Here is a 55,257-nt window from a genome sequence, read left to right on the forward strand (position 1 = left end):
CTCCGCACTCGTCTTCTGTCCTCGCCGCATGTCCGACTCCTTCGGTCCTGACTGATCCTCTCAATCAGCCCGGTCCAAAGCCAGCCGGTCAGGTCACAGGCCTGGAACACCGGAACACGGAAGGGAAAGCAGGTCGCGACCAAGAAGCGTCCGCTGCGCCACCTCGCGCGCTTCATCCTCCTTGGCCTCTATACAGGCACCCGAGCCGGAGCCATCGCATCCGCCGCATTCCAGAGAGGGGAGGGCAGGTCGTACGTCGACCTCGAGGAGGGGGTCTACTATCGACTCGCGCAGGGCAAGCGGGCCACCAACAAGCGCCAGCCTCCCGTGAAGCTGCCACCGCATGTATTGGCCCGCTTGCGCGTCTGGTCACGCATCGCTCGCAAGGACGGCACGTTGCCCGAGTACGTCGTCGAGTGGAACGGCAAGCCGGTGGCGTCGGTGAAGACGGCGTTCGCCACGGCGGTGCGGCTCGCAGGACTTGAGGAAAACGCGTCGCCTCACGTCTTACGGCACACGGCCGCGACATGGCTGATGCAGCAGGGCGTCAACCTGTGGGAGGCAGCCGGCTACCTCGGGATGACGCCCGAGATGCTGCAGAAGGTCTACGGCCACCACCATCCCGACTTCCAGAACGAGGCGGCAAGCGCCTTCAAGAACCGGCGTCGCAGACCCCAATCATTGGTCAATTCGTTGGTTAGGTCGAAGCGGGAGGAAGTGGAGGCATAGCCCACTTACCCGATTTCCTCACTATCTCAATGCGATAGAGGTGGTGGGCCCGGCAGGACTCGAACCTGCAACCAGACCGTTATGAGCGGTCGGCTCTAACCATTGAGCTACAGGCCCGAGCATTTTTCTGCCGAGCACTGACGCCCTGAACTGGTCGTCAAACGACAGGGCGGGCGACGGAATCGGCGACAGAAACGCTGCTTTTGAGTAGCCGGGGAGGGGGCCTGCGGCAAGCCCCGGCCGATTCGGGCGGCGCGATCCTGAACCCATGTCCGCCGTCGGCTGCCGCGACGGTCGGCGGCGCCCGGCTTCGCGACAGCCGGCACCGTGCCTCGGAACGAAGCGAATCGTGGCGAGGGAGTCGTCGAACCCCAGATTGGGAGGTGGGCCGGCCTTTCAGCGTTTCGGCTTTCTGTCCTCCGGCGTCTCCGGCTTGGGATCCCGCGCGGGATCGGGGTTGTGATCGGGCTTGACCGTCGCCCCAGGCGTGCCCTTGCCGGGATGCCCGGTCTGCTCGTCGATGTTGCCGAGGGCACCGCCGTCCTGTGTTCTGCCGGCCTCCGTGCCCGGCTTCTCCGGCTTCCTCATGTCGGTCTCCCTTTCACGGAGCAAGAGCGCTTCAGCCCCGTAGAACGCGCGGCGAACCGTCGAGGAACCGCAGGAGTGGCATTATGATGCACAGCGGATCGGCTCGGAGCAGGCGCACCTCTCGTTGGGCCGATGGTCACGATCGCCAGAGAGGGCTTCGAGCCGTCCTCGGGCCTCCGCTCCGGCCGCATCGATCCATCTGTCGGGCGGCCCCTCGCGATCGGTGGCCGGCTGCCCTATGCTGGGACAGGCTGAATCAGGAGAACATCATGCGCTATACCGTTCATTGGACCGCGCCGTCCGGCCCTTCGCGGGAGCCGCACGCTCTCGGCACGCGGGCGGCCGAGCGGGCCATGACCTTCGCGAGCATGGGCGCCGCGGACGTCTACGTGGAGACCAACGACGGACGGGTGTTCCGGGCGCCGGCACAGATGGAGGCCCTGGTTCAGTACGCCCAGACCGCCGACGCCGAGCAGGCCTGAGCCGGCGGCGCACGGCCACACGGCCGGCGTCCGGGCAGCCGAGTCAGGTGCCGACGAGCTGCCACTCGAAGACGAGCTGGCGCAGCCTGATCTGGGCGGCGCGGCGGGCCTCGTCGAAGGTCGCGTAGCTCTGCGGAGCATAGCGCCGGGGCGCCCCCTTCTCCACGATGGAGCAGACGAAGCGGCCCGGGCGCCGCCAGCACGGCCGCACATCGATGGAATAGGGGTGGTCGCTCCGGTCAGCCATCCCGACATGGTGCCATGCCCGGCGACCGCGACCAAGGCGCCGCGGGATCGCGCGAGACTCACATTTGCTTGTAGCCGGCTCAAGCCGCCAGGTCAGGCAGCGCGGCCTCAGGCCTCGTCCTCATTCTGCGAGGGGCGTAAGGAACGCTCGATCGTCTCCAGAACCGTCTTCGCGAGCGCCGCGTCCGGATCGTCGCGGAACAGCACGTCGCGCAGCATGGCGAGGTAGCCTTCGAGGCGCTCGTCGTAGTGGTCGGAATCGATCGAGCGCAGCACGCTCGCCAGGAACCCCACCGCCATCTGGTGCGCCACCTGCTTGGCGCCGAGATCGGCGAGGCCCTCGGCGAGGTTCGTCACCGCCGCGTCGTGCCGCGCGCTGACGGCGGCGAGCGCGGCGAGTTGCTGGGTCTGGTCCATCGGGGTCGGGTCCTCGGAACGCGCGGTCCGGTCTGGAGGCAAGTCGACAGGCAAATCTACAGCTTCGCGTCGGCGAAGCGGCGGAACGCCTCCAGCGTCTCCGCGCTCACATGGTGCTCGATGCCCTCCGCGTCGCGCCGCGCCGTCTCGGCACTGACGCCCACGGCGCGCAGGAAGCGCTCGACGATGCGGTGGCGCTCCCGCGACTGCTCGGCGAGCGCCTGCCCCGCCGCGGTGAGGAACACGCCGCGATAGGGCCGCTGCTGCACGAGGCCGTCCTCGGCAAGCCGCTTGAGCATCTTGGCGACCGTCGGCTGGGCCACGCCGAGGCGGGCGGCGATGTCGACCTGCCGCGCCTCGCCGCCGTCGCCGATCAGGTCGGCGATCAGTTCGACGTAATCCTCCACCAGTTCGAGGCGGCGCGCCTCGCGGGCCTGACGGAAGCTCTCGACATGGACCTCCGCATCGACGAGCGGCGCGTCCGCGCCCGCCCCGTGCGACTCCGGTGCCGGCTTCTGCCCCCTGTCTCGCCCCAACTCTCGCGATGCGTCCTGCATGAGGCGGCGGGCTCCTCCGGTCTCGGGCGCGGCCTCGGCGGCGCGCCTCACATGGTCGGCGAACGTCCTGGTCGTCGAACGTCGTTCACGGAACGCCCGGCGCGCCGGCCGTGCTCCGGCGCGGACGGCCGACGGCAGGCCTGTCATCGGTCGTTCGTGCCGCCCTGTTTAACCTATGCGCCCCACGGCCGGGAACCCGGTCGCGGAGCCTCTTGATCCCAGCTTCGGCACAGCTTTATAGCTGAAGCTATATGGCCGTCTCGTCCCTGCCGGCGCGGCCGGCCCTCCCTCCGGAGCGACGGGCGGGGACACGAGCGCCTCGATGCGAATGGAAGCAGTGATGGATCAGGTTCGGCCGCCACCGCCCGGGCAGGCCTCCGCGGAGCCGAGCCTCGGCGCGCTCAATGCCAGCGTGCCGGTGCGGGCGGGCGGCTTCTGGCTGTGGCGGCTCTTCGCCTTCCTCGGGCCGGGCTACATGGTCTCGGTCGGCTACATGGACCCCGGCAACTGGGCCACCGACATCGCCGGGGGTGCCCAGTTCGGCTACACGCTGCTCTCCGTCATCCTGCTCTCGAACCTGATGGCGATCGTGCTTCAGGCACTCGCCGCGCGGCTCGGCATCGCCACCGGCCTCGACCTCGCCCAGGCCTGCCGCGAGCGGACCTCGCGGCCCGTCTCCATCGCCCTTTGGCTGATCTGCGAGGCGGCGATCATCGCCTGCGACCTCGCCGAGGTGATCGGCACGGCGATCGCCCTCAAGCTGCTGTTCGGCATCCCGCTGACGCTCGGCGCGATCATCACGGCGCTCGACGTGTTCGTGGTGCTGCTGCTGCTGCGCCGGGGTTTCCGGGCGCTGGAAGCCTTCGTGATCGGCCTCCTGACGATCATCTTCGTCTGTTTCGGCATCCAGATCGCGCTGGCCGCGCCGCCGGTCCAGGCGGTGCTCGGCGGCTTCGTGCCGTCGCGGGAGATCGTGACCAACCCGGCCGCGCTCTACATCGCCATCGGCATCATCGGCGCCACCGTGATGCCGCACAACCTCTACCTCCATTCCTCGATCGTGCAGACGCGGGCCTATCCCCGCACGGAGGAAGGGCGGCGCGAGGCCCTGCGCTTCGCCGTCACCGATTCGACGGTGGCGCTGATGCTCGCGCTCTTCGTCAACGCCGCGATCCTGATCATGGCGGCGGCGGTGTTCCACGCGGGCGGGCGCACCGAGGTCGAGGAGATCGAGCAGGCCTACGAGCTGCTCTCGCCGCTGCTCGGCGTCGGGCTCGCCTCGACGCTGTTCGCCGTGGCGCTGCTGGCCTCGGGCCTCAACTCGACGGTCACCGCGACGCTCGCCGGCCAGATCGTGATGGAAGGCTTTCTGCGGCTGCGCCTGCCGAACTGGGCGCGGCGGCTCATCACGCGGGGCATCGCCATCGTGCCGGTGGTGATCGTGACCGCGCTCTACGGCGAGCAGGGCACCGCCCGCCTCCTCGTGCTGAGCCAGGTGGTGCTCTCGATGCAGCTGCCCTTCGCGGTGATCCCGCTGGTCCGCTTCGTCTCCGACCGGCAGCTGATGGGTCCCTTCGCGATCCCCGGCTGGCTGAAGGGGCTGGCCTGGACCATCGCCGGCATCATCGTGGTGCTGAACGTGAAGCTGCTGATCGACACGCTCTTCGGCGCATGAGGCGGCGCCTCACGCCTCGGGCGCGCGCAGATGCGCCACGAAGTCCTGCGCGAAGGGCGGCAGGCCCGCGAGGTCGCGCAGGCAGAGCGTGAGGTCGCGCGCCGCCCAAGGGTCTTCCAGGGGCACGAGGGCGATCCCCATGGTGCGCCACGCCCGCCGGGCCGTGGTCTCCGGCACGATGCCAAGGCCGACGCCGCATTCGACGAGGCGGCAGACCGCGTCGAAGCTGCGCAGCTGCACCCGCAGCCGCATCGGCCGGCCGATGCGGGAGGCCTTGTCGGCGAGGAAGCGCGTCAGGGCGCTCGGCCGGTCGAGCCCGACGAGGTCGTGCTCCAGCACCTCCGCGAAGCCGACGCTCTTGCGGCGGGCCAGCGCGTGGGCGGTCGCGACTACCACGACGAAGCGGTCGTGGCGGAACGGGAAGGTCTGGAGCGTGCCGGTATCGACGGTGCCCGCGACGATGCCGAGATCGGCCGCCCCGTCGGCCACCATTCCGACGATCTCGTCGGAGGTCCGCTCCTCGATATCGACGCTGACGCCGGTATGCAGGGCGAGATAGGCGGAGAGCGCCTCCGGCAGGAATTCGGTGAGCGCGTTGGTGTTCGACAGGACCCGGATCTGGCCGACCGCGCCGCCCGCGAAGACCGACAGGTCGCCCTGCAGCCGCTCGACCTGACTTAAGATCTCGCGGGCATGGGCCAGGAGGGCGCGGCCGGCGGGCGTCGGCGTCACGCCTTGGCGCCCGCGCAGCAGGAGCGCGGCGCCGAGCGAATCCTCCATCGCCCGCACCCGCGCCGAGGCGGCGGCCAGCGCGAGGTTCGCCCGTTCCGCCCCATGGGTGATCGAGCCGGCCTCGACGACGTGGCGGAACAGGTTCAGGTCGACGAGATCGAAGCGCATCATGGCCGTGGCCGAACGACAGACCGAAGCCTTCGCATTCGCCCGCGGCGGAGCCAAGCCCCGCGATGGTGCGGGTCGCAACAGCGTCCGTGCCGCATGAGCCTTCGCGGTTGACGAAGGTCGCCCCCACGAAAGCCGAATTGCGAACGGTTCCAATTCGCAGTTGAACCGCTTCCATGAGCGCCGCAGCGGCCAGCGTTTTGGGAGGACAGGGCACGGTCGTCGCGACCGGCGGCCTGCTCGTGCTGTGCATGGGGCTGTGGGCGACCGGACTCGTGGCCGAGATCGTCACGGCGCTGATGTTCTTCGCGCTCGCCATGCTGCTCAAGCTCGCCCCGGCGCAGACGGTGTTCTCGGGGTTCGCCTCCTCCGCCTTCTGGCTGGTGACGGGGGGCATGGTGGTCGGGCTCGCCATGAACCGCACCGGGCTCGGCAACCGTCTCGCGCGGATGCTGGCGGCGCGCCTGCCCGCCTCCTATCCCGGCTTCATCGCGGGCCTCGTCGCCTTCTCCTTCGCCCTCGCCTTCGTGATGCCGTCCAATCTCGGGCGCATCGCGGTGATGGTGCCGGTGGTGATCGCCCTGTGCGACGCCTTCGGGCTGGAGGCCGGGCGGCCGGGACGGACGGGGGCGCTGCTCGCCTTCGGCGTGGCGACGCCGATGCTCTCGGCGGCGATCCTGCCCGCCAACGTGCCGAACCTCGTCATGGCCGGCACCGCCGAGACCTTGTTCGACGTCCATCTCAGCTATCTGCCCTATCTCTTTCTGCACGCTCCGGTTCTCGGGTTCGTCAAGGGCGCGCTGCTCGTCGCCTGCACGGTGCTGATCTTCCCCGACCGTCTCGACGGGAAGCGGCTCGACCTGCCCCCGCTCCCGCCGGCCTCGGTCGAGGAGCGGCGCCTCTCGGTGATCCTCGCGGTGATGCTGGCCCTCTGGCTCACCGACGGCTGGCACGGCATTCCGCCGGCCTGGATCGGGCTCGCGGCGGCCGTGATCTGCCTGCTGCCGCGGGTCGGCGTGCTGCCGCCGGCGAGCTTCAACGAGATCCCGCTGAAGACCTGCTTCTACGTCGCGGCCCTGTTCGGCCTGACCGCCATCGTCAACGAGACCGGGCTCGGCGCCGACCTCGGCCACGCGCTGCTCTCCGTCGCCCCGCTCGAACCCGGCGCGCCGGCCAAGAACTTCGCGACGCTGATCGGCCTGTCGATCGGCTTCCTGTTCACCACCACCGCCAACGGCGCGCCCGCCCTCTACACGGCGCTCGCGGAAGAGTTTTCGCGCGCCAGCGGCTTCGACCTGATGAGCGTGCTGATGGTGCAGGTGGTCGGCTACTCGACCGTGTTCCTGCCCTACCAGGCCCCGCCCATCATCATGGCGATGGATCTCGGCCGCCTGTCGCTCGCCGACACCACGAAACTCACGCTCGCCACGGGCGTCGTGTCGCTCCTCGTCGCGGCGCCGCTCGCCTATCTCTGGTTCAGGCTGACCGGGCGACTCGCGTGAGACAGATCCGCGCGATCGTCAGCTTGACCAATGCTGCACTGCAGCACGGGCATTGCCGGGCGGAACCGGGCGCCCTAACCCTTCCCTGGAATTCATCCAACCTTTGACGCGAGGATCGTGAGCCGCGATGAACCCTACCGTCAGACCTACGGTCGCTCAGCCGCTCTCGCCCCATCTCCAGATCTACCGCTGGACCTGGACCATGGCGATGTCGGTGTTCCACCGCATCACCGGCACGGCGCTCTACGGCGGCACCTTCCTCGTCGCGGTCTGGCTCGTGGCGCTCGCCTCCGGTCCGCGCGCCTACGACACGGTGGCGTGGTTCTTCGGCTCGTGGATCGGGCGCGCCATCCTGTTCGCCTATACCTGGGTGCTGCTGCACCACATGCTCGGCGGCATCCGCCACTTCATCTGGGACGCGGGCTACGGCTTCGACCGCGACCGGCGCCTCGGCCTCGCCCGCGCGACGCTGATCGGCTCCGTCATCCTGACCGTCGTGATCTGGGCGATCGCCCTGCTCGTGCGCTGAGAGGCTCGCCCATGTCCCAGGTCGACAACCGCCAGAACACCGCGCTCTCGATGCGCACCCCGCGCGCCCGGGTGAAGGGGCTGGGTGCCTCGGGCCACGGCGCCGACCATTTCTGGCTGCAGCGCCTGACCGGCGCCTCGAACGCGCTGCTGATGCTCGCCTTCGTCGGCATCATCGCGCTGATGGCGGGGCGGACCTACCCGCAGGCGGTCGCACTGGTGTCGCACCCGCTCGTCGCGATCATCCTGATCCTGGCGGTGATCTCGGTGACGATCCACATGCGTCTGGGGATGCAGGTCGTGATCGAGGACTACGTCCACAGCCACGGCCTCAAGTTCGCGGCGCTGATCGCCAACACCTTCTACGCGGTCGCGGTGGCCGCCGCCTGCCTCTACGCGATCGTCCGCGTGAGCCTGGGCGGGCTCGCCTGATCGCCGTCACCGGAACCGAGGATTCACGCGAATGGCCTCCAACGGAACGAACGGCGGCGCCCCCGCCTACGCCATCACCGACCACACCTTCGACGTGGTGATCGTCGGCGCCGGCGGCGCGGGCCTGCGCGCCACGGTCGGCTGCTCCCAGGCCGGCCTGCGCACCGCCTGCATCACGAAAGTCTTCCCGACCCGCTCGCACACCGTGGCGGCGCAGGGCGGCATCTCCGCCTCGCTCGGCAACATGGGGCCGGACGACTGGCGCTGGCACATGTACGACACCGTGAAGGGCTCGGACTGGCTCGGCGACCAGGACGCGATCGAGTACCTCGTGAGGAACGCGCCGGCCGCGGTCTACGAGCTGGAGCACTGGGGCGTGCCCTTCTCCCGCACGGACGAGGGCAAGATCTACCAGCGGCCCTTCGGCGGCATGACCACTGATTACGGCAAGGGCACCGCCCAGCGCACCTGCGCCGCCGCCGACCGCACCGGCCACGCCATGCTCCACACCCTCTACGGGCAGGCGGTGAAGAACAAGACTCAGTTCTTCATCGAGTATTTCGCCCTCGACCTGATCATGGACGAGGACGGCCGCTGCCGCGGCGTGATGGCGATCGATCAGGCCACCGGCGAGATCCACCGCTTCCGCGCCCAGCAGACCATCCTCGCCACCGGCGGCTACGGCCGCGCCTACTTCTCGGCGACCTCGGCCCACACCTGCACCGGCGACGGCAACGCCATGGTGCTGCGCGCCGGCCTGCCGCTGCAGGACATGGAGTTCGTGCAGTTCCACCCCACCGGCATCTACGGCGCCGGCTGCCTCATCACCGAAGGCGCGCGGGGCGAGGGCGGCTACCTGACGAATTCCGAGGGCGAGCGCTTCATGGAGCGCTACGCGCCCTCGGCCAAGGATCTCGCCTCGCGCGACGTGGTCTCGCGCTCCATGACCATGGAGATCCGCGACGGCCGCGGCGTCGGCAAGGACGGCGACCACATCTTCCTGCATCTCGACCACTTGGACCCGAAGATCCTGCACGAGCGCCTGCCGGGCATCTCGGAATCGGCCAAGATCTTCGCGGGCGTGGACGTGACCAAGGAGCCGATCCCGGTCCTGCCCACCGTCCACTACAACATGGGCGGCATCCCGACGAACTTCCACGGCGAGGTGCTGACCCTCAAGAACGGCGATCCCGACACGGTGGTGCCGGGCCTGATGGCGCTCGGCGAGGCGGCCTGCGTCTCGGTGCACGGCGCGAACCGCCTCGGCTCGAACTCGCTGATCGACCTCGTGGTGTTCGGCCGCGCCGCGGGCCTGCGCTGCGCCGACATCGTCGAGCCGGACGCCCGCCAGCCGGAACTGCCGAAGGACGCAGGCGACAAGGCGCTCGCGCGTCTCGACCGCTTCCGCTACGCCGACGGCGGCACCCCGACCGCGCAGCTGCGCGACCGGATGCAGCGGACGATGCAGAACAACTGCGCCGTCTTCCGCACCGGCGAGGTGCTGGAGGAGGGCAAGGGCCTGATCCACGAGGTCTGGCGCGGCGTCTCCGACGTCCAGGTCACCGACCGCTCGCTGGTGTGGAACACCGACCTGCTCGAGACGCTGGAATTCGACAACCTAATCGGTCAGGCGGTCGTCACCATGGAATCGGCAGTCAACCGCAAGGAGAGCCGCGGGGCGCATGCCCGCGAGGACTTCCCCGACCGCGACGACAAGGAGTGGATGAAGCACACCCTCGCGTGGCTCGATCCGAGCAAGCACGGCGTCGAGATCGATTACCGCCCGGTGCACACCTACACGATGTCGAACGACATCCAGTACATCGAGCCCAAGGCGCGGGTGTACTGACGCGGGTGTACTGAGGCGGGTGGACTGAGGAAGGCGCGCGGCCGTGTTCGGACTGAAGAAGCGCAGACGAGGACCGCCGGCTGGCTCCGGCCTGCTCTGCTCCGGCGCGCCGGCGCAGCCGCCGGCGTCGTGGGAGGAGATCGTGTGCGGCTACGGCGCCTCCGTCGATCCCGCGGAGGCGCGCGCGCAGGCCGGCAACGCGGCCGAGGCCGCCTTCTTCGCGCAGGACGATCGGCTCGCGACCAAGTGGCACCACTACCTCGAGATCTACGACCGCCACCTGTCGCGCTACCGCGGCAAGCCCGTGCGCCTGTTGGAGCTCGGCGTGTTCCAGGGCGGCTCGCTCCAGATGTGGCGGCGCTATCTCGGCCCGCAGGCCGTCATCCACGGCCTCGACATCAATCCGGGCTGCCGCGAGATCACCGAGGACGGCCTCAAGGTCCACCTCGGCAGTCAGGCCGATCCGGGGCTGCTGCGGCGCATCGCCGAGGAGATGGGCGGCATCGACGTGGTGATCGACGATGCCGGCCATATCAGCGCCGAGCAGATCGCGAGCTTCGAGGTCCTCTATCCGCTGCTCGCGCCGGACGGGGTCTACATCGTCGAGGACGTGCACGCCTCCTACTGGCCGGATCACGGCGGGGGCCTGCGGGCGCACGGCGCCTTCATGGAATACGCCAAGCTTCTGCTCGATCGCCTGCACGCCCGCTACGTGCTCGATCCGGATCCCTTCGCCCGCGACCCCGGCTTCGCCGACGTGACGCACGGCATCGCGTTCCACGACAGCATGGTGGTCTTCGAGAAGCGCCTGAAGCCGCTGCCGCGCAGCCTGCGCGTCGGCCACCGAACCCTGTCCTGACACCGATGAGGGTATCCCTTCGCCTCTCCATCCGCCTGATCCTGTCCGCCGCGGCAGCGCTGCTGCTGATCCTGTCGGCGCAGGCACGCGGGCCGGACTTCGATTTTCCCGCGGAGATCGCCGGCTTCGCCCGCGGTCCGCGGACGGACTACGAATCCCGCGCGCCGGGGCTCGGCTATTCCGTGGCCTACACCAACGGCCGCTGGAAGGCGGACATCTACGTCTACGACGCCGGCGTGCGGACGATCCCCGACGGGCCCTCGTCGCCCGCGGTGGCGGCCCAGCTCGCCCAGGCGGTCGGCGACATCAGGACGGCGGTGGAGCGCGGCTTCTACCGCGGCAGCGAGGATCTCGGCCCGGTGCGCCTGCCGGGCGCCGCCGGAACTAGGCTCGCCTGCCGTGCCATCGCCATCGACCATCCGGCCCTCGGCCTCACCGAGAGCCTGCTCTGCCTCACGGGACTGGGCGGCCGATTCGTCAAGTTCCGCCTGTCCGGACCGGCCGCGACGCGACCGCGGGAAGCGGAGGCCGAGCGCTTCATGACCGGCTGGCTCGACCGGCAATAGGATTTCTCGACACTCAGAGCGCGCCCAAGGCCGCCGCATCCAGAGGCTCAGACATGGCCCAGTTCAATCTCCCCAAGAACTCCCAGGTCACGGAGGGCAGGACCTGGCCGGCGCCGAACGGCGCCAAGGCCATCCAGACCTTCCGGATCTACCGCTGGAACCCGGATGACGGGAAGAACCCGCGCATCGACACCTACCATGTCGACCGCGACGATTGCGGCCCGATGGTCCTCGACGCGCTCCTCTGGATCAAGAACAAGGTCGATCCGACGCTGGTCTTCCGCCGCTCGTGCCGCGAGGGCATCTGCGGCTCCTGCGCCATGAACATCGAGGGCCAGAACGCGCTCGCCTGCACCATGGGCATCGACGAGTGCAAGACCCCCGACAACGCCCTGCCGTTCCTGACCCGCAAGGACAAGGACGGCGCGGTGCGGATCTACCCGCTGCCGCACATGCCGGTGCTCAAGGACCTCGTGCCGGACCTGACCAACTTCTACGCCCAGCACGCGGCGATCGAGCCCTGGCTCCAGACCGAGACGCCCGCGCCGGAGAAGGAGTGGAAGCAGACGCCGGAGGACCGCGCCCGTCTCGACGGCCTCTACGAGTGCATCCTCTGCGCCTGCTGCACTACGAGCTGCCCGAGCTACTGGTGGAACGGCGACAAGTTCTTGGGCCCGGCGGCCCTGCTCCAGGCCTATCGCTGGCTGATCGACTCGCGCGACGAGAACACCGGCGAGCGCCTCGACGGGCTGCACGACCCGTTCCGGCTCTATCGCTGCCACACGATCATGAACTGCGCCAACACCTGCCCCAAGAACCTGAACCCGGCCAAGGCCATCGCCGAGATCAAGAAGATGATGGTCGAGCGCGCGGTCTGACTTCTTCCCCGCCTCGCAAAGCGCCTGAAGAGAGCCGTGCCCCGATCGGGCGCGGTTCTCGCCGTTTCGGTGCCCCGCTCCGCCCGCTCCTCGACTGCGGCAGGGCCGCCACACCGCCGGGAAAACCCGCGCCGACCGGGCTTTTCCCGGGCTCGCCGTGCAGCCTGCCTTGCCGCAAGCGCATTTGGCCGCGAGGGCAAGCGCGACCGTTGCGTGTTCTGTTGGGGGTCTTTGATGACGCGTGGGTTCCTGTCGAAAGCCGCCTGCCTCGCGCTCGCCGCGAGCGTCGGCGCCTGCGCCTCGAACCGCTTCGAGGGACCCCGCGAGCGGCTGCGGCCGCAGGCGGCGCTCGAACCCGCCACGCCCGCCCTGCCCGCCGGCACGGTGACGAGCGAGCCCCTCGCGCCGCCGCCGGGCGCCTCCGCCGCGCCGGGCGAGCCGCCGCCCCCGAGCGTCGCCGCCGCGCCGTCCGCCGCGCTCGAGCCGCCGCTCCCGCCCGCGCCGCCGCCGGTGGTGGCGACCGGTCGCTCCTCGGTGGTCGGCTCCTGGAACGCCTCCGATGCGGCGGGAAGCTGCAAGGTCTCGCTGTCGAGCACGCCCTCGCTCGACCTCTACAAGGCGACGACCGCGGGCTGCGGCAACAAGGATCTCGCCAAGGTCTCGGCCTGGGATTTTCGCGACGGCGAGGTCTACCTCTACCAGCCGGGCGGCACCGTCGCCGCGCGCCTGCGGCAGGCCGGCGGCAGCCTCGAGGGCGCGCTCTCGAAATCCGGCGCGCCGCTCTCGCTCGCCCGCTGATCGTCAGGGGTTCACCCGCACCCCGAGCAGCACCGTGTGCGCCTCGTAGGTCGAGAGCGGGATGGTGCTGTTCAGCGTCGAGTAGATGTAGCTGCCGCGCAGGGCGAGCCAGCGGTTGAAGCGGTAATCGAACCGGGCGGTGGCGGAGTAGCCCCGCTCGCGGATGCGCACGCCGTCGTAGTTGGTGGACAGGTAGGCGGCGCCCACCGTGATCGAGAGGTTGCGCAGGAGGTCGTGCTGCACTTCGAGCGTGGCGGCGTCGGTGAAGGCGCCGCTGGAGCCCGGCACCGCGGTTTCGATCACCCCGGTCTGCTGGTTGAAGCGCACCGTGGTGAGCGGCGAGACCGACCAGACCAGCGCCGCGTTGACGACCGGCGCGTTGATGTCCTGCAGCGTGCGGTCGACGTAGGAGCGGTGCTGCAGGCCCGCCGAGACCTCCGCCGTGAGGGTGCTGTTGAGCTGGACCGCCGCGCCCGCGGTGAAGGCGACGCCGTCGGAATCGCGGCGCAGGCCGAACTGGTCCACCGGCGTGTCGTAGATCCGGGTGTCGAGGAAGGTCTCGACGAAGGGCGTGATCGCCGGCGAGATCTCGTAGCCGGCGCGCAGGCGCAGGCCGTACTGGTTGGCGTCGCGGTCGCTCTGGATGATCGTGGTGCCGTTGCCGAGCTGCGCGTCCTCGAAGACCGAGCGGTCGATCGAGCCGCGCAGGGAGAGCTGCAGCCGGTTGAAGTTCTCCTGCACGCCCGCGGTCGCGCCGTAGGTGGCGAAGAGCGGCCGGCTCGTCGCCCCGCCCGCGCCGAGATCCGGGCTGCCGAGGCGCTGGCTGTCGAGCAGGAAGCGGGTCTCGAGGTCGACGCGGGTGTCGCGGTCGACGTCGATGCGCATCCGCGCGGTGCCCACCGCGTTGGGGCGGCTCGCCTCCGGGTTCTGCGGATATTCGAGGTAGCTGCCGCGCATCTCGGCGGTGAGCTCGCTCGCCGACCACTCGCTGCGCAGGGCCAGCTCCGCCTCGCTGCGGAGCGTGAGCGAGGGGCGGGGACGGTTGCCGCCGATCTGGTCCGGGTTCGAATCGTAGCCGACGCTCTGGGTGAAGGCCGGCAGCAGGGTGAAGGTGCCGAGCCGGATGCCGAGCGGCGCGTAGGCCGTGTCGGGGGGGATCGGCCGGCGCAGCGCCGTGCCGAGCAGGAGCCCGGTGGCGTTCGGCAGGCCGAGCCCGAGGATCGGCGTCGGCAGCGGCACGCCGGAGACCGGCGTCTGGATCACCGGCGTGAGGCGCAGGTCCGTCACCGTCTGCTGCGTGCGCGTCTGCGTGATCTGGCGGGTCGCCGAGCCGATCCGGCGCGGGGGCGCGGCGCGCAGGCGCAGGACCGAGGGCCGGGCCGGGGTGCCCTGTGCCGAGGCGGAGCCGGGCAGGCTCGGCGCGCTGCGGAAGCGCGGCAGGCGCGCCACCGACGGCTCCTCGCCCGCGCCCTCGGCGACGGGCGCCGGACTGGTCCCGGCGGCGCTGCCGAGCGGGGCGGGGGCGGAGAAGGCGCCGGAGCCGCGCAACGCCGTCGGCGCCTCGAAGGCGGGGCGGCGCAGGCGGCCGGCGGTGGCCGGCTCGGAGGCGGTGCGTGCTGGCGACGTCTGGGCCGGCTCGGTCTGCGACGGGTCGGGCGGCGTCTCCTGCGCCAGGGCGGGGGCGCCGAGCAGGGCGGGCAGCAGCGCCAGGGCGAGCGGGCCCGCGCCGCGCGTTCCGCCGCGATGCCCCTTGCGCCTGTCCCCGATCGGCCGCTCGCGTGACACCGGCAGCGCTCTTTCCCTGGATGCGGCCGGCGGCCCGTGGAGGGGAGCGCCGTCCGTGGCCGGAGGGCGTCCCATGGTTAAGAGAGCTAGACCGGACATGGTTAACGCGCCGTTGCGGGCGCGCCCCGCCCCCTGTCCCGCCTCCGACAGCCCCCATGCGGCCACAGTCGCGGGCGATGAGGGCGCGGCAAACATGCGTCGGCGCCCTGCGCGGCCCCGGACGAGACGGAACGCGACTTCATGGCCCTGGCACAGCGGATCGAGGATCGAAACGAGGCGCGCGAGGAGACGGCGCGGACGCCCGCCATCGCCTCGGCCCTGCGCACCATCGAGACCGAGCGCGAGGGCCTGGCCTGCCTGATGGCCGCGATCGGCAACGGCCTCGGCGCGCCCTTCGCCGAGGCCGTGGAGCGGATCGGCCAGGCCCGCGGCCGGGTGATCTGCACCGGCATGGGCAAGTCCGGCCACATCGCCCGTAAGATCGCGGCGACCTTCGCCTCCACCGGCACGCCCTCCCTCTACGTCCACCCGGCCGAGGCGAGCCACGGCGACCTCGGCATGATCCAGCCCGAGGACGTGGTGCTGGCGCTCTCGTGGTCGGGCGAGACCACGGAACTCGCCGACATCATCGGCTACACCCGCCGCTACCGCGTCGGCCTCGTGGCGATCACCGCCAACGCCGCCTCGACCCTGGGGCGCGAGGCCGACACCTGCCTCGCTTTGCCGAAGGCGAAGGAGGCCTGCCCGAACGGGCTGGCGCCGACCACCTCGACGGCGATGCAGCTCGCCCTCGGCGACGCGCTCGCCGTGGCGCTCCTAGAGGTCCGCGGCTTCTCCGCCCGCGACTTCTCCGTGTTCCATCCCGGCGGCCGCCTCGGCGCCTCGCTGCGGCAGGTGCGCGAGGTCATGCATGGCGGCGAGCGGCTGCCGGTGGTGGCGCTCGGCACCGCGATGCGGGCGGCGGTGGCCGAGATCGACGCCAAGGGGTTCGGGTCCGTCCTCGTGGTCGATGCGGCGGGCGCGCTCGCCGGCATCCTCACCGACGGCGACGTGCGCCGCGCCATCTTCTCCCGCGAGGGGCTGGACCGCCTGCCGGTCGAGGCGGTGATGACGAAGAACCCCCGCACCATCAGCCCCGAGACCCTGCTCGCCAAGGCGCTGCAGATCCAGGAGGCGATGAAGATCACCGCCCTGGTGGTGGTGGAGGCCGGCCGCCCCGTCGGCCTCGTGCACTACCACGACCTGCTGCGCACCGGCGTGGCGTAGGCCGCGGCCCCGTCGCTCCCACCCACCGCCTCATCCTGAGGTGCCGCGAAGCGGCTTTGAGCGATCCTCCGGGAAACGCGCGGGATCGGGAGCATCCTTCGAGGCCGCCGCGGCGCGCCGGCCCCTCAGGATGAGGGCGCGGGTCGGAGGCGCGCGGACCGGTCGAACAGCCCTCCCCGAACACGTGTCCCCCCGCGGCCCTGAGGCCCGGAGGTCGGCTGGCCGATCGGCCGGCTGGGAACGCAACCACGTCGAAGTCGAACCCCGAGGGGGACGCGGGACGCCGCGAGACCTCCGGATCGTTGGTTGAAGCTTTGCCGGTCTCCCGGCGTCCCGCGGGCGGGCGGCCCCCTTATCACAAAAGGCCGTCCGTCCGTTTTTGCGTCACGGTCGCTCCACCGGCATCGACCCCGGACCCGCGGGCCTGGTGCTCTCCGGCGCGCCGCCCCGTGAGGGGCGAGGACGCCTCGGCCAGGGCCGGCTTCGACGGTCTCGTCCGCACCGGACCTCGTATTGGGCCCGGCTCCGGTTGTTCCTGGGCGCCGACCCGAGACGGCCTACGGCCCCATCCCGAGCTGGCGTTGTGTCGCGCACAGCGCCCGGGGCGATGGCGACCGGGCCACCGACGCGGGAACCGCCCCACCGCCCAACGAGCCTCGCCGGCCGGTCACCGGAAACGCTCCTCCGGTTGGTCCGGGAGGTGGGTGGCCGGAGTTTTAGGACTTTTTGTCTATTTTGTCAATAGATTTTTGGGGATGCTTAAATTTACAATGGCGCGCATAGTTCGTTCAGAGTGATAGCATGATCCATCGAGCGCAAAGAGGCACAGCTGCATTCTAAGCCGAAACTGCGCATACAGTTTCACATAATTCATTTGGAGAGATCGATGAAAGAAATACAAACAAATAAAACTGTTTACCGAGTAAGCGATTTCATAAGCTGGCAGAGAGATGGAACCTTGGAGTTGAACCCAAATTTCCAACGCCGCCCGGTGTGGAAGCCGGGAGCAAAATCTTATCTCATCGACACGATACTGCGTGGCCTCCCGATGCCAATAATATTCTTGCGGGATTTGCGGTCGGATCTCAAAACGTTTAAATCTAAACGCGATGTAGTAGACGGTCAACAGAGAATTCGCACCGTTTTGTCCTTCATTGCACCGGAGTCATTGAACGATTATGATGCAAGTCGAGACGACTTCAAAATAAGCCGTGTCCATAGCAAAGAATATGCTGGAAGGCGATTTAGCGACCTTCCGCAAGCTGCCCAGCAGCGCATCCTTGACTACACTTTCAGCGTCCACTCGTTCTCCGCCGACACAGATGACAGAGAAATACTTCAAATCTTTGCGAGAATGAATTCCACAGGTGTTAAATTGAATGAGCAGGAACTTCGTAATGCTGAATATTATGGATCGTTCAAGCAACTTTCATACGAACTTGCGACTGAGCAGTTAAATCGTTGGAGAGAGTGGAAAATATTCACACCAAATCAAATTGCGAGGATGTACGAAGTTGAGTTCACAAGCGAACTTATGATTATTATGCTGCAAGGGATAGGCAGCAAGAGCAAGCCGAATATAGATAGTTTTTATAAATCTTATGACGATGACTTTCCTGATAGCGATGAAGTATCGAGAAGATTTAGGGATATACTTGACACAATTGAGAATTCCTATGAGCCAAAGACTGTCACAGAGCTATTCGGCAGCCGATCTCTATTCTACGCTCTTTTTGCGACGATATATGGTTTACGATACAGTTTGAGATCTGCATTCGTTTCCACTGAACGATTAAACAGGGAGCGAGGCAAGCCCATCACGATGGCAGCAATCGACGCCATGCAAGCTGCTGCTAGGGCAATACATTCAGGCAGAGATGTTCCGCAACTGGTGGCGCAATCCCTGCGCGGCGCCACAAGTGATGCGGCCAGCCGAAGAGAAATCATTAAGTACTTTGCTGGGGAGGATAATGATCCATGCCCACAGCAGAGCTGAATACGTTTCATCGGAGCCTTACACGGATTAACAATACGCGCAATAGAATGGAGAGTCTATTTTCAGATGGTATGATAAAGAAAACTGATATAGAAGCTGTTTACGAGGCTCTATTTTTGAGGGCTGTAACTAATTTTGAGTCTTACTTGGAACAACTTTTCATATCCATCCTTCTCGGAAGGAGCGGTCATCCGCCTGACAGGATAAAACTCCTGATGTCTGTATCCAATAAAAATAATTTAATCACAATCCTAACACAAAAAAACGACTATCTAGACTGGCTGCCTTACAATAAGACAGAATCCAGAGCGCGCATTTATTTGAAAGATGGAAAACCATTTTCAGAGTTAACAGATGGCGATAAGTCACAAATCAAGGCCATCTCACTCACTAGAAATGCTATTGCACACAGAAGCGATCATTCATCCAATCAGTTTAGATCTAAAGTAATTGGAGGAATGGTTCTATTGCCAAGAGAGAGAAGCCCAGCTGGGTTTCTTCGTTCTCGAATTCGAACCAGTCCGATACAAGTAAGATTCGAAGTTTATTTATCTGAACTCGGCAGGATAGCCGCACAACTCTCATGATATTTACCTAGGCTGAATGCAATAATTATAATCGCGCATTTATTTGCCGTAAAATCTTCATCGAACTCTAAGCATTCTCTATTTCGATCGTGTCGCCCAAAAAAGTTAGAAGACCGCCACCAACCCCACCCCAATCATCATCAACACCGCCCCGGCGACGCGCCAAAAACTCGCCGGGTGCTCCGGGAACCCGACCCACCCGAAATGGTCGAGCACGATCGAGGCGAGCACGCCCACGGTGACGATGATGCCCAAAAACGTCGCCGCGCCGATGGCGGGGGAGGCGTAGAGCTGGGCCAGGATCAGCAGGATACTCAGGAAACCGCCGAGCCACGCCCACCACGGCACCTGCCCGAGCTGCTGGCCGGTGGGGATTTCGAGTTTGCCCAGGGCGAGGCCGCCCGCGAGCAGGCCGATCGTGCTGACCAGCAGGGTCAGCAGGGCCGCCGTGACGGGCAGGCCGAGCGACTTCGACAGCGTCGCGTTCTGTCCCGGCTGGATCGCGTTGGCGAGACCGGCGAGGATCGTCAGAGCGTAGAGGAACCACATGGCCGGTCATCCCCGTGACGGTGCCGCCAAGTTTCGCCGGTGCGACATCGGGGCGCCCACGGCCCCGAGCGGCGGCGGGGCGCGGGGCAGTTGCCGGGCCGCGAGCGCGGCGGGGATGTCTCACCCAACGCGCCGTCATTCCGGGGCGCCGCAGGCGAACCCGGACCCGGAGGGGCGCGCCGGAGGCGTGCGATCCACCCGACACGCCACCCCAAGCCGCGCATCACGGGTGGATTCCGGGCTCCGCTCCGCGGCCCCGGAATGACGGAGACGATGGTGGGGCCGTGAAACCGTCCTACGGCGCGGCCCGCGCGGCGCCGAGTGGGCCTCGACAAAGCGTCGCGGTGGGCAGAAGGGTGGAGCCGACGGGCCGGGACTTTTTCGGGGTCGGGACAGGCGCGGGGCGAGGGCGGATGAGCGAAGCCATCACCATCGAGGATGTTGCGGGCGGCGTCCGGCTGATCCGCTGGAACCGTCCGGCCAAGAAGAACGCGCTGACCGGGACGATGTACGAGGCCGCCACGGCGGCGCTCGCAGACGCCGACGCGAACTCCGAAGAAATCGGGGCGGTGGTGTTCGCCGGGCTGCCCGGCGCCTTCACCGCCGGCAACGACCTGGCCGATTTCTTCGCGGGCGAGGCGGAGCGGGACTCGTTCCAGGACATGCCGGCGCTTCGCTTCATCCGGCAGCTCGCCCGCACCCGCACGCCGCTGGTCGCGGCGGTGGACGGGCTCGCCATCGGCGTCGGCACGACGCTGACGCTGCATTGCGACCTCGTCTATGTCGGGCCGCAGGCGCGCTTCCGCATGCCGTTCGTGGAACTCGGCGTGGTGCCGGAGGCCGCCGCCAGCCACCTGCTGCCGCGCCGGATCGGGCTGGCCCGCGCCTCGGCGCTGCTGCTGCTGGGCGAGCCGTTCGACGGCGCGGCCGCCGTGGCGCTCGGGCTCGCCAACGCGGAACTGCCCTCCGCGGCGCTGGAAGAGCACGCGCTGGCGCAAGGAGCCCGCCTCGCCGCCCTGCCGCGCAAGGCGTTGCAGGCGTCGCGCGCGCTGATGCGCGGCGAGCAGGGGCTGGTCGAGGCGGCGATCGAGGCCGAGGCGCAGGCGTTCGAGGCGGGCCTGCGCGATCCCGAGACGCAGGCGCGGCTCGCCCGCTTCCTCTCCGGCAAGGCGTGAGTTTTTTCGCGATGCCGGATCTGCGGGGAAAGGTCTGCCTCGTGGCCGGGGCCTCGCGCGGGGTCGGGCGCGGGCTCGCGCGGGGCTTGGGCGAAGCCGGCGCCACGGTGATCGTCACCGCGCGCTCCTCCGAGACCGGGCGGCGCACCGAGACGCGATCGGAGGCGATCGAGGACACCGCCCGCGAGGTCGACGCGGCGGGGGGCGAGGGGCACCATTACCTGTGCGACCACACCAGCGAGCGGGCGGTGGACGAGCTCGTCCACTGGGCCCTGCGCCGGTTCGGGCGGATCGACGTCGCGGCGTCCAGCGTCTGGGGCGGCAACGAGGGCTATGACGGCGAGCGCTACCCCGACGGCGCCGCCTGGGGCACGCCGTTCTGGCGCCGCTCGGCCGAGCCCTTTTCGCACTTTCTGGGGACCGGGCCCTACCCGGGGCTGCTGCTGGCCCGCGCCGTGGCGCCGGCCATGGTCGCGGCGAAGCGGGGGCTGATCGCCTTCGTCTCCTTCGGCACCGAGACCTATCTCGGCGACATCTACTACGACCTCGCCAAGGCGACGACGAACCGCCTCGCCTTCGCCTGCGCCGCCGAGCTTTCGTCCCACGGTGTCTGCGCGCTCGGGCTCTCGCCGGGCTTCGTCGCCACCGAGCGGGTGCGCGACCTCGGCCAGGAGGCGCTCGCCACCGAGAGCCCGCTCTATGCCGGCCGCGCGCTCGCGGCGCTCGCCGCCGACCCGTCCGTGCTGGACCGGGCCGGACGCACGCTCCATGTCGGGGATCTCGCCCGCGCCTACGGCTTCACCGACGCCGACGGCCGCCAGCCGGAGCGCTTCCGGATCGCAGAGGACGACGCATGAGCCTGCAGGGTAAGACGCTGTTCATCACCGGCGCCTCGCGCGGCATCGGGCTCGCCATCGGCCTGCGCGCCGCCCGCGACGGCGCCAACGTCGCCATCGCCGCCAAGACCGCCGAGCCGCACCCGAAGCTCGAAGGCACCATCTTCACCGCCGCCGACGCGATCGAGCGGGCCGGCGGCCGGGCGCTGCCGCTGACGGTGGATGTCCGCGACGAGGAGGCGGTGAAGGACGCGCTCGACCGGACCGCGAAAGAATTCGGTGGGATCGACATCGTGGTCAACAACGCGAGCGCGATCTCGCTGTCGAACACGCCGAAGACCGAGATGAAGCGCTTCGACCTGATGCATCAGATCAACGCGCGCGGCACCTACATGGTGAGCAAGTACGCGATCCCCCATCTCGAGAAGGCGCAGAACCCGCACATCCTGATGCTGTCGCCGCCGCTCGACATGGCCGAGCGCTGGTTTGCCCCGCACCTCGCCTACACCATGGCGAAGTTCGGCATGTCGCTCTGCGTGCTGGGCCTCGCCGGCGAGCTGCGGGGCCGGGGGATCGCGGTCAACGCCCTGTGGCCGCGCACCACCATCGCCACGGCCGCCGTGCGGAACCTGCTGGGCGGCGACGCCCTGATGCAGGCGAGCCGCACGCCGGAGATCGTGGCGGACGCGGCGCATGCCGTCTTCCTGAAGGACGCCAAGGGTTTCTCCGGACGCTTCCTGATCGACGACAGCTTCCTCAGCGAGGAGGGCGTCACGGACTTTTCAAAATACCGCGTCACAGCGGGGGTCCCGCTTGCGCCGGACTTCTTCGTGCCGGAGACAAGCGTCGCGCCCCCCGGGGCGCTCGACTGAGGCCCCTTCCGACAGGTCACATCCGTTGATCTTCACCCACAAGCCCGTCGCGGGCGACACCCAGACGGTGCTGGAGCGCCGCTACCTCGAATTGCAGGAGCCGATCCCCGAGGACACGGTCTGGCTCGACCTCGTACGCCCGATGCGGGAGGAGGAGGTGAAGGTCGAATCCTTCCTCGGCATCACCGTGCCGACGCGGGAGGAGATGAAGGACATCGAGCCCTCGGAGCTGCTCTACGTCGAGGCCGGCGCCCGCTACATGACGGGCCGCGTGCTCTCCCGCGTCAGCGATTCCGAGGAGCCGGGGCTGGCCGGCATCACCTTCATCCTGCGCGACAACCGGCTCATCACCGTGCGCTACGAGGAGCCGCAGGCGTTCCGGATGTACACGCAGCGCGCCGGCCGGGCGACGGGCAACGGGCCGTCGCGCTCGGTCTCGGGGGAGTCGATCCTGGCCGGGCTGATCGAGGCGGTGATCGACCGCGCCGCCGACGTGCTCCAGCTCCAGGGCGAGCGCATCGACCGCCTCTCGCGAAAGATCTTCGAGGACAAGGGCGACCCGTCCTCGCGCAACAACGCGCTGCAGGACACGCTGCGGTCGCTCGGGCGGCACGGCGACCTGATCTCGAAGCAGCGCGAGAGCCTGGTCTCGATGGAGCGCATCCTGCTCTCGCTCTCGGCCACCTACCGCACGGCGAAGGCGCCCCGCGAGCTGCGCGAGGACGTGCGCTCGACCCTGCGCGACCTGCAATCGCTGGAGGAGCACGCGACCTTCATCTCGGCCAAGATCCAGTTCCTGCTCGACGCGACGCTCGGCCTGGTGAATCTCGAGCAGAACAACATCATCAAGCTGTTCTCGGTCATGGCGGTGGTGTTCATGCCGCCGACGCTGATCGCCTCGATCTACGGCATGAACTTCAAGACCATGCCGGAGCTCGACTGGCATTTCGGCTATCCCGCCGCGGTCGGCATGATGGTGGTGGCCGCGGTGCTGCCCTACGTGTTCTTCCGCTGGAAGAAGTGGCTGTAGGGGCGCCTGACCCGAGGCGGATCTCGCGACGTCAGGCGTCGACAATACGCTCGTAAGGGACCCCGTCCTTCCGGGCGAAGCGCCAGTTTCCATCCGCATCCATCGACGCCTGAAGGTCGTCCTGCGGGTAGGTCGCCACGTCGCCGGGGCTGCGGTCTCCGATCTCGAGGATGAGGCAGTCGCGGTCGGTGCGGTTCTCCAGATGGTGGGCCGTCCCGTTCGCGGGGAAGCCCGCCACCATGCCCGGCCGCAAAGGCATCGCGCCGGCATCGGTGAACAGCGTCGGCGCGCCTTCGAGGACGTAGATGAACTCGTCCTGGCACGCGTGGCGGTGGTGGAGGGCCGACACCGCGCCCGGCGGCAATCGCGTGAGGTTGACCCCGAAGTTCCGGAGACCGAAGAGGTCGCCCAGCGGCTGCTTGATCCGCCCCTCCATCCGCGAGGCGAAGGGCTCGGGATAGCTGCTCCGCTTGACCCGGACGGGGGCGTCGGCGGCGCAGATGGCCGGTGCATCGGTGGTCATCGCGAACACTCCGTTTTGCGGCGGCCGGGTGGCGGGGGATGGACGACCGCGTCCGGCCAGGGATTCCTGCCGCCGCGCAGCCAGTCCAGCGCATCCGTCCAGAACGTGCCGCTCCGGCGAGCCTGGAACAGGCCGAAATGGCCGATCGCCGCCATCCCCAGCGCGGCCGGCGTCAGCTGGACCTGCGTCCGCGGACTGCCGGTATAATAGTCGAGCCCCCGCCGGATCGCCGACGGCGTCCCGAACGCGTCGTCCGTCGTCGCGATGGCGAGGATCGGGGCTCCGACGGCCGCGAAGCGGGCGAGGATCACCGCGCGCTGGTCCTGCGGATAGCTCAGCTCCATCCGGGCACGACGGAAACCCCACTCGTACGCCACGCCGGCCGGGAGATCCTCGAGCCAGCCGAGGCGGCGTCCCGGGAAGTAGCCCGCGAGGGCCGTCACGGCCGGCATCGCGAGATGCCACTTCGCCACCATGCGGAGCCGGCTGCCGGCGGCGTAGTCGGGCCAGTAGGCGAACTGGGCGCCGACGGTGAGGAAGCGGTCCACGCGGTCGGCGGCCTCCGCGAAGCCGGGAAGGAAGCCGCCGATGCTGTGTCCCACGACGGAGAGCGGCCCGCCGCGGCACCCGTGCGCCCATCTGACGACGGCATCGAAGTCCAGCTCGCCCCAATCCCGCCAGCGGATGCCGCACGCCTTCAGGGTAGGCGGTCGGGATGCGCCGATTCCCCGGTAGTCGTAGGTCAGAACCTCGAAGCCGTGCCCGGCGAGGAAGCGTGCGTAGGCGTGGTAGGAGCGCGCGAGGACCCCGGTGGCCGGGTTGACGACGACCATGCCCGGGAACGGCGCCCGCCGCGGGTCGGCGCGCCAGAGGTGGCCGTGCAGCAGGTAGCCGTCCCGGCACCGGATCGCGACCGCCTCGGCGAGGACGCGTCCGACGGCGCCGGGGGCGTCGATCACCGGCGCCGTCACGCTCGCACCGGCACGGGCGGCGCGGCGGGGACCGGCCGGTCGTCGATCGGGAAGTGGAGCAGGGCGGCGACTAGGCCCGCGAGCGCCGTCGCGGCCCAGACCGGACCGTAGGAACCGGTCGCATCGAGAACGACGCCCCCGAGCCACGCGCCGAGGAACGATCCGATCTGGTGGCTCAGGAAGACGATGCCGAAGAGCGTGCCGAGATGGCGGACCCCGAACACCTTCGCCACGAGACCGCTCGTCAGCGGAACGGTGCCGAGCCAGGTCAGGCCCATGGCGGCGGCGAAGAGCACGACGACGGCTTCGGACTTCGGCGCCAGGGCGAAGGCACCGATCACGACGCCGCGGATCAGGTAGAGCCAACCGAGGACGTGCTGCTGCCGGAAGCGGCCGCCGAGCCAGCCGCAGCCCCAGCTTCCCGCCATGTTGAAGAGGCCGATCAGGGCGAGCGCCGTCGCGCTCAGGCCCGCCGGCATGTGGCAGAGGGAGAGGTAGCCCGGCAGGTGCGTCGCGATGAAGGCGAGCTGGAAGCCGCAGGTGAAGAAGCCGAGCGTGAGAAGCCGGTAGCCGGGGTTTCGGCAGGCCTGCACGAGCACGTCGGACAGATGGCCCTCCGTCGCCGCGTCGTCGGCCGCCGACCGCCGGCCGCCGCGGCCGAGCCAGACGCCGAGGGGGGCGACCGCGAGGATGATGCCGGCAAGGGCGAGAAGGGCGGCCGTCAGGCCCGCGGCCGACGTCATCGCCTCGGCGAAGGGCACGAGCAGGACCTGACCGAGCGAGCCGCCCGCGCTCGCCAATCCCAGTGCCGAGCTTCGCTCCGCCGGCGAAGCCGCCTGACCGACCGCCGTCAGCACGACGCCGAAGCTCGTGCAGCTGATGCCGATGCCGACCATCAGACCCATCCCCAGCAGCAGCATCGGGCCCGACGGCGCCAGGGCGGCGAGCGCGAGGCCGCCCGCGAAGACGAGGCCGCCGAGGGCGACGACCGGGGCGACGCCGTAGCGGTCCGCCGCCGCCCCCGCGAAGGGTTGGGCGAAACCCCAGACGAGGTTGTGAAGGGCGATCGCGAGGGCGACCGTCGCCACCGGGATCCCGTGGTCGAACGAGAACGGCCCGAGGAACAGGCCGAAGGTCTGCCGGATCCCCATCGCGCCGCTCAGAACCAGGGCCGCGGCCGCCACGACGAGCATCGTGCTGCGCCCGCGTCCCGGTGACATCCACCTGCGTGAGACCTCTGCCATCGGACGGTTCCTCCGGCGCGGAAGGTCGCAAGCGGGCGTCGGCGCGGCAAACGAGAAGATCTCCACCACCGATGAGCGGCGCTCACGAGGAGGCGGAGCCTCGTCGCGGCGACCGGGCCGAGGTCAGCCGACGGCGGTCGGCACCGCCGGAGACGACGGCCCGGCGTGGTCCGACGCGAAGGCTTCGGCCTTCGTCAGCAGCCAGTCCTTGAAACGGCGCAGATCCCGGTCGTGCTCGGCCATGTCCGAACTGACGAGCCAATAGGTCGTCGCGGCCGGGACGGCCGGCCCGACTTTGACGAGCGTCCCGTCCCGAAATTCGCGCTCCATGAGCGACATCCGCCCGAGGCTCACGCCCAGGCCCGCTTCCGCCGCCTCGAGCGAAAGCTGGATCGTATCGAAGTGCATGGTTCCGTTCGGGAGAATCTCGGCCGCACCCGAGGCGTCGAGCCAGGCCTGCCAGTCCTCGCTGAGGGAGTTGACGTGGAGCGTCGTGGCGCGGGCCAGGTCGATCCCGCCCTGCATGTCGGCGACGGCGTCGCGATAGGCGGGGCTGCAGACGGGAACCAGCCATTCCCCGAACAGGCGCGTCCAGTGCCCCGTCGAGACCGGGATACGGCTCATGCGAATGGCGAAGTCGAAGCCGTCGACGGGAAAGCCGACCTGCCGGTGCGAGGTGTCGATCCTGATCGCGATTCTCGGATAGCTGGACCGGAACTCGTGGAGCCGCGGCAGAAGCCACCGCGAGGCGACGGTCGGCGCAGAGCTGATCGCGATGGTTCGGCCGGAATGCGGCGTCGGCAGTCGCCGCGTTCCGACGATGATGAGCGACAGGGCCTCGGACACGTAGGTGAGGTAGTCCGCCCCCTCGCGTGTCAGCGAGAGCTTGCCCGCCTCCCGCCGGAACAGTTTGACGCCCAGCGCCTCTTCCAGGCCGACGATGCCGTGGCTGACCGCGCTCGGCGTCACGTTCAGTTCGGCCGCCGCCCGCGTGAAGCTCAGATGGCGGCCCGCGGCATCGAACAGTCTGAGGGTCGAGAGCGGTGGGGTACGGGTTCGCATCCCTCCTCCGGAGCGGCGTGAGACGAGCCGAGCGTAGCAGGTGTCCCGTTGTCCGGCACCGGTCTCGAACGGCCGCCGCGCGCCGGGACCTCGGTGGCGCGGCGGGCCCGCGGCCGCTCGGCATCCCATCCGGCCGTCGACCGGACCGGTGTCCGGCCGATCGCACCCGGCGGGCGCCTGGGTTTTTCTTCACAACCCGCCGGGAAAGACCCGGCACCCACGCGCGGTTCGGGCTTTCGAAGGACAAAATGCCTTGGCCAATCCTCGGAAATGCAACGCGTGCGACGGGCGAAGCGGGTGCAGTACCCGTCCGACCGCACGCCGTTCATCCACGGTCAGTGCGCCGCCCGACGCGCCCGTCGAACGTTCATCGAACGAATCCGCCGCCGCGAAAATGTTCAGACGGCACGGATTCGCGACGTCCGATCTTCCAAAAACTTAACAATCGTGGGGGAGGCTCGCGGCGGAGAGGTTGCCGATATGTCATCCGCAGGTACGTTTCGGGTCTGTGAGACGGGCGGTCCGCCGCTGCGGGAGGCGCTCGCGGAGGCGGTCGCGCTGCCGTCCGTGCTCACGACGATGCTGCGCAGCCTGATCGAGGCGTGGCCGGACGAGGTCTACACCCGGCCGCTCGTGACCACGCGCTTCCTCGGCCAGCGGACGACCTATGTCTGCGACCCCCAACTCATCCGCAGCCTGATCGTCGATCAGGCCGGCGCCCTGGAGCGCGAGACCTTCATGCTGCGGGCGCTCGCCCCCGCCCTCGGCTCCGGCATCCTGACGGCGGACGGGCCGCACTGGCGCGGGCAGCGGCGGACCGCCGCCCCGATGTTCCGGCCGGACCGGGTCCGCGACTTCATCCCCGCCATGGCCGCGGCGGCCCACGCCACCCGCCTGCGCTGGCTCGGCCGGACGCCCGCCGACGCGCGCGCCGAGACGGAGCGCGACCTCCTGCCGGAGATGATGCGCACCACCTTCGACGTCATCGTCGCGACGATGGTGTCGGGCGACAGCCGGCTCGAGGTCGAGCCGTTCGGGCGGGCGATCGACGCCTATCTCGGCCAGACGGCGTGGAAGATCGCGCTCTCGATGCTGCGGGCGCCGGCCTGGACGCCCCATCCCGGCGCGGGGGCGGGCGCGCGGGCGGCGCACTACCTGCGCAGCGAGGTGGCGCGCACCGTCGCGCGGCGGCGCGACCGCGGCGAACCCGGCGCCGACCTGCTCGGCCTGCTGCTGCAGGCCAGGGACCCGGAGACGGGGGAACGCCTGTCCGACGAGGGCCTGATCGACAACCTCCTGACCTTCGTCGCGGCCGGCCACGAGACCACGGCGCTCGCCCTGACCTGGACCTTGCGGGTGCTGGCCGACCACCCGGCGGTGGAGCGCCGCGTCCTCGACGAGATCGCACGGCTCGGCGCGGATCCGGCCGCCGACCCCGAGGCGGTGGAGCGGCTCGCCTTCACCCGCCAGGTCGTCCTCGAAGTGATGCGCCTCTACCCGCCGGCGCCGCTGATCGTCCGGCGCACCGCGGCGGAGGTGCGCCTCGGCGACAGGGTCATCCCCGCCGGGGAATCGGTGCACGTGCCCGTCTACGCGCTGCACCGGCACCTCTCGCTCTGGGACAGGCCGGAGGTCTTCGATCCGGACCGCTTCGCACCGGCGCCGACGGCGTCGCGGGATCGCTACGCCTACCTGCCGTTCGGCGCGGGTCCGCGCGTCTGCATCGGCATGGGCCTCGCGCTGACGGAGTGCCTCGTCATCCTCGCCACGCTCCTGCCGGCCTTCCGCTTCGTGCCCGTGCGCGCGGAGATGCCGGAGGCGCAGTTCCGCGTCACGCTCCGGCCCAAGGGCGGCATGACGATGAAGGTCGTCCCGCGTCATGTCCGCTGACTCCGCCCCCGAGACGGATTTCGCCCCCAAACACTTCGCATCCAAGACCGACACCATGCCCGAGACGCGCCGCGACGACACGACACGATCGACCGAGCGTTTCGGCTCGCTGATCGACCGGATCCGGCGCATCGACACGGTCGACGGGCTGCCGGCGCGCTACAGGCTGCAGGTCCGCGCGGGCCTGCTCGACGAGACCTTGAAGCTCGCGCACTACTCGGCGGTGACCCACTTGGTCGTCGCCGTCGCGGTCGCCTACTTCTTCTGGGATTCCGCGCCGCGGGCCTACCTGCTCGGCCTGCTCGCGGTGGTCGCCGTGGTGATCGCGGCCACCCTCTACATGACCTGGCTCTACCAGCGCATCTTCGGCAGCGCCGTGTCCGAGCTCGGCGTCGCGCGCGGCTACCGCCTCTCCGGCGGGTTCGCGTTCGCGCTCGGCCTCGCCTGGGCCACCATGCCCATCATGCTCTTCAGCCCCGCCAGCAGCGACGAGCGGCTGCTCGTCGTCGGCATCGCCGCCGGCCTGATCTCGGACGCCTACGTCGTCGGCCCGCTCCTGTCGGTCTCCTACCTCTTCGCGGTTCCGGTGATCCTCGGCAGCTTCATCGGGCTCGCCCGCAGCGGCGAGCCGATCGCGCTGAGCATCGCCGTCCTGCTCGTCGTCTACGCGAGCTTCGTCGGGCTGAGCGTCCGCCGGATGAGCCGCCTGTCGCGCCAGCGCATCCTGGACCGTGTCCGCGTCGAGGATCAGAGCGAGACCATCGGCCTGCTCCTCAACGAGTTCGAGGAGAATTCGAGCGACTGGCTCTGGGAGACGGACGAGACCGGCCGCTTCCAGCACGTCTCGCCGCGGATGGCGCAGGCCCTGGGCTGCCCGATCGAGCGGCTGCAGCGGAGCGCGTTCCGAGACCTCCTCGTTCCGGGCGCCGACGCGCGGTCCGACGAGGCGCGGGGCCGGGATCGGGGCCAGGATCGGGGCCAGGACTGGAGTGAAGACCGGGGCGAAGACCGGACCGCCGACCTGCTCGACCAGCTTCGGCAGGGCCGGGCCTTCCACGAGCTCCTCGTCGCCATCGAGACGCCCACCGGCCTGCGGTGGCTGGAGCTGAGCGGCAAGCCCTTCACCGATCAGCGCGGCCATGTCGCGGGCTTTCGCGGGGTCGGCTCGGACGTGACGCAGCGCCGCGAGGCGGAGGCCCACATCGCCTACCTCGCCGCGCGCGACTCCCTCACCGGCCTGTCGAACCGGGGCATGTTCCACGAGGTCGCCTCGGAGGCCTGCGCGGCGGTCGCCGCCTCGGCCCGAGGCGATCTCGTCAACCTGCTCTATCTCGACCTCGACGGCTTCAAGAAGGTCAACGACACCGCCGGCCACGGCGCCGGCGACGCCCTGCTGCGGCAGGTGGCCGACCGCCTGCGCGCCAGCGTCGACGCGAACGCGCAGGTGTTCCGTCTCGGCGGCGACGAGTTCGCGATCCTGCACCGCGGCCGGGAGGCGGCGGAGGCGGAGATCCTGGCCGAGGCCGTCATCGCGGCCCTGCACCGGCCCTACCTCATCGACGGGGTGCGCGCGGAGATCGGCGTCAGCATCGGGATCGCGCGGGCGCCGCAGGACGCGACCGAGCTCCAGGACCTGCTGCGCAAGGCCGACCTCGCCCTCTACACCGCCAAGGAAGCGGGCCGGGGCCGCTGGCAATGCTTCGACGCCGACCTCGAACGGCGGGTCCGGCGCTGGCGGGAGCTCGACGGGGCGATGCGGGCCGGCCTCGCCGGCGGCGAGATGGAGCTGCACTACCAGCCTCTGGTGAACCTGCAGGACGGCGAGGTCGTCGGGTGCGAGGCGCTGCTGCGCTGGACCCGGCCCGGCCACGGCCCGGTCTCGCCCGCCGAGATGATCCCGATCGCCGAGAGCACCGGCTTCGTCATCACGATCGGGCGCTGGGCCCTGCGCAAGGCCTGCGCGGAAGCTCTCAACTGGCCGGCGCATATGCGGGTGGCCGTGAACATCTCATCGACCCATTTCCGCCTGCCCGACTTCTACCGGGAGGTCGAGGCCGCGCTCGGCGAGACCGGGCTCGCGCCGGAGCGGCTCGAGATCGAGATCACGGAATCGATCTTCCTGGCCAACACGCCGCACGTGCTGGAAAACCTCCGGGCGCTGCGGGCGACGGGGGTGCGGATCGCCCTCGACGATTTCGGGACCGGCTATTCCTCGCTGAGCTACCTGACCCAGTTCCCCGTCGACAAGATCAAGATCGACCGGGCCTTCGTGCGCGACCTCAGCAGCCGGCCGGAATGCCTGTCGGTGATCAAGGCGATCATGGTCATCGCCGGCGACCTCGGGATCGACGTCACGGTGGAGGGCGTCGAGACGGAGCAGCAGGCGGAGATGCTCCGGCTGCGGCGCTGCAACAGCGCGCAGGGCTTCCTCTACAGCCCGGCCCGGCCCTCCGGCGAGGTCACCGGGCTGATCGAGCTGATTCCCCGCGCGGTCAAGGAGGCGCGGCGGCCCGTCCGCCACGTCGCCTGACGGCGATCACAGGGCGAACCGCACCCCGGTGAGCGTCTCCGACATCGCCCAGAGCCGGTCGGCCGCGGCGCGGTCGAGGGCGTGGGCGGCGATCGCGGCGGGCTTCGGGCCGCCGCGCACCTCGCGGAACCCGTCCGGCCCGTAATAGCCGCCGCGCCGCGCCTCCGGCGCCGTGGCGGCGTAGAGGATCGGCAGGGCGCCCTGCGCCGCCGGCTGGCCGATCAGCGAGAACAGGATCCGCCCCGCCCGCTGCTGGAACGCGCCCGCCCGGTCGCCCCGGCGGAACACCTCGGTGACGGCGAGCCCCGGATGCGCCGCGAGCGAGGCGATGCCGGAGCCCGCCGCCGCGAGCCGCCGGTCGAGTTCGAGGGAAAACATCAGCAGCGCGAGCTTGCTCTGCCGGTAGGCGGGCTGCGCCGCGTAGGTCTCGCGCCAGTGCGGGTCGTCGAACCGGATGTGTCCGCTGCGATGGGCGAGGCTCGCCACCGACACCACCCGCGCCGAGGGGCTCAGGGCCGGCAGGAGCAGGCCGGTCAGGGCGAAATGGCCGAGGTAGTTCGTGGCGAGCTGGCGCTCGAACCCGTCCGCGCTCTCCTCGCGCCGGGGCACCGCGGCGATGCCGGCATTGAGCACGAGCCGGTCGATCGGCGCCGCCGCCGGCCAGTCCCGGGCGAAGGCGCGCACGCTGTCGAGCGAGGCGGTGTCGATCGGGCGCACGGACAGGTCGGCGCCGGGATGCGCCCGCCGGATCGCCGCGGCGGCGCGCTCGCCCTTCCCGAGGTCGCGCACCGCCAGCACCACCGAGGCGCCGGCCCCGGCCAGCGCCCGCGCCGTCTCGAACCCGAGCCCGGCGCTCGCCCCCGTCACCACGGCGCGGCGGCCGGCCTGGGAGGGGATGTCGGCGACGGTCCAGCGCTGTCTCGCCATCGGGCGGTGGTCCTCACGGGTGTCGGATCGAGGGCGGTCCCGCGCTGCGCGACGGGCCGCCCATCCCCGGATAGAGGGGCGACGGCTGCGGCGGAAGCCGTGATCGCGCCCCGCCTTTCAGTCGTCATTCGGTGATGGAAGGGCGCTAGCGTCGGGCCCGCCGCGCGACTCACCCCGCCGCAAACCTCGCCTCGGACGGGCCTCCTGTCGCGGCGGCTCCGAGGGCAATCGTGCGGGCGGCCCCGCTCTTGCGACGGGGGACGATCCGTCGATGGTACTACTTTTAGAAACGATGCGTTTCAATCGTTTCTGATTTTCAAACCCCGCGCAAAGGTCCATTCTCGCGGCGTCAAACAGCGGTCGCCGCGGCCCCGACCTCACGCCGCCCCGGCCCGCCCACGATCGAGGAGAGAGCATCATGGCCACGGTCACCACCCAGGACGGCACCGAGATCTTCTACAAGGATTGGGGCCCGAAGGACGCGCAGCCGATCATGTTTCATCACGGCTGGCCGCTCTCGTCCGACGATTGGGACGCGCAGATGCTGTTCTTCGTCGGCCAGGGTTTTCGCGTGGTCGCCCATGACCGGCGTGGCCACGGCCGCTCGGCGCAGGTGCCGGACGGGCACGACATGGACCATTACGCCGCCGACGCCTCGGCGGTGGCCGAGCATCTCGACCTGCGCAACGCCGTCCATATCGGCCATTCCACCGGCGGCGGCGAGGTGGCGCGCTACGTCGCGCAGCACGGCGAGCCGCAGGGGCGCGTGGCCAAGGCGGTGCTGGTGAGCGCCGTGCCCCCCCTGATGCTGAAGACCGAGGCCAACCCCGAGGGCCTGCCGATCGAGGTGTTCGACGGCTTCCGCAAGGCGCTGGCCGACAACCGCGCCCAGTTCTTCCTCGATGTCCCGGCCGGCCCGTTCTACGGCTTCAACCGCGACGGCGCGACGGTCCACGAGGGCGTGATCCGCAACTGGTGGCGGCAGGGCATGATGGGCTCGGCCAAGGCCCACTACGAGGGCATCAAGGCGTTCTCGGAGACCGACCAGACCGAGGATCTCAAGGCGATCTCGGTGCCGACGCTGGTGCTCCACGGCGAGGACGACCAGATCGTGCCGATCGTCGCGTCCGCGCACAAGTCGATCAAGCTCCTGCGCAACGGCACGCTGAAGACCTATCCGGGCCTGTCGCACGGCATGCTGACCCTCAATGCCGACCAGCTCAACGCCGACCTCCTTGCCTTCATCCGCGGCTGATCGGGACACCGGTCCGTCAAAGGAGGCGATGCCCGGATCGGGCCGCCACAACTCATTCCGTTTCGGGTTGATTGGTTGGTTTCGGACCTACCCCCGTCATCCCGGGGCCGCGCAGCGGAACCCGGGATCCACCCGTGATGCGCGGCTCAGCGTGGCATCACGGGTGGATTGCACGTCTCCGGCGCGCGCCTTCGGGTCCGGAGTCGCATGTCAGAGCCCCGGAATAACGGGAAGCCGCACCGAAGGCATCAACTGGAATCCGTATCGGGGTTTCGACCCCGCTCAGCCGTGTCGGTGGCGGTGGTGCAGGTCCGGGTAATGGACGTGCTTGTGCCGTATCGGCGCGTGCCGATGCCGGTGGGAATGCGGCTCCGTCACCGGTCCGTCATGGCCGTGCCGGTGGTGCTCGTCGTGCACGTGGCTGTGTTCGTGCTCCAGCGCCTCGTGGCTGTGCTCGTGGTCGTGCCGTTCCGCCAGATGCAGCCACAGGCCGATGCCCATCAGCAGTCCGGCGGCCAGAAGCTGTCCCGTGACCGGCTCGTGCAGCAGCACAAGTGCGACGAGCGCACCGATGAAGGGGGCCAGGGAGAAGTATGCCCCGGTGCGGGCGCTGCCGAGGTGGCGCAGGGCGAGCACGAACAGGACGAGGCTGACGCCGACGCCGAGAAACCCGACCGCCGCCGCCGCGGCCGTCGTGCCGAGCGGCGGCAGGCTTTCCCCGCGCAGCAGGGCCACGGCGAGGTTCACCGCGCCGGCCGCCAAGCCCTTGATGAGCGCGATCAGCACCGGGTCGGCCGAGGACAGCTTGCGGGTCAGGTTGTTGTCGATCCCCCAGGCCAGGCAGGCCGCCGCGATCAGCAGGCCGCCCGTGTCGAGGCTGACCCCTCGCCCCTGCCAGGACAGCACGAGGGCGCCCGCCAGAATGGCCCCCGCCCCGAGCAGGAGTTGCCGCTCCACGTTCTCCCGGAACACCAGCCAGGCGAGACCCATGGTCGCCAGCCCTTCGAGGTTGAGCAGCAGCGATCCCGACGAGGCCGTGGTGTGCTGGAGACCGAGCAGCAGCAGCAGCGGCCCGGCGATGCCGCCGCACAGCACCACCGCCGCGAGCCACGGCCCATCGGCCCGGCGCAGCGGGGCCTCCGGTGCTTCGAGACCGAGGGCCGCGCGGCCGCCATGAACCGCCAGAAGGCCGAGCCCCGCACCGAGATAGAGCAGCCCGGCGAGCATCTGCGGATCCACGCTGCCGAGCAGCAGCTTGGACAAGGGGGCGGCGGCCCCGAACAGAACAGCCGAGGCGAGGGCGAGGGGCACTCCCGGCCAAAGGTGGCTGTGCGTGCGGGTTGTCATGACCCGACCCGACCACCCCGCCCGCCGCACGGGCCGGGCGATGCGTCCGGCTGACGGCGGACGGCTCTAGACAACGCCGGCCACGTGCAGGGCGACGCCGGCCGCCGCGCTGGCCAGCAGCGTCGGGATCATGCCGGCCTTGAAGCGGAACACCGCCAGCACCGCCGCCGCCGTCAGCACCAGCGCCGGCCCGTTCAGGCTCGACCACAGGGGCCATTCGAGCTTCAGGCCGAAGCCCGGCCGCAGGGTGTCCACCTCCCGAAACAGGGTGTGCAGGGCGAACCAGACCGCGAGGTTGAGGATCACGCCGACCACCGCCGCGGTGATCGTGGCGAGCGCACCCGACAGGGCCCGGTTGCCGCGGAGCGCCTCGACGTAAGGCGCCCCGGCGAAGATCCAGAGGAAGCAGGGCACGAACGTCACCCAGGTCGTCAGCAGGCCGCCGAGAATGCCCGCCAGGTAGGGGTTGAGCGCGGCGGGCGCGCGGAACGCCCCCATGAAGCCGACGAACTGCGTGACCATGATCAGCGGCCCCGGCGTGGTTTCGGCCATGCCGAGACCGTCGAGCATCTCGCCGGGCCTGAGCCAGCCGAACGTCTCCACCGCCGCCTGCGCGACGTAGGCCAGCACGGCATAGGCGCCGCCGAAGGTGACGACCGCCATCTTCGAGAAGAACACGGCGATGTCGGCGAAGACGTTGCCGCTGCCGAAGACGGCGAGCAGCCCGGCCACCGGCAGCAGCCAGAGCAGCAGCAGCACGGCGCCGATGCGCAGGGACCAGGCCGCGTTCGGCCGGGCATGCGCCGGCACCCCGGCGCCGAGCAGGCTGTCGGCGTCGGCCAGGACCGGTCCCTTGGCTTTTCCGTGGCTGCCGCCCTCGAAGGCCGGCGACCCCGTACGGCCGCCGAGATAGCCGATCACCCCGGCCGCGAGGATGATCAGCGGGAAGGCGACGTCGAAGAAGAAGATGGCGACGAAGGCGAGGGCGGCGACGGCGTTCATCACGCCGTTCCTGAGCGCCCGTGATCCGACCCGGATCACCGCCTGCAGCACGACCGCGAGCACCGCGCATTTGAGGCCGAAGAACAGGCCGCCGACGAGGCCGACCCCGCCGAAGGCCGCGTAGACCAGGCTCAGGACCATGATCGCGATCATGCCCGGCAGCACGAACAACCCGCCCGCGATCAGGCCGCCGGCCGTGCGGTGCATCAGCCAGCCGATATAGGTGGCGAGTTGCTGCGCCTCGGGACCGGGGAGCAGCGTGCAGTAGGAGAGCGCGTGCAGGAAGCGCTCCTCGCCGATCCAGCGCTTCTCATCGACCAGGATGCGGTGCATGACCGCGATCTGCCCGGCCGGGCCGCCGAAGCTGAGCAGGGCGATCCGCGCCCAGACCTTCGACGCCTCGGCCAGCGACACACCGTGCGCGGGCCGGGCCTCAGGGCTTGGCGCCGTCCGCGCCGACATAGCGCTTCCGCTCATCGAAGGCCCGCGATCCCGTTGGTTGGTGGGGTGACGGGACTGACAATACGCCGGTTCCACCGCCCATGCCACCCGGTCCGGGACCTCATGCATCAGATGAGGTGGGCCGGGGAAGTCCCTCTCGAAGCGACGCTCTCGGGCTCGCCGAGGACGCCTGGACTCCGGCGGCGGCACGCCCCGGTTCCCAGCCCCGGCCCGCCCGCCTCGCCGGGGTCGCCTGTACGGATCCCGCTAAAACCCGTACGCTGCAGGCATGTTTGATGAGCGCTCCCAGGCAGACCCGCATCTGATGCGGACCGCCGAGCTCATGGCCGAGACGGGCTCTTTCGAGGACGTCCTGTCCATCCTCGCGCGGACGGGCCGCCGGATCGCCGGATCCGACGGGATCGCCGTCGTGCTGCGCGAGGATGACGCCTGCGCCTACGTCGCCGAGGACGCGATCGAGCCGCTGTGGACGGGGTGCCGCTTCCCCCTCGACGCCTGCATCTCCGGCTGGGCGATGCTGAACGGGAAGACGGCCGTCGTCCCGGATGTCGGCAGCGATCCCCGCGTCCCGGTCGCCCCCTACGCCCGCAAGGCGATCCGGAGCCTCGTCATGGTGCCGATCGGCAGGCCCGAGCCGGTGGCCGCGCTCGGTGCCTACTGGTGCGCCATGGTCTGGCTCGACACGGCGACGGTCTCGCGCCTCGAAACCCTGGCGCTCCAGGCCACGGCGGCCATCACCCGGCTGCGCGGGCTGCGCAGCGCCGAACCGGCCTCCCCCTGAAGGCCGGCCTGTGCGGGCGCTCCGGCCCAGTTTCGTCGTGACCCGCGATCCGGCCGCGGCTATGCAGCGGGCAACGGGAGGATGCATGCCGGTCTTCGTTCTCAAGGGCGCCCACCGCGCGGCCGACGGCCAGATCGGGCCTCCGCTGTTCGAGGAGACGATCACCGCGGCCAGCCCGAGCGAGGCCGTGCGTCTCGCCAACGCGCAGGATCTCTCGACCAAGGACGAGCGGGCGAACGCCCTCTGGCTCATCGACGCGCAGGGCATCCTGCACTGGTCCCTCCGGCGCGCCGACCGGGACTGACCGGGACCCGCGCCGTGACCCGCGCGAACAGCGGGGGAAAACCGGCCCCGCTCCCGCCGAATTGGTCTTTGCCGGCGCTTTCGTGCTAAGCCCGGAGGCAGCAATCCTCGACGGTCCCACTCGGGGTTTTTTGCCGTCCCACGCCCGATCCCTTCCGCGTCGGGACGCAGCGTGCCGCCGCCGGGACTTCACGCGGCGCGCGTTCTCGCCGAAAGAACTTTTATGAGCGACGACATCGACGCCAAGACCCGCGCAGCGGAGCGCGCCGAGCGGGCCGAGCGCATGGCCCGTGAGGGCCAGCAGGCCATGGCCGAGCATCTGGCTGCGGTGAAGGCCGTGGACGAGCGCACCGTGCGCCTGCGGGCCCTGCGGCTCGCCAAGGAAGCCGAGGAGGCCGCGGAGCGCGCCGCCAATCCCCCCGCGCCCAAGCGCGGCCGCAAGAAGGCGACGGCCTGAACCCCATGGCGATCGACCGTACCCGCCGCCCGAGCGATCCCCGTCAAGCGGCCGAGGCCGCCTTCCGGGCGGTGACGCGCAAGACTCCCGAGGCCGCGCCGGAGGCGCCCAGGGCGCCGGTCATTCCCGGCACGCGCGAGACCGTGTCCCTGCGCATCGACCGGGCGGTGCTCGAGCACTTCCAGAAGGACGGTCCCGGCTGGCAGGACCGCATCAACGCCGCCCTCAAGGCCGCCGCCGGCCTGTGAGGGCGAGGCCCGGCGGATGACCGCGCCCGTCCCGCCCGCTCCTCCGGGGAGGGCGCCGTGAGCGGCCCCTCCGACTGGCTCGGCCTCAGCCCCGACGAGACGACGGCCCTCCTCCTGTCCCTGCGCATCGCCTCCGTGGCGACGCTGGCGAGCCTGCCGCCGGGCCTGCTGGTGGCGTGGCTGCTGGCGCGGCGGCGCTTTCCCGGTCACGCCCTGCTCGACGGCCTCGTCCACCTGCCGCTGATCCTGCCGCCGGTGGTGACGGGCTACCTGCTGCTGCTCGCCTTCGGCCGGCGCGGGGTGTTCGGCGCGTGGCTCGCCGAGATCGGCCTCGTGTTCTCGTTCCGCTGGACCGGCGCGGCGCTCGCCTGCGCGGTGATGGGCTTTCCGCTGATGGTGCGGGCGATGCGCCTGTCGATCGAGGCGGTGGACCGGCGGCTGGAACAGGCGGCGGCGACGCTGGGGGCCGCGCCGCCGCTGGTGTTCCTGAGCGTGACCCTGCCGCTCAGCCTGCCCGGCATCCTCGCGGGCGCGGTGCTCGCCTTCGCCAAGGCGATGGGCGAGTTCGGCGCGACGATCACCTTCGTCTCCAACATCCCCGGCGAGACCCAGACCCTGCCCTCGGCGATCTACACCCTCACCCAGGTGCCGGGCGGGGAGGCGGGCGCGCTGCGCCTCACCCTGATCTCGGTCGCGGTCTCGATGCTGGCGCTCGTCGCCTCGGAGGCGCTGGCGCGGCGGATGAGCCGGCGGATCGGGGCGGGGGCGTGACGGGCGCCCAGGTCGCCCGTCCCCGTCCCCGTCACGCGTAGGCGTAGGGCCCGCCCTGCTCCAGCGCCCGCCGGTAGGCCGGCCGCGCGTGGATGCGCGCCAGCCAATCCGTCACCCGCGGCCCCGCGCCCGTGCCGCGGGCGGAAAACGCTTCGAGGGGGAAGCTCATCATGATGTCGGCGGCGGTGAAGTCGCTCCCGCAGAAATACGGGCGCTCGGCGAGTTCCGCCTCCCAGAAGGCGGCGTGGCGGCGCAGCTCCGGATCGACGAAGCCGCCCGTCACCCGGGCGGCGATCGCCCGCACGAGCGGGCGCAGCAGGGCCGGGCTTCCCGGCGCGAGCCGCGCGAACACCAGCTTCAGCAGGAGCGGCGGCATCGCCGAGCCCTCGGCGTAGTGCAGGGTGTAGGTGTAGCGGTCCCGCTCCGGCGTCCCCGGCGGCGGCACCAGGGCGCCGCCGGCGCGGGCCGTCAGGAATTCGACGATGGCGCCGGTCTCCGCCACCACCCGGCCGTCCGCCTCGACCACCGGCGACTTGCCCAGCGGATGCACCGCCCGAAGCGCCCGCGGCGCCAGCATCGTCGCGGGATCGCGCGGGTAGCGCGTCACCGTGTAGTCGAGCCCCAGTTCCTCGAGCAGCCACAGCACCCGCTGCGAGCGGCTGTTCTCCAGATGGTGGACGGTGATCATCGCGCGCCTTTTTCGATCCTGCGCCGACAACGCGGCGGGCGCCCCTTGTCTCCGTACCGGCTTTTCTGAGATGCCGGCCCGAAGGTTTCGGGAAGGCCGCATGACCATCGACGTCGACGTGTCCCTCCGCCGCGACGGTTTCACCCTCGACGTCGCCTTCCGCGCGGGCGCCGGGCTCACCGCCCTGTTCGGCCGCTCCGGTTCGGGCAAGACCACGGTGATCGACCTGATCGCCGGGCTGACCCGGCCGGAGCGCGGGCGCATCGCCATCGACGGCACGGTGCTGCTCGACACGGGCCGCGGCATCCGCGTGCCGGTGCACCGGCGGCGGATCGGCTGCGTGTTCCAGGAGGCGCGGCTGATGCCGCATCTCAGCGTGCGGCAGAACCTGCGCTTCGGCCGCGTCTTCTCCCGCGGCGCGGGCGGGCCGGATCTCGACGCGGTCGCCGACCTGCTCGGCATCGGCCCGCTGCTGGAGCGGCGCCCCGCCGGCCTGTCGGGGGGCGAGCGGCAGCGGGTGGCGATCGGCCGGGCTCTGCTCGCGCGGCCCCGGCTCCTGCTGATGGACGAGCCGCTCTCGGCCCTCGACGAGGCCCGCAAGCGCGAGATCCTGCCCTATATCGAGCGCCTGCGCGACGAGGCGGGCCTGCCGATCGTCTATGTCAGCCACTCGGTGGCGGAGGTGGCCCGCCTCGCCTCCACCGTGGTGGTGCTGGAGGCGGGCCGCGTGGCGGCGAGCGGCCCGGTCGATGCCGTGCTGCGCCGCTCCGACCTGATCCCCGATCGTGCCGAGGCCGGCAGCGTGCTCGCCATGCGGGTCGAGCGCCACGACCCGGAGGCCGGGCTGACGCGCCTGACCGGCCCGGCCGGCCCCCTCGACCTGCCGCTGATCGACGCCCCCGAGGGCCGCCGCCTGAACCTGCGGGTGCCCGCCCGCGACGTGCTGCTGGCGCTGGCGCGGCCCGAGGGTCTGAGCGCCCGCAACGTCCTGCCGGGCCGGGTCGCCCGCTTGCGGGAGGAGGGGACCGCCTGCCTCGTCGAGGTGACCTGCGGGGAGGCGACGCTCGCCGCCCGCCTCACCCGCGCCTCCGCCCGCGACCTCGGGCTCGCGGTCGGGCGCCCGGTCTTCGCCATCGTGAAGAGCGTCGCGCTCGATGCCGGAGGCGCACCGGGGGGCGGGCGGATCGAGATCTAATACGGCTTCCGTTTGATCACTTCGGCTTCTCCCCCGTCATTGCGAGGCGGAGCCGTGGCAATCCAGGGCGCGGCTTTTCCGGAGAGGGCGCGCCCTGGATTGCTTCGGCTCCGCCTCGCGATGACGGGATTGAGCAGGGCCCGAGGCAATCAACCGGGAACGGTATGAAGCACCGTCCCGGATCCGATATCAGGCCGGCGTTCGGGCCTGCCGAACCTCCTCAGAATTCGGGATCGTAGTCGTCGGCGATCGGCGGGGTCGCCTTCGGCTTCACCGGCCAGGAATCGGCGATGGCGCTCGGCGCGGCCCGCGTCTGCGGCGGGTAGGACAGCACCGAGAACCAGAAGGCCGCGGTCGCGACGGCGAAGGCCGCCAGGAAGACGTTGAGAGCACGCATGGATGATGCTCCTTGAGCAGATCGCTCCAATGTGTGGCCGTCCGTCCCGCGTGCGGGTGCCGCTGCACACACTTTCGCCCGGCTCGGGCGCAGGCGATGGTCCCTCCGATCGGCAACGATCGGCCCGGCCGTCAGGCTCACGGAATGATCTTGCCAGATCGGCCGGAAAGAAGAAAGGCGCATTCGACGCACATTTCGCGATGATTTGCCAGCTTAGTGAGGTTTTCCGCAGGTGCGGAGACGCACATCGTTCAGGATTTTCTTTCGCCGATCGCCGGAGACACTGTTGTAATTCTGCATTCAATATGCACTTTGCGGATCACTCCTCCCAAGGGGTACCAATCTCGACCTGCCCCGCGCCTTGACAGGCTGCGGGGCTTTTTGTTCAGGTGCCGCGCGCCCCGTTCGAGGAGGCGGGGGGGGCGGGTCTCCCGTCGCGGCGCGGCGGTCTCGAAGACCTTCGCCCGGAAGGGTGTCCGGCGCGCCGGCCCCGCATCGCCGCCGCCCGAACCGCGCCCCGAAACCCCTCTGCGCCGGGCGAAATCGCGCTATAAGCCGGCCCATGGCCTCCGACGACAGACCGCTCGCCCTCACCCTCGGCGATCCTTCCGGGATCGGGCCGGAGATCGCGCTCGCCGCGTGGCGGCTGCGGCGCGAGCGGGCGGTGCCGCCGTTCCAGCTCATCGGCGATCCCGCCTTCCTGGAAGCCACCGCCTACCGGCTCGGCCTGTCGGTGCCGGTGGCCGAGGTCGAGCCCGACGACGCGGTCGAGGTGTTTCCCCGCGCCCTGCCGGTGCTGCCGCTGCCGAGCGGGGCCACCGTCACGGCCACGCCCGGCGCGCCGGATTCGGCCAATGCCGGGGCCGTCGTCGAGTCGATCACCGCCGCCGTCGATCTGGTGCGTGCCGGCGTGGCCTCGGCGATCGTGACCAACCCCATCGCCAAGTTCGTGCTGACCCGGGTCGGCTTCGCCCATCCGGGGCATACCGAGTTCCTGGCGGCTCTCGCCGCCAGGGAAGGCCGCGAGCCGCCGCTGCCGGTGATGATGCTGTGGAGCGACACCCTCGCCGTCGTGCCGGTGACGATCCACGTCGCCCTGCGCCGGGTGCCGGACCTGCTGACGCAGGACCTCGTCGAGCGCACCGCCCGCATCGTCCACGCCGACCTGCGCGCCCGCTTCGGTCTGGACGCCCCCCGTCTCGTCCTGTCGGGCCTCAACCCGCATGCCGGCGAATCCGGCACCATGGGCACCGAGGACCGCGACGTGCTGGCCCCCGCCGTCGCCGCGCTCCGCAGCGAGGGCATCGACATCCGCGGGCCGCTGCCGGCCGACACCCTGTTCCACGAGCGGGCGCGGGCGACCTACGACGTGGCGCTCACCCCCACCCACGATCAGGCGCTGATCCCGATCAAGACGCTCGCCTTCGACGAGGGCGTGAACGTGACGCTGGGCCTGCCCTTCGTGCGCACCTCGCCCGATCACGGCACCGCCTTCGACATCGCCGGAAAAGGCATCGCCAAGCCGGACAGCCTGATCGCCGCCCTGCGGCTGGCGCAGCGCCTCGCGCAGAGTCGGGCGGACACCGTCCTGCCCTTCCCCGTCCGCGGCTGATTGTTTCGCGATGAGCCTCGAAGCGCTGAGCGCCGACGGCCTGCCTCCCCTGCGCGAGGTGGTGCGGCGGCACGGGCTGGAGCCGAAGAAGGCGCTCGGCCAGAACTTCCTGTTCGACCTCAACCTGACGGGCCGCATCGCCCGCTCGGCGGGCGCGCTCGACGGCGTCACCGTGGTGGAGGTCGGCCCCGGCCCCGGCGGGCTGACCCGGGCGCTGCTGGCGGCGGGCGCCCAACGGGTGGTGGCCATCGAGCGCGACCCCCGCGCGCTGCCGGCTCTGGCCGAGATCGCCGCGCATTATCCCGGCCGGCTCGACGTGATCGATGCCGACGCGGTCGGCTTCGATCCGCGCCCGCTGGTCGGCGACGGGCCGGTCAGGATCGTGGCCAACCTGCCCTACAACGTCGCCACCGTGCTGCTCACCGGCTGGCTCGGCGCCGAGACGCGGGACGACGTCTGGCCGCCCTGGTGGGACTCGGCGACGCTGATGTTCCAGCGCGAGGTGGCCGAGCGCATCGTCGCCGACGAGGGCGACCGGGCCAATTACGGCCGGCTCGGGGTTCTGTGCGGCTGGCGCACGCAGGCCACCATCCTGTTCGACGTGGCCCCCTCCGCCTTCGTGCCGCCGCCGAAGGTCACCTCCAGCGTCGTCCACCTGCGCCCGCGGCCCGAGCCGCTGCCCTGCCGGATCGCCGATCTGGAGCGGATCACCCGCGCCGCCTTCGGCCAGCGCCGCAAGATGCTGCGCCAGAGCCTGAAGGCCGCCACCCCCGACCCCGCCCGCCTGCTCGCCGCCGCCGGGCTGCCGGAGACGGCGCGGGCGGAAGAGATCCCGGTGGCGGGGTTCGTGGCGCTGGCGCGGGCGCTGGAGGCGGGGGGGTAGGGCGCGAGCGGGTGGCGTGCGCCCCTCAATGCGCCGGCAGCGTGCCCGTCTCCTTGTCGTGCTGGCCGAAGCGCTCGACCAGGGTGGCGCTGGCCTCGTTGAGGCCGACCACCTCCACCGCCTTGCCGTTGGCGCGGGCCTTCATCACCACGCGGTCGAGGGCGCCCACCGCCGAGATGTCCCAGAAATGCGCCGCGTGGACGTCGATGACGAGGCGCTCCACCGGCTCGCGCAGGTCGATGCTCTCGGCGAAGGTGCCGGCGGAGGCGAAGAACACCTGGCCCGAGACCCGGTAGGTGCGGGTGCGCCCGTCCGGCGACAGTTCGGAGACGACCCGGTTCATCCGCGCGACCTTCTGGGCGAAGAACACGCCCGACAGCAGCACGCCGACCAGCACGCCGACGGCGAGGTCGCGGGTGGCGACCACCACCGCGACGGTGGCGAGCATCACCAGGGAGGAGGGCAGGGGATTCGAGCGAAGCTCCAGCAGCGAGCGCCAGGAGAAGGTGTTGAGCGAGACCATGATCATCACCGCCATCAGCGCCGCGACGGGGACGATGGCCAGGAGATCCTGCAGCAGGACCAGCAGCACGAGGAGGAAACTCCCCGCCACCAGCGTCGAGAGACGGCCGCGGGCGCCGGACGAGACGTTGATGACCGATTGCCCGATCATGGCGCAGCCGCCCATGCCGCCGAACACCGCCGAACTCATGTTGGCGATCCCCTGGCCCATGCATTCCCGGTTCTTGGAGCTGCCGGTATCGGTCATGTCGTCGACGATCTGCGCGGTGAGCAGGCTCTCCAGCAGGCCGACCGCGGCGAGCGTCGCGGAATAGGGCAGGATGATGCGCAGGGTCTCCAGCGTCAGCGGCACCTCCGGCAGGGCGAAGCTCGGGAGCGCGGTCGGCAGCGCGCCGAGATGGGAGACGGTGCGCACGTCGAGCCCGAGCCAGGCGGTCAGCGCCGTCAGCACGGCGATGGCCACCAGCGGCGAGGGCACGGCGCGGGTGAGTTTGGGGAAGCCGTAGATGATGGCGAGCCCCAGCGCGATCAGCCCGTAGGTGGCCGGGCTCACGCCGGTCAGCTCGGGGAGCTGGGCCAGAAAAATCAGGATCGCCAGCGCGTTGACGAAGCCCGTCATCACCGAGCGCGAGACGAAGCGCATCAGCCGCCCGAGCTTGGCCAGCCCGGCGAGGATCTGGAACACGCCCATCAGGATGGTGGCGGCGAAGAGATACTGGACGCCGTGGTCGCGCACGAGATCGACCATCACCACCGCCGTGGCGGCGGTGGCGGCCGAGATCATCGCCGGGCGCCCGCCGGCGAAGGCGATGACGATCGCGATGACGACGGAGGCGTAGAGGCCGACCTTGGGATCGACCCCGGCGATCACCGAGAAGCCGATCGCCTCCGGGATCAGGGCGAGGGCGACGACGATGCCGGAGAGGGTGTCGGCCCACGGGCTCGCGAACCACGCGCGGGCGGCTTGTCTGACAGGGGACATCTGAGAAAATTTCCGCAGGGGGACGCGGCGCCGCGCGGGAGGCGGAGCGGGGAGGGCGTCTCGAATGCGTGATCCGGCGGATCGGCGGCCGGAAGAGCCACCCGGGCTTGCACCGGGTCCAGGCGAATGTCTCGGCTTGTAGAGCGTCGGGTGCTGCGGCGCAACGTGGCGGCCGGGCCCGGCTCAGGCGGAGGCCGCCGATCCTCGCGGCACGCTCAACGCGGCCTCCGGCCGCCGCGGCCGGGGCGCGTGGTCGGGCACCGTCGGCATCCGCTCGGCTCCGGCGCCCGCGGGATGGTTCGCCGCCGCCGCCGCGGCCGGCGCGCGCAGCGCCGCCAGGGCGTGCACCGCCATCGTCTCGCTGCGGCCCCGCAGGCGGTATCCTCCGAGCGCCTCGGCCTCGATGCCGTCGGGAAGGGCGGGCAGCCGGGCCAGGACCGCCTCCGAGATCAGCACGCTCCGCCCGGTCTCCCGGCACAGGCCCTCCAGCCGGGCGGTCGCGTTCATGACGTCGCCGAAATAGGCGATCTTGTGCCGGTCGACGCCGACCTCCGCCGTCACGACGCTGCCGCCGTGAAGGGCCGCGCGCAGCTCGGGAACGAAGCCGAAGCGGGCCTGCCATCCGTCCCGGTCGCCTTCGAGGGTCTGGCGGATCGCGAAGACGCAGGCGACGCAGCGTGCCCGCTCGATGCCCCGGGCGAGGGGCCAGGAGACGATGACCTGATCGCCGACATAGTCGTCGACCTGTCCGCGATAGCGCCGCACCGGCTCGGCGATCGCGGCGAAGACGGCCTTCAGGAGTTCCTGTGCGGCGAGGTCGCCGTGCCGCTCCGCGTAGGCCGTCGATCCGACGAGATCGAGGAACAGGAACACGCGCTCCTCGCTGACCGGGCGGTGGTAGCGCCCGAGGATGAGGCTCGTGAAGGTCTCGCTGCCGATCAGGTCGCGAACGCGCAGGACGGCGACGATCAGCGCCGAGACCGCCAGCGCGAACGGGATCGTGAAGAGCTTGGGCGTGACCGCTTCGAGGAAGGTCTTGTCGGCGATGCCGAGCGCCCAGATCAGCGAGCCGGTCACCGACATCGCGGCCACGATCACGACGACCAGGCTGATCTCGGCGGCCGCGAAATAGGCCAGCGTCGGCAGCTGCCGCAGGCGCCGGCTGTAGCTCGCGAGGAAGAGGCCGCGCTCGTAGGCGATCACCAGGAGCCCGACCCCCGTGCCGTAGAGGATACCGGCGGGCGTCGGCCCATCGCCGAACAGGACGCCGTGCAGCGCGCCGAACGAGGCGCTGACGGCGGCCATGGTCATCCAGAAGATCGGGGTGCCGTGCGACATCGTCCTCATCGGCTCCGGGTGCTGCCGCAGAGCAGGACGGGCAATCGCGGCGACAGCGTGACCTTCGAAGACTTTCCGACACCCTCCCCCTCATCGTCGTGCGGCACCGCACGGGCCGGGAAGACTGAGGACCGGATCGGGAATGCGGCGCGGATTATTCTCGACCGCCATCCGTGATGGATCATCGGCCGGCCGGCATCGCCTCAGCGCAGAAAACTCACCGCCACCGGCACCAGGATCGCGGTGAGGAAGGCGTTGAGCCCCATGGCGATGCCGGCGAAGGTGCCGGCGACCTCGCTGACCTGGAAGGCGCGGGCGGTGCCGAGCCCGTGGGCGGCGAGCCCCGCCGCGAAGCCGCGGGCACGCATGTCCTCGACGCGCAAGGCGCGCATCAGCGGCGTGACGATCACGGCGCCGGCCATGCCGGTCAGCATCACCAGCACGGCGGCGAGCGTCGGGTCGCCGCCGAGCGCCTCGACGATGCCCATGGCGACGCCGGTGGTCACGGATTTCGGAGCCAGGGCCAGCCGCACGTCGTCGGGGATGCCGGCGAGCCGGGCGAAGACCAGGGCCGAGGTCATCGCGGTGACGCAGCCGACGGCCAGCGCCGCGAGCATCGGCACGAGCGCGCGCATCACCGTCGCCCGGCGCTCGTAGAGCGGCACCGCGAGGGCCACGGTCGCCGGCCCGAGCAGGAAGTGCACGAACTGCGCGCCCTCGAAATAGGCGCGGTAGGGCGTGCCGGTGAGTGTCAGCACGAGGCCGATCATCCAGATCGCGTGGATCACCGGGTTGGCGAGCGGGTGGCGCCCCGCCGCCTGGAAGAGGCGGTCGGCCACGGCGTAGGCCAGCAGCGTCACCGTGAGCCACAGGAGCGGCGTGTGGCTGAGATAGACCCACAGCGCGAACTCGCCGCTCATCGCCGGTCCATCACCTTGGAGACCGCGACGAAGGTGAGTACGGTGGCCGCCAGCGTCAGGGTGACCGAGACGGTGAGCACGAGCGCGAGCGCGACCCCGTGACTCGCCAGCACGTCGAGCTTGCCGACGATGCCGACGCCGGCCGGCACGAACAGGATCGAGAGATGCGCGAGCATCCCCTTGGCGGTGCCCTCCAGCCCGCCATCGACCAAAGGCGGCGGCAGCACGCGCGTCGAGGCCGGCCGCGTCCGGTCGCGCAGCACCAGGAAGGCGAGGAGCAAGGCCATGCCGATCACCGGCCCCGGCACCGGCAGGCCGGCGGCGCGGGCCGCCACCTCGCCCAGAAGCTGGGCGAGCAGGATCAGGGTCAGGCTGACGATCATCGAGGAGTCCGGGATCCCGAAGGGGTCACCCCTTCGGCGGGGTGTCGGGGCAGCGCCCCGACAGTCTTCCAGGGCTCCGCCCTGGACCCGCGAAAGGGCTTGCCCTTTCGAAACCCGTGACCGGTCATCGCGCGCCGGCGGGCTCGCGGAAGCCGCGGGTGCGGGCGGCGGCGATGCCGGCCTCGTCGAAGCCCAGGAGCTTGCCGAGCCGCCAGACCAGCGCCTCCTCGAACTCGTGCAGGTCGCCGTCGGCGCCGGCCACCGACCACGCCATGGCGAGCAGCCGCTCCCGCTCCTGCGGGCTGCTGCCGTCGCCGCCGATCAGCTCGACGAGACTCGCCATGTCGCGGGTCTGCGCCTCGAAGGCGGCGGCGCGCTCGATCAGGCTCTCGGCCTCCGCGTCGCTCTCCGCGTAGCGGCGGCGCACGAGCCGCACCAGCCGCTCGCCCTCCGCCGGGTCGAGCACGCCGTCGGCGCGGGCGACGTGGACGAGGAGCGCGGTCGCCGCCAGATGCTCCTCGCTGCCGTCCGGCACCGTCTCGGCCGGGGCCGGCAGGCCGAAGGCCGAGGAGGCGTAGGCGAGGAGCCGCTGGAGAAGGGCCATGTCGGTTCCCGTCCGATGTCGGCGCCGCCATCGGGGCGGGCCGGGGTGGGTCAAGCGAGGGGGAGGGCCCGCCGGTCGTCCGCCGTCAGCGCACCGAGGCGATGCCGTCGGCGGTCGTCGAGGTGCTGACGTTCTGGCGCAGGTCCGCCTCGCCCAGCGTCTTCAGCTCCAGGCGCAGCAGCACGGTCTGGTTGCGCTCGCGCACGCCGATCGCGGTGGCGATGGGCGAGACGATGTAGTTGATCGAGACCGTGGTGCACTCGTCCTGATAGCCGCCGCCGAGGCTCATGCCGGAGAGGTAGGCCTTGCCCGGATTGCTGTAGATCGGCGAGAGGCCGACCGGGTTGGCGAGGTAGGCGGTGTAGTAGTCGGTGAAGGTGTCGCGCGTGTCGAGATAGTGGGTGAGATCGACGAGCGCCGAGCCGGTGACGAACCAGTTCGGGGTGATGCGGTAGGTGGCCGACGCCGTCACGCCCTCGCGGCGATGGGGGAAGCCGAGCGCCGGCTGCGCCTCGTAGTAGGAGTAGAACAGCGAGGTCTCGAGCGGCAGGAACGGCGAGAACCGCGCCGTCACGCCGGCCTCGAACCGGTTCACCGCGAAGTCGCGCTGGTCGAAGCGGGCGCGGGCGATGAAGCTGATGTTCTGGTTGGGCGAGAGCTGGAAGCGGCTGACGAAGTCCGAGCGGCGGTTCTCCAGGCCGGAATCGAGGCCGACATTGGCGAGATCGCCGCGGCGGAACGAGTTCACGCCCGCGATCTGGATCGACTCGCCGAACATCAGGTTGGCGTACCAGCCGGTCGGCGTCACGACGGAATATTGCGCGCCGAGATTGGCCCGCACGCCGCCCTCGACCCGGTCGTAGCCGGAGAACTTGTCCCACTCGAACAGGGAGGTGTCGTCGAAGACGAGGCTCTGCGCGTCCTCGTTCGGCAGCCGGCCGATGCGGGTCTCGGAGGGCCGGGCGATCACCTGGGCGATCGGCTCCAGGGTGTGGACGCCGAGACCGCCGAAATCGGCGACGAAGGGGTAGCGGTAGTCGAGGCCGATCGCCGGCATGACGCGGCCGGAGAAGCCGTCGTCGACGGTGGTGATGTTGTTCACCAGCGCGTTCTGGAAGCCCGACCGGCTCGGGTTCACGAAGAAGGCGTCGGTGCGCAGATAGGTGAAGGGCGTGAAGACCTGGCCGAGATCGTCGATGAAGCTGCGCCGCCAGGAGACCTGGGCCGAGAGCCGCGTGTCGGTGCCGCCTAAGCCCCGCACGATGCAGCGGTCGCGCACGAAGGTGGTGCAGGTCTCGTAGAGCGGGTAGCTGATCCCGTTGACGCTCGGGGCGAACAGGTAGCTGCCGGTGCGCGGGATGCCCTGGAAGTCGGTCGCCTCGCGGCTGAGGCTCGTGACGTTGGCCTCGAACCGCACCTCGCCGCCGAGGCCCTTCGGCCCGTCGATGCGCTTGTCGTAGTCGATCACCGGCAGGACGACGGGCTGCTCCTTCTGCCAGTCGAAGCTCGACAGGGCCTTGAAGTAGTAGCCGCGCGCCTCGAACCACGAGCGGTCGCCCTGGCCGATCAGGTAGGCGGTCGAGACCGCCTCGCGGAAATAGTCCGTGGTGATGTTCTGGTTGCGGATGCGGTAGTTGTCGAGGAACCACTTGTCGGTCACGCCGACGAGGTCCCAGCCCGTGCGCCAGTGCTCGTTGATGAAGAAGCGCCCGCGCGATTCGACCGAGCCGCGGAACTCGCGGTCGGCCGCGCCCAGCGGCCCCGGCAGGAAGGCCGAGGGCGTCGTCTGGAAGATGCCCGACAGGCGCAGGTTGTAGCTGCCGTTGTCGATCCGCTGGCGGAACTCGGCCTGGCCCAGCACGCCCTGGCGCGAGACGAAGGCGGGCGAGAGCGTCAGGTCGTAGCTCGGATCGAGGTTGATGAAGAACGGGGTCGCCACGCCGGTGCCGATCGCCGTCGAGGTGATGAAGCGCGGCGTCAGGAAGCCGGTCTTGCGCTTCACCGTCGGGTCGGCCGACTCGAAATAGGGCAGGTAGGCGACCGGGATCCCAGCGAGCTCGAGGGTCGAATCCTCGTAGCTGATCGTGTGGGTCTCATTGTTGTGGATGATCTTGGCCGCCTTGATCTGCCAGAGCGGCGGCGTCTCCGGATGGTCCTTGCACGGCTCGCAGGCGGTGTAGGTGGCGTAGTCGAAGCTCGATTGCTCGCCCGCGATTCGCTCCGCCCGCGGGGCGGAGATGCGGGTGCGCACCGTCTCGCCCTTGAGCTGGACGCTCTGCTGGATGCGCAGGGCGTCGACGAAGCCGTTCTTGAAGTCGTCGGTCAGCTCCATCCGCTCGCCGGTGACCAGCGCCCCGGTCTCGTCGGTGAGCCGGACATTGCCCTCGGCGAAGACCCGGCTCGTGCCGCGGTCGTAGCGCACCCGGTCGGCCTGGAGCGTGCGGGCGCCGTAATGCAGCTCGGCATTGCCGCGGGCGGTCACGGTGTTGCGGTCGTTGTCGTAGATCAGCTCGTCGGCCTCGACGAGCAGGCGCTGGCCCTTCTCGTTGCCCTTGGAGCCCGCGAGCTTTTCGAGTCCGGCCTGGGCATGGGCGCGCGGCGCGGCGAACCCGAAGGCTGCCGTCAGCAGTGCGGCCATGGAGACCGTGATCGCGATGTCGGCGACCTTACGCAACGCGTCCCTCGAACCCTGTGCAGCCCCCTGCACGACGATCACACCCGAACCCGACTCCACCCGGAGCACCGCGCATCAGCCGTCCTCCTGGTAGAGAAGCGTGAGCGTACCGAGCAAGCTCCCTACCACGGCGGGGAACCACGCCGCCACTGTCGGCGCGATCATGCCCGATGCGCCCAGCCCCTCCATGACCTGCCGCGCGACGTAGAGAACGAAGCCCGCGCTCACCCCGCCGAGCACCAGTTTCCCGACGCCACCAAAGCGGAAGAACCTTAAGGAAACCGTTGCCGCCACGAGGACCATCGCGAGGTAGAGCAGGGGCGTTGCCAGCAGCACATCGTACTGGAGGCGGTAGCGCGTGGCATCCAGCCCGGCCCGCTCGTGGCGTGCGATGGTGTCCGGAAGTTGCCAGAAGGGCACAGATTCCGGGGGGGTGAAGCGCTGGCGGATCTGGCTCGGGTCCAGCGTCGAGGCGACGAGGTAGACCTCGTGGCTCTCAGGGGGCTCATCGCGTGTGAGAACCCGCACATCGCGCAACTCCCACCAGCCGTCGTGCAGGGTGGCGCGGGCCGCCTCGACCTGCGCGGTGAAGATGCCCGCGTCGTCGAACTGGAAGACGGTGACGCCGGCGAGCGTCGTCGTGCCCTCGATCGCCGTCTCGGCGCGGATGATCGCCTGCCCATCAACGCTGCGCTGGCGCAGCCACAGGTCCTTGCCGGTGCCGGCCTTGGTGGATTTGGCGAAGATCTTCGCCTCGATCTCGCTGGAGCGCTGCTTGAGCGCCGCCGAGAGGGGATTGTAGGCGCCGATCGCCAGCGCGCCGATCGCCAGGGCCACGAAGGCGCCGGGCTGGAGGAACTGCCAGGCGGAGATGCCGGCGGCCCGCGCCACCACGAGTTCGAGCTTGCGCGAGAGCTGGAGCAGGGTGGCCATGGAGCCGAACAGCACCGCGAAGGGCAGCACGCTCTCGGCCACGGCCGGCGTCCGGTAGAGGGCGAGCTGCGCCATCAGCCCGGGCGAGGCCCCCTCCGCGTCGCCCGCGCGGCGCAGGAGCTCGACGAAGTCGAGGGTGTAGACCAGGACGAAGACGGTGAGGAACACGCCGAGGATGGTGCGCACGAAGCGCCACGCGAAGTAGCGGCCGAGGGTCGCGCCGATCAGCATGATCGTTCCCTCAGGCGCGCCCGGCCGCCGGGCGCCGCCGCAGGCCCCCCGCGAGCCGCCGCCCCAGCCGGCCGAGCCGCTCGTTCATGGTCCGCACCCGGGCGCCGCCGAAGATCAGCAGGCAGGAGAGGGCGATGGCCCCGAGCGGCGCGGCGTAGATCGCCACCACCGCGCCGGGGCTGCGCACGGCGGCGCTGCTCGCGGCGAAGCCGGCGATGCGTAGCGCCACGACGCCGAGCACGGCGCCGGCCACGGCCATGCCCCGGCCCTGCCGCGTGGTGCGGGGGTCGCCGAGCGCGGCGAAGGCGATGAAGGCGAGCGCCAGCGGGTAAAGCCAGGCGGAGAGCCGGTCGTGCAGTTCGGCCCGGAAGCGGCCCTTCTGCAGGCGGTAATAGCCCTCCCCCGTATCGGGGAACAGCAGCGCCAGGGTCGAGCGCTCGCGCGGCTTGTAGACGGTCTCCGCGTCCGGGGGCGTGAAGGCGGCGAGATCGACGGCGTAGCGCTCGTAGCTCACGATCGAGGAATCGCGGCTGTCCTTCTGCTGGCGGTGGATGCTGCCCTTCTCCAGGACGAGGTAGGTCTGCCCGTCCACCTCGGTCACGCGCCCGCGCTCGGCGAGGTAGACCACCGCCTTGCCGGCCTCGCGCTTGTCCTGGATGAACAGGCCCATGAGCGAGCCGTCGGGCCCGCGCTCGCGGAAATGGAAGGTGATGCCGTTGTCGAGCGCCGTGAACTGGCCCTCCTTGACGACGTTGGCGACGAAATCGCCGCGCACCCGCGTCAGCACGTCGCGCAGTTCCTGGAAGGAGGAGGGCATCACCTGGATCGTCAGGAAGGCGACCACGAGGCTGACGGCGAGCGCCAGCGTCGCGAAGGGCCGCAGCAGCTGACGCGGCGGCATGCCGGCGGCCGACATCACGATCAGCTCGGAATCGCCGTTGAGCTTGTTCAGCGCGTAGACGCAGGCGATGAACAGCGCCACCGGGGCGATCACGGTGATCAGCGTCGGCAGCGACAGGGCGGTGATGAACAGGAAGACGAGGAGCGTCTGACCCTTGGCCGTGACGAGGTCGAGCTCGCGCAGGGCCTGCGTCACCCAGATCGTGCCGGTGAGGCCGATCAGGCAGGTGAGGAAGGCCCCGAGCGCGATCCTGAATATGTAGCGCTCGATCTGCGTCATCCGCGCTGTCCGCCCCTCGAACCCGGTCCTCGCCACCTCTCACGGCGCCGGGCATTCTCGCCGGTCGCGGCCCGCAGGCCAAGCTGTCCCGATTGCCGAGCTTCCGGCGCCGGGGAGTCTCGGGGCGCCCGGATTGAGGCCGTTTCGCGGCGCGGCCGGCCGGTCACGCGGCGGGACGTTGCACCCGGCCCGCGGCGGCGCGCAGCCTTTTCAGATCAGGCCGAAGCAGCACGCCTCGCAACACCGCGCCTATCCTTGCCATCAACCGAAATCATATTTCACAGAGCATGTTGCGAAAACGCTGCGGATACTCAAATCTTTTCACGCCAGCCGCATTTTCGGATTTCGATTCACGAATGGCATGCATGATGACGCTTCGTCTGACGTGGACACCTTTAAAATAAGTCGAGGGGGAAGAAATGCAGAAGAGCGGGGTCGCCCTGCGTGTCGTCACGGCGTGCCTGAGCATCGCGGGGAGCGCCGCCACGGTCGAGGCCGCTCCGGCGACGCGCGCCGGCGAGCAGGTCGGCCTCACGGCCGGCTATCCCCTGCCGACCGGCGTCGTCATCGCGGTCGATACCGTCACCGTCGGCCGCGCCGACCGGCCGAACGCGCCGGATGCGATGGGCACCATCCCGTTCCTGGTCTGGGCCTCGCCCTACAAGCTCTTCGGCGCGCAGATCCAGCCGGTCGTCTCGTTCCCGGTCGCCTTCATCAGCACCCGCAACCCCGCGCCGCTGCCGAACCGCGACCTCAGCGTGAGGTACAACCCGCTGCTCGCCGGCGTGCTCGCCTGGAATCTCGGGAACGGCATCGGCGTGTCCTACCTGCTCGGCGCCTACCTGCCGTTCGGCGACCGCGGCTCGCTCGGCCTCGGCTTCGCGGGCACGCCGCTCCTGCCGCAGGCGGCCTCGGCGACCCTCCGCCAGACCTTCGCGGCGACCTATGTCGGCGACGGCAGCTACAACATCACCGCGTCGCTCTCCTATGGACTGACCCTGGATCCGCGCGCCCGCTTCGGCGGCCCGGTCGGGCAGGCGCTCGGGCCGATCGGCCAGGCGGACGGGCTCGGCCTCGACCTGACGCTGGTCAAGAAGTTCGGGAAGTTCGAGATCGGACCGGTGGCCTACGGCTCCCTCGACCTCGCGGTGGATCGCGGCGATCCGCTCTACCGCGACTACCAGAGGACCGGGCAGTTCGCGGTCGGCGGCCTCGTCGGCTACAATTTCGACCGCTTCATCCTGCAGGCCTACGTCGCCCGCGACATCGTCGCCCGGCAGACGCGCACCCGCGCCGGCCAGGTGCAGGACAACGAGGAGACCCGCGGCTGGTTTCGCCTCGTCCTGCCGCTCTACGCGCCGGGCGCGGGCCAGGGATCGGCGCCCCAGCCCACCCCGCTCGTGGCCAGGAACGAGGCGCGGCCCTGAGCGCCGCCCGCTTCCGTGCCCCGCGTTGCGTTCTGCGCCTCACCGGGTACACAGGTTCGCCGGCTGTCGCGGTGCCCGCGGCAGGCCGCCGGAACGCGGGTGGAAAGCGAAGAGCATCATGGCCGGTGGGATCGAAATCGCCTTTGAGCCGCTGTCGTCGCGCGGCCGGGGCGGCGACGTCGTCGTATTCGTCGGCGACGACCTCGCCCTGTCGGGGGCCGCGGCCGAGATCCTGGGTCGGCAGGGCGCCGACCTGGTCGCCCGCGCCGCCGCGAGCGAGCGTTTCAAGGGCAAGGCGCAGAGCGCGCTGGTCCTCCCGGCCCCGGCGGGCGTGGAGGCCGACCGGCTGGTGGTGATCGGCCTCGGCGGAGAGAAGGATCGCGCCAAGGCCGACTGGACGCTGCTCGGCGGCT

55 protein-coding genes, 1 tRNA gene and 1 other annotated feature (1 of these 57 only partly in view) are annotated in these 55,257 nt (G+C 70.2%); of the genes, 31 read left to right on the forward strand and 25 right to left on the reverse strand.

What is annotated here, in order from left to right; all coding sequences use genetic code 11:
• Positions 1-174: 174 nt before the first annotated feature.
• A complete protein-coding gene (locus tag ABS772_RS25440) occupies positions 175-729 on the forward strand; it encodes a tyrosine-type recombinase/integrase (protein ID WP_350397551.1) in 555 nt (184 codons plus the stop codon).
• A 41-nt stretch (positions 730-770) separates the two neighbouring features.
• Here the strand turns inward: ABS772_RS25440 and ABS772_RS25445 are convergent.
• Positions 771-846: transfer RNA gene (locus tag ABS772_RS25445), tRNA-Ile, on the reverse strand.
• 279 nt (positions 847-1,125) lie between these two features.
• Positions 1,126-1,317, reverse strand: coding sequence for a hypothetical protein (locus ABS772_RS25450; RefSeq protein WP_238256826.1), 192 nt, complete (start codon positions 1,315-1,317; stop codon positions 1,126-1,128).
• Between the two features lie 269 nt (positions 1,318-1,586).
• Here ABS772_RS25450 and ABS772_RS25455 point away from each other — a divergent pair, with 269 nt between their 5' ends.
• The gene (locus ABS772_RS25455; protein WP_238256827.1) at positions 1,587-1,799 is read left to right on the forward strand and encodes a hypothetical protein; all 213 of its coding nucleotides are present in this window, start codon (positions 1,587-1,589) and stop codon (positions 1,797-1,799) included.
• Between the two features lie 43 nt (positions 1,800-1,842).
• On the opposite strand, the gene ABS772_RS25460 is transcribed toward ABS772_RS25455, so the two are convergent.
• The 3 genes from ABS772_RS25460 to mntR all read right to left on the reverse strand — a co-directional run bounded on the left by ABS772_RS25460 (position 1,843) and on the right by mntR (position 3,019).
• Entirely contained in the window at positions 1,843-2,046 is a 204-nt protein-coding gene (locus ABS772_RS25460) for a hypothetical protein (RefSeq protein ID WP_238256828.1), read from the reverse strand.
• Between the two features lie 107 nt (positions 2,047-2,153).
• Positions 2,154-2,462: a hypothetical protein gene (locus tag ABS772_RS25465; RefSeq protein ID WP_238256829.1), complete on the reverse strand. Its 309-nt coding sequence runs from the start codon at positions 2,460-2,462 to the stop codon at positions 2,154-2,156.
• 56 nt (positions 2,463-2,518) lie between these two features.
• On the reverse strand, positions 2,519-3,019 hold the full coding sequence (mntR, locus tag ABS772_RS25470) for a manganese-binding transcriptional regulator MntR (protein ID WP_350397461.1): 501 nt from the start codon (positions 3,017-3,019) through the stop codon (positions 2,519-2,521).
• A gap of 340 nt (positions 3,020-3,359) precedes the next feature.
• On the opposite strand from mntR, the gene ABS772_RS25475 reads away from it, so the two are divergent.
• Entirely contained in the window at positions 3,360-4,694 is a 1,335-nt protein-coding gene (locus ABS772_RS25475; protein WP_238256835.1) for an Nramp family divalent metal transporter, read from the forward strand.
• 9 nt (positions 4,695-4,703) lie between these two features.
• Here the strand turns inward: ABS772_RS25475 and ABS772_RS25480 are convergent, their stop codons facing one another.
• Positions 4,704-5,594: a LysR family transcriptional regulator gene (locus ABS772_RS25480; protein WP_350397553.1), complete on the reverse strand. Its 891-nt coding sequence runs from the start codon at positions 5,592-5,594 to the stop codon at positions 4,704-4,706.
• 176 nt (positions 5,595-5,770) lie between these two features.
• Between ABS772_RS25480 and ABS772_RS25485 the strand changes: the two genes are divergently transcribed.
• The 8 genes from ABS772_RS25485 to ABS772_RS25520 all read left to right on the forward strand — a co-directional run bounded on the left by ABS772_RS25485 (position 5,771) and on the right by ABS772_RS25520 (position 13,006).
• A complete protein-coding gene (locus tag ABS772_RS25485) occupies positions 5,771-7,096 on the forward strand; it encodes an SLC13 family permease (protein WP_350397462.1) in 1,326 nt (441 codons plus the stop codon).
• Positions 7,097-7,223: 127 nt separating this feature from the next.
• Positions 7,224-7,625, forward strand: coding sequence for a succinate dehydrogenase, cytochrome b556 subunit (gene sdhC, locus ABS772_RS25490; RefSeq protein ID WP_238256832.1), 402 nt, complete (start codon positions 7,224-7,226; stop codon positions 7,623-7,625).
• A gap of 11 nt (positions 7,626-7,636) precedes the next feature.
• Entirely contained in the window at positions 7,637-8,056 is a 420-nt protein-coding gene (gene sdhD, locus ABS772_RS25495; RefSeq protein ID WP_350397463.1) for a succinate dehydrogenase, hydrophobic membrane anchor protein, read from the forward strand.
• Between the two features lie 31 nt (positions 8,057-8,087).
• Positions 8,088-9,905 carry a succinate dehydrogenase flavoprotein subunit gene (sdhA, locus tag ABS772_RS25500; RefSeq protein ID WP_350397464.1) on the forward strand — a complete coding sequence of 606 codons (1,818 nt, stop codon included), beginning with the start codon at positions 8,088-8,090 and terminating at the stop codon, positions 9,903-9,905.
• A gap of 43 nt (positions 9,906-9,948) precedes the next feature.
• Positions 9,949-10,764 carry an O-methyltransferase gene (locus ABS772_RS25505; protein WP_350397465.1) on the forward strand — a complete coding sequence of 272 codons (816 nt, stop codon included), beginning with the start codon at positions 9,949-9,951 and terminating at the stop codon, positions 10,762-10,764.
• Between the two features lie 5 nt (positions 10,765-10,769).
• Complete coding sequence (locus ABS772_RS25510; protein ID WP_350397466.1) at positions 10,770-11,330, forward strand: hypothetical protein; 561 nt, start codon at positions 10,770-10,772, stop codon at positions 11,328-11,330.
• A gap of 53 nt (positions 11,331-11,383) precedes the next feature.
• The gene (locus tag ABS772_RS25515) at positions 11,384-12,208 is read left to right on the forward strand and encodes a succinate dehydrogenase iron-sulfur subunit (RefSeq protein ID WP_238258350.1); all 825 of its coding nucleotides are present in this window, start codon (positions 11,384-11,386) and stop codon (positions 12,206-12,208) included.
• Positions 12,209-12,442: 234 nt separating this feature from the next.
• A complete protein-coding gene (locus tag ABS772_RS25520) occupies positions 12,443-13,006 on the forward strand; it encodes an AprI/Inh family metalloprotease inhibitor (RefSeq protein WP_350397467.1) in 564 nt (187 codons plus the stop codon).
• Between the two features lie 3 nt (positions 13,007-13,009).
• Here the strand turns inward: ABS772_RS25520 and ABS772_RS25525 are convergent, their stop codons facing one another.
• The gene (locus ABS772_RS25525) at positions 13,010-14,791 is read right to left on the reverse strand and encodes an outer membrane beta-barrel protein (protein WP_350397469.1); all 1,782 of its coding nucleotides are present in this window, start codon (positions 14,789-14,791) and stop codon (positions 13,010-13,012) included.
• A gap of 240 nt (positions 14,792-15,031) precedes the next feature.
• Here ABS772_RS25525 and ABS772_RS25530 point away from each other — a divergent pair, with 240 nt between their 5' ends.
• The 3 genes from ABS772_RS25530 to ABS772_RS25540 all read left to right on the forward strand — a co-directional run bounded on the left by ABS772_RS25530 (position 15,032) and on the right by ABS772_RS25540 (position 18,640).
• Positions 15,032-16,057 (forward strand): KpsF/GutQ family sugar-phosphate isomerase, encoded by a 1,026-nt coding sequence (locus ABS772_RS25530; RefSeq protein ID WP_238257607.1) that lies wholly within the window; start codon positions 15,032-15,034, stop codon positions 16,055-16,057.
• 886 nt (positions 16,058-16,943) lie between these two features.
• Positions 16,944-18,053: a DUF262 domain-containing protein gene (locus ABS772_RS25535; protein WP_350397470.1), complete on the forward strand. Its 1,110-nt coding sequence runs from the start codon at positions 16,944-16,946 to the stop codon at positions 18,051-18,053.
• Complete coding sequence (locus ABS772_RS25540) at positions 18,035-18,640, forward strand: hypothetical protein (protein WP_350397471.1); 606 nt, start codon at positions 18,035-18,037, stop codon at positions 18,638-18,640. The genes ABS772_RS25535 and ABS772_RS25540 overlap by 19 nt, the downstream gene beginning before the upstream one ends.
• 105 nt (positions 18,641-18,745) lie before the next feature.
• On the opposite strand, the gene ABS772_RS25545 is transcribed toward ABS772_RS25540, so the two are convergent.
• Positions 18,746-19,189: a DMT family transporter gene (locus ABS772_RS25545; RefSeq protein WP_350397473.1), complete on the reverse strand. Its 444-nt coding sequence runs from the start codon at positions 19,187-19,189 to the stop codon at positions 18,746-18,748.
• Between the two features lie 413 nt (positions 19,190-19,602).
• Here ABS772_RS25545 and ABS772_RS25550 point away from each other — a divergent pair, with 413 nt between their 5' ends.
• Genes ABS772_RS25550 through ABS772_RS25565 form a run of 4 tightly spaced genes read left to right on the forward strand, consistent with a single transcriptional unit; the run spans position 19,603 to position 23,102 of the window.
• Positions 19,603-20,364, forward strand: a complete 762-nt coding sequence (locus tag ABS772_RS25550) for an enoyl-CoA hydratase-related protein (protein ID WP_350397474.1) — start codon at positions 19,603-19,605, stop codon at positions 20,362-20,364.
• Positions 20,365-20,375: 11 nt separating this feature from the next.
• The gene (locus ABS772_RS25555) at positions 20,376-21,221 is read left to right on the forward strand and encodes an SDR family NAD(P)-dependent oxidoreductase (protein WP_350397475.1); all 846 of its coding nucleotides are present in this window, start codon (positions 20,376-20,378) and stop codon (positions 21,219-21,221) included.
• Entirely contained in the window at positions 21,218-22,072 is an 855-nt protein-coding gene (locus tag ABS772_RS25560; protein WP_350397476.1) for an SDR family oxidoreductase, read from the forward strand. Before ABS772_RS25555 ends, ABS772_RS25560 begins: the two co-directional genes overlap by 4 nt.
• A gap of 25 nt (positions 22,073-22,097) precedes the next feature.
• Positions 22,098-23,102: a magnesium transporter CorA family protein gene (locus tag ABS772_RS25565; RefSeq protein WP_350397478.1), complete on the forward strand. Its 1,005-nt coding sequence runs from the start codon at positions 22,098-22,100 to the stop codon at positions 23,100-23,102.
• Positions 23,103-23,133: 31 nt separating this feature from the next.
• Here the strand turns inward: ABS772_RS25565 and ABS772_RS25570 are convergent, their stop codons facing one another.
• The 4 genes from ABS772_RS25570 to ABS772_RS25585 form a co-directional block, all read right to left on the reverse strand.
• A complete protein-coding gene (locus ABS772_RS25570) occupies positions 23,134-23,625 on the reverse strand; it encodes a cupin domain-containing protein (RefSeq protein ID WP_350397479.1) in 492 nt (163 codons plus the stop codon).
• Complete coding sequence (locus ABS772_RS25575; protein WP_350397481.1) at positions 23,622-24,596, reverse strand: alpha/beta hydrolase family protein; 975 nt, start codon at positions 24,594-24,596, stop codon at positions 23,622-23,624. Before ABS772_RS25575 ends, ABS772_RS25570 begins: the two co-directional genes overlap by 4 nt.
• Positions 24,593-25,816, reverse strand: a complete 1,224-nt coding sequence (locus tag ABS772_RS25580) for an MFS transporter (RefSeq protein ID WP_350397483.1) — start codon at positions 25,814-25,816, stop codon at positions 24,593-24,595. The genes ABS772_RS25575 and ABS772_RS25580 overlap by 4 nt, the downstream gene beginning before the upstream one ends.
• 147 nt (positions 25,817-25,963) lie before the next feature.
• Positions 25,964-26,902 (reverse strand): LysR substrate-binding domain-containing protein, encoded by a 939-nt coding sequence (locus ABS772_RS25585; RefSeq protein WP_350397485.1) that lies wholly within the window; start codon positions 26,900-26,902, stop codon positions 25,964-25,966.
• 480 nt (positions 26,903-27,382) lie between these two features.
• Between ABS772_RS25585 and ABS772_RS25590 the strand changes: the two genes are divergently transcribed.
• Positions 27,383-28,792, forward strand: coding sequence for a cytochrome P450 (locus ABS772_RS25590; RefSeq protein ID WP_350397487.1), 1,410 nt, complete (start codon positions 27,383-27,385; stop codon positions 28,790-28,792).
• The gene (locus tag ABS772_RS25595; RefSeq protein ID WP_350397489.1) at positions 28,782-31,322 is read left to right on the forward strand and encodes a putative bifunctional diguanylate cyclase/phosphodiesterase; all 2,541 of its coding nucleotides are present in this window, start codon (positions 28,782-28,784) and stop codon (positions 31,320-31,322) included. The genes ABS772_RS25590 and ABS772_RS25595 overlap by 11 nt, the downstream gene beginning before the upstream one ends.
• A gap of 6 nt (positions 31,323-31,328) precedes the next feature.
• Here the strand turns inward: ABS772_RS25595 and ABS772_RS25600 are convergent, their stop codons facing one another.
• Positions 31,329-32,249: an oxidoreductase gene (locus ABS772_RS25600; protein ID WP_350397490.1), complete on the reverse strand. Its 921-nt coding sequence runs from the start codon at positions 32,247-32,249 to the stop codon at positions 31,329-31,331.
• A gap of 418 nt (positions 32,250-32,667) precedes the next feature.
• Here ABS772_RS25600 and ABS772_RS25605 point away from each other — a divergent pair, with 418 nt between their 5' ends.
• Positions 32,668-33,504, forward strand: coding sequence for an alpha/beta fold hydrolase (locus ABS772_RS25605; protein ID WP_350397492.1), 837 nt, complete (start codon positions 32,668-32,670; stop codon positions 33,502-33,504).
• 282 nt (positions 33,505-33,786) lie between these two features.
• On the opposite strand, the gene ABS772_RS25610 is transcribed toward ABS772_RS25605, so the two are convergent.
• Both ABS772_RS25610 and chrA read right to left on the reverse strand, forming a co-directional pair.
• A complete protein-coding gene (locus ABS772_RS25610; RefSeq protein ID WP_350397494.1) occupies positions 33,787-34,851 on the reverse strand; it encodes a DMT family transporter in 1,065 nt (354 codons plus the stop codon).
• Between the two features lie 66 nt (positions 34,852-34,917).
• Positions 34,918-36,330, reverse strand: coding sequence for a chromate efflux transporter (chrA, locus tag ABS772_RS25615; RefSeq protein ID WP_238254450.1), 1,413 nt, complete (start codon positions 36,328-36,330; stop codon positions 34,918-34,920).
• Between the two features lie 253 nt (positions 36,331-36,583).
• Here chrA and ABS772_RS25620 point away from each other — a divergent pair, with 253 nt between their 5' ends.
• From ABS772_RS25620 to modB, 5 genes are all read left to right on the forward strand, one after another.
• Entirely contained in the window at positions 36,584-37,096 is a 513-nt protein-coding gene (locus ABS772_RS25620; protein WP_407943022.1) for a GAF domain-containing protein, read from the forward strand.
• Positions 37,097-37,181: 85 nt separating this feature from the next.
• Positions 37,182-37,400 carry a hypothetical protein gene (locus tag ABS772_RS25625; protein WP_350397499.1) on the forward strand — a complete coding sequence of 73 codons (219 nt, stop codon included), beginning with the start codon at positions 37,182-37,184 and terminating at the stop codon, positions 37,398-37,400.
• A gap of 222 nt (positions 37,401-37,622) precedes the next feature.
• Complete coding sequence (locus ABS772_RS25630) at positions 37,623-37,856, forward strand: hypothetical protein (RefSeq protein ID WP_003605770.1); 234 nt, start codon at positions 37,623-37,625, stop codon at positions 37,854-37,856.
• A gap of 5 nt (positions 37,857-37,861) precedes the next feature.
• Positions 37,862-38,104: a BrnA antitoxin family protein gene (locus ABS772_RS25635; RefSeq protein ID WP_350397501.1), complete on the forward strand. Its 243-nt coding sequence runs from the start codon at positions 37,862-37,864 to the stop codon at positions 38,102-38,104.
• Between the two features lie 57 nt (positions 38,105-38,161).
• The gene (modB, locus tag ABS772_RS25640) at positions 38,162-38,875 is read left to right on the forward strand and encodes a molybdate ABC transporter permease subunit (protein ID WP_238257491.1); all 714 of its coding nucleotides are present in this window, start codon (positions 38,162-38,164) and stop codon (positions 38,873-38,875) included.
• 31 nt (positions 38,876-38,906) lie between these two features.
• Here modB and ABS772_RS25645 read toward each other — a convergent pair whose 3' ends face one another.
• A complete protein-coding gene (locus tag ABS772_RS25645) occupies positions 38,907-39,563 on the reverse strand; it encodes a glutathione S-transferase (protein WP_350397503.1) in 657 nt (218 codons plus the stop codon).
• 100 nt (positions 39,564-39,663) lie between these two features.
• On the opposite strand from ABS772_RS25645, the gene modC reads away from it, so the two are divergent.
• Entirely contained in the window at positions 39,664-40,758 is a 1,095-nt protein-coding gene (gene modC, locus ABS772_RS25650; RefSeq protein ID WP_350397505.1) for a molybdenum ABC transporter ATP-binding protein, read from the forward strand.
• 220 nt (positions 40,759-40,978) lie between these two features.
• Here the strand turns inward: modC and ABS772_RS25655 are convergent, their stop codons facing one another.
• Positions 40,979-41,155 carry a hypothetical protein gene (locus ABS772_RS25655; protein WP_238257494.1) on the reverse strand — a complete coding sequence of 59 codons (177 nt, stop codon included), beginning with the start codon at positions 41,153-41,155 and terminating at the stop codon, positions 40,979-40,981.
• 562 nt (positions 41,156-41,717) lie between these two features.
• Between ABS772_RS25655 and pdxA the strand changes: the two genes are divergently transcribed.
• Positions 41,718-42,767 (forward strand): 4-hydroxythreonine-4-phosphate dehydrogenase PdxA, encoded by a 1,050-nt coding sequence (gene pdxA / locus ABS772_RS25660; protein WP_350397508.1) that lies wholly within the window; start codon positions 41,718-41,720, stop codon positions 42,765-42,767.
• Between the two features lie 10 nt (positions 42,768-42,777).
• Entirely contained in the window at positions 42,778-43,650 is an 873-nt protein-coding gene (gene rsmA, locus ABS772_RS25665) for a 16S rRNA (adenine(1518)-N(6)/adenine(1519)-N(6))-dimethyltransferase RsmA (RefSeq protein ID WP_350397509.1), read from the forward strand.
• A gap of 25 nt (positions 43,651-43,675) precedes the next feature.
• Here rsmA and ABS772_RS25670 read toward each other — a convergent pair whose 3' ends face one another.
• The 8 genes from ABS772_RS25670 to lptF all read right to left on the reverse strand — a co-directional run bounded on the left by ABS772_RS25670 (position 43,676) and on the right by lptF (position 53,417).
• Positions 43,676-45,154 carry a SulP family inorganic anion transporter gene (locus ABS772_RS25670; RefSeq protein ID WP_350397511.1) on the reverse strand — a complete coding sequence of 493 codons (1,479 nt, stop codon included), beginning with the start codon at positions 45,152-45,154 and terminating at the stop codon, positions 43,676-43,678.
• 67 nt (positions 45,155-45,221) lie between these two features.
• Positions 45,222-45,277, reverse strand: a sequence feature (sul1 is cis-regulatory element that is thought to sense ions involved in sulfur or methionine metabolism; They are found in Alphaproteobacteria).
• A 60-nt stretch (positions 45,278-45,337) separates the two neighbouring features.
• The gene (locus tag ABS772_RS25675; RefSeq protein ID WP_350397513.1) at positions 45,338-46,492 is read right to left on the reverse strand and encodes an adenylate/guanylate cyclase domain-containing protein; all 1,155 of its coding nucleotides are present in this window, start codon (positions 46,490-46,492) and stop codon (positions 45,338-45,340) included.
• A 203-nt stretch (positions 46,493-46,695) separates the two neighbouring features.
• Complete coding sequence (locus ABS772_RS25680; RefSeq protein ID WP_350397515.1) at positions 46,696-47,412, reverse strand: LrgB family protein; 717 nt, start codon at positions 47,410-47,412, stop codon at positions 46,696-46,698.
• Entirely contained in the window at positions 47,409-47,795 is a 387-nt protein-coding gene (locus ABS772_RS25685; RefSeq protein ID WP_350397517.1) for a CidA/LrgA family protein, read from the reverse strand. The genes ABS772_RS25680 and ABS772_RS25685 overlap by 4 nt, the downstream gene beginning before the upstream one ends.
• Positions 47,796-47,919: 124 nt before the next feature.
• The gene (locus ABS772_RS25690; protein WP_350397519.1) at positions 47,920-48,399 is read right to left on the reverse strand and encodes a tellurite resistance TerB family protein; all 480 of its coding nucleotides are present in this window, start codon (positions 48,397-48,399) and stop codon (positions 47,920-47,922) included.
• 85 nt (positions 48,400-48,484) lie between these two features.
• Entirely contained in the window at positions 48,485-51,073 is a 2,589-nt protein-coding gene (locus ABS772_RS25695; RefSeq protein WP_407943023.1) for an LPS-assembly protein LptD, read from the reverse strand.
• A 75-nt stretch (positions 51,074-51,148) separates the two neighbouring features.
• The gene (gene lptG / locus ABS772_RS25700; RefSeq protein WP_350397521.1) at positions 51,149-52,237 is read right to left on the reverse strand and encodes an LPS export ABC transporter permease LptG; all 1,089 of its coding nucleotides are present in this window, start codon (positions 52,235-52,237) and stop codon (positions 51,149-51,151) included.
• 10 nt (positions 52,238-52,247) lie between these two features.
• A complete protein-coding gene (gene lptF / locus ABS772_RS25705) occupies positions 52,248-53,417 on the reverse strand; it encodes an LPS export ABC transporter permease LptF (RefSeq protein ID WP_350397522.1) in 1,170 nt (389 codons plus the stop codon).
• 419 nt (positions 53,418-53,836) lie between these two features.
• Here lptF and ABS772_RS25710 point away from each other — a divergent pair, with 419 nt between their 5' ends.
• Positions 53,837-54,844 (forward strand): transporter, encoded by a 1,008-nt coding sequence (locus ABS772_RS25710; RefSeq protein ID WP_350397524.1) that lies wholly within the window; start codon positions 53,837-53,839, stop codon positions 54,842-54,844.
• A 118-nt stretch (positions 54,845-54,962) separates the two neighbouring features.
• On the forward strand, positions 54,963-55,257 hold the beginning of the coding sequence (locus ABS772_RS25715) for a leucyl aminopeptidase (protein WP_350397525.1). It continues 1,199 nt past the right edge of the window; 295 of the gene's 1,494 nt are visible here — the first part of the coding sequence; its start codon is at positions 54,963-54,965; the stop codon falls past the right edge of the window.

The organism is Methylorubrum podarium (assembly GCF_040270385.1).
Classification (GTDB): Bacteria; Pseudomonadota; Alphaproteobacteria; order Rhizobiales; family Beijerinckiaceae; genus Methylobacterium; species Methylobacterium podarium.

Coding starts and splice junctions, on each gene's coding strand:
- ABS772_RS25610 (WP_350397494.1), bottom strand. CDS start 34,851: ATGACAACCCGCACGCACAGCCACCTTTGGCCGGGAGTGCCCCTCGCC.
- ABS772_RS25475 (WP_238256835.1), top strand. CDS start 3,360: ATGGATCAGGTTCGGCCGCCACCGCCCGGGCAGGCCTCCGCGGAGCCG.
- ABS772_RS25655 (WP_238257494.1), bottom strand. CDS start 41,155: ATGCGTGCTCTCAACGTCTTCCTGGCGGCCTTCGCCGTCGCGACCGCG.
- ABS772_RS25635 (WP_350397501.1), top strand. CDS start 37,862: ATGGCGATCGACCGTACCCGCCGCCCGAGCGATCCCCGTCAAGCGGCC.
- ABS772_RS25580 (WP_350397483.1), bottom strand. CDS start 25,816: ATGTCACCGGGACGCGGGCGCAGCACGATGCTCGTCGTGGCGGCCGCG.
- ABS772_RS25600 (WP_350397490.1), bottom strand. CDS start 32,249: ATGGCGAGACAGCGCTGGACCGTCGCCGACATCCCCTCCCAGGCCGGC.
- ABS772_RS25590 (WP_350397487.1), top strand. CDS start 27,383: ATGTCATCCGCAGGTACGTTTCGGGTCTGTGAGACGGGCGGTCCGCCG.
- ABS772_RS25450 (WP_238256826.1), bottom strand. CDS start 1,317: ATGAGGAAGCCGGAGAAGCCGGGCACGGAGGCCGGCAGAACACAGGAC.
- ABS772_RS25585 (WP_350397485.1), bottom strand. CDS start 26,902: ATGCGAACCCGTACCCCACCGCTCTCGACCCTCAGACTGTTCGATGCC.
- sdhA (WP_350397464.1), top strand. CDS start 8,088: ATGGCCTCCAACGGAACGAACGGCGGCGCCCCCGCCTACGCCATCACC.
- sdhD (WP_350397463.1), top strand. CDS start 7,637: ATGTCCCAGGTCGACAACCGCCAGAACACCGCGCTCTCGATGCGCACC.
- ABS772_RS25560 (WP_350397476.1), top strand. CDS start 21,218: ATGAGCCTGCAGGGTAAGACGCTGTTCATCACCGGCGCCTCGCGCGGC.
- ABS772_RS25670 (WP_350397511.1), bottom strand. CDS start 45,154: ATGTCCCCTGTCAGACAAGCCGCCCGCGCGTGGTTCGCGAGCCCGTGG.
- ABS772_RS25630 (WP_003605770.1), top strand. CDS start 37,623: ATGAGCGACGACATCGACGCCAAGACCCGCGCAGCGGAGCGCGCCGAG.
- modC (WP_350397505.1), top strand. CDS start 39,664: ATGACCATCGACGTCGACGTGTCCCTCCGCCGCGACGGTTTCACCCTC.
- ABS772_RS25515 (WP_238258350.1), top strand. CDS start 11,384: ATGGCCCAGTTCAATCTCCCCAAGAACTCCCAGGTCACGGAGGGCAGG.
- lptF (WP_350397522.1), bottom strand. CDS start 53,417: ATGACGCAGATCGAGCGCTACATATTCAGGATCGCGCTCGGGGCCTTC.
- mntR (WP_350397461.1), bottom strand. CDS start 3,019: ATGCAGGACGCATCGCGAGAGTTGGGGCGAGACAGGGGGCAGAAGCCG.
- ABS772_RS25710 (WP_350397524.1), top strand. CDS start 53,837: ATGCAGAAGAGCGGGGTCGCCCTGCGTGTCGTCACGGCGTGCCTGAGC.
- ABS772_RS25685 (WP_350397517.1), bottom strand. CDS start 47,795: ATGATCGTCAGCCTGACCCTGATCCTGCTCGCCCAGCTTCTGGGCGAG.
- ABS772_RS25555 (WP_350397475.1), top strand. CDS start 20,376: ATGCCGGATCTGCGGGGAAAGGTCTGCCTCGTGGCCGGGGCCTCGCGC.
- ABS772_RS25645 (WP_350397503.1), bottom strand. CDS start 39,563: ATGATCACCGTCCACCATCTGGAGAACAGCCGCTCGCAGCGGGTGCTG.
- ABS772_RS25690 (WP_350397519.1), bottom strand. CDS start 48,399: ATGGCCCTTCTCCAGCGGCTCCTCGCCTACGCCTCCTCGGCCTTCGGC.
- ABS772_RS25510 (WP_350397466.1), top strand. CDS start 10,770: ATGAGGGTATCCCTTCGCCTCTCCATCCGCCTGATCCTGTCCGCCGCG.
- ABS772_RS25520 (WP_350397467.1), top strand. CDS start 12,443: ATGACGCGTGGGTTCCTGTCGAAAGCCGCCTGCCTCGCGCTCGCCGCG.
- ABS772_RS25605 (WP_350397492.1), top strand. CDS start 32,668: ATGGCCACGGTCACCACCCAGGACGGCACCGAGATCTTCTACAAGGAT.
- ABS772_RS25570 (WP_350397479.1), bottom strand. CDS start 23,625: ATGACCACCGATGCACCGGCCATCTGCGCCGCCGACGCCCCCGTCCGG.
- ABS772_RS25675 (WP_350397513.1), bottom strand. CDS start 46,492: ATGTCGCACGGCACCCCGATCTTCTGGATGACCATGGCCGCCGTCAGC.
- chrA (WP_238254450.1), bottom strand. CDS start 36,330: ATGAGCGGAAGCGCTATGTCGGCGCGGACGGCGCCAAGCCCTGAGGCC.
- ABS772_RS25595 (WP_350397489.1), top strand. CDS start 28,782: ATGTCCGCTGACTCCGCCCCCGAGACGGATTTCGCCCCCAAACACTTC.
- ABS772_RS25680 (WP_350397515.1), bottom strand. CDS start 47,412: ATGAGCGGCGAGTTCGCGCTGTGGGTCTATCTCAGCCACACGCCGCTC.
- ABS772_RS25485 (WP_350397462.1), top strand. CDS start 5,771: ATGAGCGCCGCAGCGGCCAGCGTTTTGGGAGGACAGGGCACGGTCGTC.
- ABS772_RS25540 (WP_350397471.1), top strand. CDS start 18,035: ATGCCCACAGCAGAGCTGAATACGTTTCATCGGAGCCTTACACGGATT.
- rsmA (WP_350397509.1), top strand. CDS start 42,778: ATGAGCCTCGAAGCGCTGAGCGCCGACGGCCTGCCTCCCCTGCGCGAG.
- ABS772_RS25465 (WP_238256829.1), bottom strand. CDS start 2,462: ATGGACCAGACCCAGCAACTCGCCGCGCTCGCCGCCGTCAGCGCGCGG.
- sdhC (WP_238256832.1), top strand. CDS start 7,224: ATGAACCCTACCGTCAGACCTACGGTCGCTCAGCCGCTCTCGCCCCAT.
- ABS772_RS25620 (WP_407943022.1), top strand. CDS start 36,584: ATGTTTGATGAGCGCTCCCAGGCAGACCCGCATCTGATGCGGACCGCC.
- pdxA (WP_350397508.1), top strand. CDS start 41,718: ATGGCCTCCGACGACAGACCGCTCGCCCTCACCCTCGGCGATCCTTCC.
- ABS772_RS25480 (WP_350397553.1), bottom strand. CDS start 5,594: ATGCGCTTCGATCTCGTCGACCTGAACCTGTTCCGCCACGTCGTCGAG.
- ABS772_RS25625 (WP_350397499.1), top strand. CDS start 37,182: ATGCCGGTCTTCGTTCTCAAGGGCGCCCACCGCGCGGCCGACGGCCAG.
- ABS772_RS25455 (WP_238256827.1), top strand. CDS start 1,587: ATGCGCTATACCGTTCATTGGACCGCGCCGTCCGGCCCTTCGCGGGAG.
- ABS772_RS25545 (WP_350397473.1), bottom strand. CDS start 19,189: ATGTGGTTCCTCTACGCTCTGACGATCCTCGCCGGTCTCGCCAACGCG.
- lptG (WP_350397521.1), bottom strand. CDS start 52,237: ATGCTGATCGGCGCGACCCTCGGCCGCTACTTCGCGTGGCGCTTCGTG.
- ABS772_RS25550 (WP_350397474.1), top strand. CDS start 19,603: ATGAGCGAAGCCATCACCATCGAGGATGTTGCGGGCGGCGTCCGGCTG.
- ABS772_RS25460 (WP_238256828.1), bottom strand. CDS start 2,046: ATGGCTGACCGGAGCGACCACCCCTATTCCATCGATGTGCGGCCGTGC.
- ABS772_RS25530 (WP_238257607.1), top strand. CDS start 15,032: ATGGCCCTGGCACAGCGGATCGAGGATCGAAACGAGGCGCGCGAGGAG.
- ABS772_RS25535 (WP_350397470.1), top strand. CDS start 16,944: ATGAAAGAAATACAAACAAATAAAACTGTTTACCGAGTAAGCGATTTC.